We start from the raw sequence: 56,758 nt of genomic DNA, 5'->3' as shown, positions 1-56,758 counted from the left end.
ATCAAGTGGAGGAAGCGCTGGCCGCCGGCGCCGACGTGATCATGCTCGACAACATGTCGGTGGAAGAGATGCAGCGCGCCGTGACCATGGTCGATGGTCGCGTCCTGCTGGAGGCTTCCGGCGGCGTGCGTCTGGAGACCATCCGCGCCATCGCCGAGACCGGCGTCGATTTCATTTCGGTCGGGCGCATCACGCAGTCCTCGCCGGCGCTGGACATCGGTCTCGACGATGCGGAGTGAACGGGATGCGTTCGGATAATCCACCATGCGGTTTACTGGTATTGATTGTCGGCCCCAGCGGGGCCGGCAAGGATACCCTGATGGAGCGCGCGCTGGCCGACTACGCCTGCACTCAACATATAATCCTGACCCGGCGGATCATTACCCGCCCCGCCGATGCGGGCGGTGAAGATCATCAGTCCATGAGCGAGTCGGATTTCGACACGGCACTGAAGACCGGCGATTTTCTGATTCACTGGCACGCTCACGGCTTGCGCTATGCACTACGTGCGGATATTCGCGACGATCTCGCGCGTGGGCGTACGGTGCTGGCCAACGTGTCGCGCAAGGTCGTAGGCACCATTGCCGAACTGCGTTTGCCGATCGCGGTGATCGAAGTCACGGCATCGCGCGAAATTCGCGCGCAGCGCCTGTCGACTCGCGGGCGCGAAACCACCAGCGACATTCTCGGCCGCCTTCAGGCGCTGGATTGGCAGGCACCGAACGGTATCGACCACTATCGCGTCGATAACGGTGTCGATCTGAATACCGGCATCGAACGCTTCCTCATCGCCCTGGCCCGTGCCTGCGGTGGCGACACGCCAATTCATCATCTGCCAATCGATACCGGCCCTCGGCTGATCGGCTTTCTCTCGCTCCGCCATCCGTTGCACGATGCTATCCAGGCGCTACCCGCACCTCGCGTCGAGGTCGACATTCTCGGTCGGCCGCTAGTGCTGGAAGTGCAGTGGGTAGACGACGACCGCTGGCTGGCTCCCAATGCCATCGGCCTAGCTCGCGCCACCCTATCCCGGCTCGGGCTGATCGCCGGCATGCCACTGCAGCTGCAACCGGCACCGCCGCCCGTCGGCGCACCGGCGCTTCGGCGCAAGCTCCGCGGCCATTCGTTGAACGAGGACGAGTTCTCCAGCGTGGTCCACGACATCGCCGACAATCGCTTCGACGAAGCGTCGACCGGGGCGTTTCTGGCCAGTCTGGCCAATCACCTCAACGACAACGAGGTTATCGAGCTGACCCGCGCCCGCGCGCGTATTGCCCAGACGCTGCACTGGGACCGTCCGATGGTGGTCGACAAGCACTCGATGGGCGGGTTGCCCGGCAGCCGCATCACGTTGATCGTGATTCCGATCGTCGCAGCCCATGGCCTGATCATCCCCAAAGCCTCCTCACGCGCGATTACCTCACCGGCGGGCACGGCCGACACCATGGCGCTGTTCGCCGACGTCGAACTCGGGCCGGACGATGTCCGCCGTGTCGTCAACGGGGCCAACGGCTGTATCGTCTGGAACGGACGTCTGTCGCATACGCCTTTCGACGACATGACCAACGCCATCGTGCGCCCGCTGGATCTGGACTCGGCGCGAATGAGCGTGGCCTCTATCCTGTCCAAAAAGCTGGCCGCCGGCGTGACCCATCTGGTCGTCGATCTACCGACCGGCCCCCAGGCCAAACTGCAGAACCAGGGAAAAGCGCAGGAGCTGAAGCAACTGATGGAATCGGTGGGTGCGGCGCTCGGCATGCGGGTACTGGCGCGGATCACCGATGGTACCCAGCCGGTGGGCAGAGGCATCGGCCCCAACCTGGAGGCGCGCGATATCCTGAAAGTGCTCGGCAACGAACCCGACGCACCGAGAGATCTGCGTGACAAGGCGCTCGATTTCGCCGGTGCACTGCTCGACTGGGCACCGGATGTGGCACCGGGCAAGGGCCGTGTGCGTGCCGAGGCCCTTCTCAGCGGTGGTGCTGCAAAAGCTCAGTTCGAACGCATCGTTGATCTGCAGGGACGACGTGCACTTCCAGCCGCTCCCGGACCTTTTCATGCCGATATCACCGCGCCGACTTCCGGACGCATTGATCATATCGATATCTGGCGACTCAATTCGATCGCTCGACTCACCGGCGCGCCAGGGGACACACTGGCCGGACTCGATCTCATCGCCAACAAGGGGAAGCGGGTCGAAGTCGGGCAGCCGCTCTACCGCCTTTATACCTCCAGCCAGAGCACACTCGACAGGGTCGTCGCCTTTGCCCTGACGGGCAATGCCTTCGAGCTGCAACAGGAGTGATGATGCCATGTCGTCGACGGACGTAAGTAACGCCGCCACGGTCGACGCCTTCGGGCGCCTGATCGGCAACCTGCTCGGCCAGAATCTCGAGGAGCGCAAACCACCCGTGGTGACATTCTGGTGTGGCGCCGGGTTCTCCAAGGCATGGGATCCGCGCTCCCCCACCGACGGTGAGCTGTTCGCCATCGATCTGGATGACATCCGTGACTTTCCCAACCTGCAGCACCTCATGCATGTCATCGGTTGGGAGGATTACCGCCACCTGGACTTCGAGCGGTTCAAGAACCTACGCTACGTGCTCGACATGCAGGTGCGCTACCCCGATATTCGCAACCGCTATTTCGACGATCAGAACTTGCGCCTGAGCATCAACGAGTTGCGGACGCTAGTCATGCGCCGCTTCACCGCCGCCTGCGATATCCATAACGTCGACGATGACAGCCTGCGCTTTACCTCGCCCTACGATAGCCGGGGCCAACGTGCCATTACCCACTTCTTCGCCGCGTTGGAAGACCATGCGAGCAGCGTGGATCTGGGTACCAACTGGCCGCTTTACCATTTCCTGACCACGAACTACGACTTCACTATCGAGACGATACTGGAACACGTCTATCGCCAGGATGCGCCAGTCTTCGGTCGCCTCTATCGCGGGGTGACACCACAGCGTATCTGTGGCGGCACGATCTGGGAGCATCTACCGCGTACCGTCGACCGCAACGTGATCAAGATCAATGGCGGATTCGAGATTCTGCCGACCGCGCAAGGCTTCGACTTCGAGTATCGCCAGCGCAGCGACGCCGAAATTCGCCAAGAGCCACCGTTGCTGATCCTGCCATCCCAGGTACAGGACTACGACGAGCCCTACTTCCATCAGGTCTTCCCCAAGGCCGTGCGTCTGCTGCGCGAGACCGACGTACTGGTGATCGTCGGCTACAGCATGCCGCAGGAAGATTCCCTAGTGCGTTTCATCCTGCGCCAACTGGCCGAAAGCCCCTTCGACGCTACCGGCAAGCACGTTTTTGTCATCGACACCAAGAATCACGCCACCATCAAATCGCGGCTGGAGGAGATGTTCTTCTATCTGCCACGTACCGGCTGGCCGCGTGAGCACTATTTCAGTGGCCGCTTCGAGGATTTCTGTCAGCGCGTCATCGAACACGGCGGGGTATCGCAATCATGAACGCGGATGCTAATTGCTCGCCGCCGTCGACAGCAGCTATAGCGACATCACTGTCGGCAAGGGATAGGCAACCCAAATATCCCAAGGACGTATCCCGGGTCAACACTGTCAGCTCTCGGAGGCGTTCATCTTTTCCAGCAGGTGCATCAAGGCAACACGCTCGGCAGGGTTGAGCCTGCCCATCGTCATGTCGGAGATACGCTTGGCTCGAGGAACCATCGTCGCTACCAGCTCGCGACCGGCCAGCGTGATGTCAACGATCACCTTGCGTTGATCGCTCGGGTCGGAAGACAGCGAAATCCAGTCGCGCGTCTTGAGCCGTTTGATCACACCACGGATGGTCGCGGGATCGATGGCCGTCGCCTTGACCAGATCGGTCAGCGCGCTGGGGCCGTTGTCCATAATCGTACACAACGTGACAAATTGAATGGCCGTGAGTTGCCTGTCGCAGCTCTGGCTTTGAAATATCGCGGTATGCCTCTGATAGGCTCGTCGCAGGAGATGACCGACCTGCTCGGAGAATTCGTAATCCTGCTGGTGGGGCGTCGCGGTCGCTGTCGGCTCCGAATCGAAGGTATCCGGATCACCGAAGGCACGACTGAAGGAATTCGACATGATGTCACTCTATCTAAGCACCACTCTCGAAGCGCCGTTCTCCGAGCGCCGTCGATTTCGTCACGACGACCGGCTTGGCACACAAAAGAAAAGGTTCGTGCATGGCTGTAATTTCAGGCGCAGTCGCCGTAATTTCCTGGAAAAATGTTACACCATCTGGTCAAACTCTATCCACCTTCAAATATAAAAATTCTACATCTTGCTGTTTTATATTAATTAATCTTACATCGATGCCACAGACAAGAAATCATCGATGAAGTCAGAAACAACGACTACACGCATTTTCCGAGAATTCGTTGACGAGAATTTCGGCAACAATTTCACCCATAACAACAGAGGCCATGCGACATGACATCGCCCCCCCTACCCACTCGAGAGCATCTACTGCAGGGCGCCGATATGCTGGTGATCTATCGCGACCCGGTCGTACCGCCGAAACCCGCCGCTGGTCAGCCAGGTACGCGCTCGGATTTCATACCTACCGAGCCGGAGCTGTTCATCGCCTTGCTTGCCGACGGTCGCTTTCTTGCCTTCAACGGCCATGTCGATCTGGGCACCGGCATCCGTACCGCGCTGACACAGATCGTCGCTGAAGAGCTCGATGTCGGCGTCGAGCGCATCCACATGGTACTGGGCAATCCATTCGAGGTGCCGAACCAGGGGCCGACCATTGCCAGCGCCACCATTCAGATTTCCGCCACCCCTCTGCGCTGCGCTGCCGCCCAGGCCAGGCGACACCTGTTGGCGCTGGCTGCCCGGCGCCTCGAGATGCCGGTGGAACAGTTGCATGTCGACGACGGCGTCGTTCATGTACTGGAGAACGACGCCAGCCGTGCGACCGACGACGTAACCCGCATGCTGCGCTACGAGTCACTGCTGGCCGGTGAACGCATCGCACTCAAGGTCGACACCGAAGTTCCCACCAAAGCCAGTCGTGACTATCGAGTGGTGGGACGAAGCACACCGCGGGTCGATATCCCGGCCAAGGCCAGCGGAGAGTTCATCTACGTCCACGATGTCCGCCTGCCCGGCATGCTTCACGGACGCGTCGTGCGCGCACCTTACGTAGGGCATGATCTGGGCACTTTCGTCGGTCACGGCCTGATCGAAGCCGACGAGGCGTCGGTGCGGGACCTGCCTGGCTTCGTTGCCTTGGTCGTCGAAGGAGACTTCGTCGGCGTGGTGGCCGAGCGAGAAGAACAGGCCGCGCTCGCCGCCAAGCGACTCAAGGTTCGCTGGCGCCCGTTGCCGGAACTTCCCGATCTCGACGATCTCGAAACCGCGCTGCGCCGCCAACCGGCCAAACATCGCCCGCTGACGCAACAGGGCGATGTCGATGCGGCGCTGGCCTCGGCATCGACAGTGCTCGAACGCACCTATGTCTGGCCCTATCAACTGCACGGATCGATCGGTCCCTCCTGCTCGGTCGCCGATTATCGCAACGGTCATCTGACGCTCCATTCCGGCACCCAGAATCCCCATAGCCTGCGCGCCGATCTCGCCATGCTGCTGTCGATGGACGAAAGCCGCATCGAAATCCAGCGCCATGAGGCGGCCGGCTGTTACGGGCGCAATTGCGCCGATGACGTCGGCGCCGATGCCGCTCTGCTGTCAAGCGTTGTGGGCCGGCCGGTGCGCGTGCAGCTGGATCGCGCTCAGGAACACGGGTGGGAGCCGAAGGGAACCGCGCAGTTGATGGACGTTCGCGGTGGTGCCGACGACAACGGCGCGCTTTGTGCCTATGACTTCGTGACCCGCTATCCATCCAACGATGCACCGACGCTGGCGTTGTTGTTGACCGGCGCCAGACAACCCAGCGATATTCCTTTTCAGATGGGAGATCGAACCTCCGTTCCTCCTTATCGTTACCCGAATCTGAGAGTCGCCTGCGACGACGTCGCGCCGATCGTGCGGGCCTCTTGGTTGCGCGGGGTATCTGCGCTCCCCAACTGTTTCGCCCACGAGAGCTTCATCGATGAACTGGCCGAACGCGCTGGCGTCGATCCGGTAGAATATCGGCTACGCTATCTGGAACCCCGGCCGCAGGGCCTGGTACGGGCAGTCGCCGAGCGTACGCGTTGGTTCGATCGCTCTCGCAGCGAGCAGGAGGAAGGTTGGTTTGAAGGGCATGGCTTTGCCTATGGCCACTATGTCCATAGCAAGTTTCCGGGCTTTGGCGCAGCCTACGCGGCCTGGGCCGTTACCTTAAAGGTCCATCGCGAGAGCGGACGCATTCGCATCACCCGGATTGTCGTGGGACAAGATGCTGGACTGATGATCAATCCGGCTGGTGTACGTCATCAGGTGCACGGTAACGTCATTCAGACACTGAGCCGCACGCTCAAGGAGCAGGTAAGCTTCGAAAAGGGGTTACCGATCAGTCGCGAATGGGGCGGTTACTCGATTCTGCGCTTCGACGAAGTGCCACCGATCGATGTGCTGCTGCTTGATAATGCCAACGGGGAACCGCTGGGCGTCGGCGAATCCGCCTCGCTGCCGGGTGCTCCGGCAATCGCAGCGGCACTATATGACGCGACGGGTGCACGTTTTCGCCAACCACCGTTCACGCCGGAGCGAGTCAGGAATATCCTCTGTGCCAATGAGTGTGTTACCACCGCGGTTTGAGCACCAGCCTCGAAAGCTTGCCGATCGGTCACCAAGGATACGTTCCCCCCATGCAACACATTGATCTCCAGGTCCTCGAGGCGGCTCTCGAATGGGCCAATGACGGCAAAACGATCTGGCTCTGCAGCGTTCTGGCGACGTTCGGCTCATCGCCGCGCGAACCGGGCTCGATGCTGGTCGCGAAAGCGGAAGGCAGCCATGTCGGCTCGCTCTCCGGCGGCTGCATCGAGGAAGATTTTCTCGGCAGGATCGCCGAAGGACATTTCGGCGAAGCGCTGTCGGTGGTTCGCTACGGCGAAGGGGCCGACGAATCGCCCCAGGTCTCGCTGCCCTGCGGCGGGATTCTGGATGTGCTCGTCGAGCGCCTGACGCCGGATGTCGAGACCCTGACACAGCTGGAAGTGCTTCACTCGACCCTACTCGGCCAGCGCTCGCTGGTGCGCCGAATCGATCTGGAAAGCGGTCGCAAACGCTTCGTCGAAGCCGGCGAGAACGGCCCTCGTGTCGAGCGCGATGGCGAGGTCATACACCTTCGCGTGGGGCCCGCGCTACGCCTGATCATCGCCGGGATCTCGCCGGTTTCCCGCTTCTGCGCCGAATTCGCCCGTGCGCTGGGCTTCGAGGTGATCGTCTGCGATCCCAGGGAAGAGTCCCGGCGCGATTTTTCTATCGAGGGTATCGAGCTGCAGTCGGTGCTGCCATCGCTGTTCATCGGTTCCGGCGCAGCTCATGCCGCCACCGCCATCGTCGCGCTGACCCACGACCCTCGGATCGACGATCTGGCCATGATCGAAGCCGTGCGAACGCCAGCGTTCTACATCGGCGTGATGGGCTCGAAACGCACTTCCGAAAAGCGGGCCAAACGCCTCAAGCGCTCAGGCGGGCTGGATGACGACGCCATCGCGCGCATCCACATGCCGATCGGGCTCCACCTCGATAGCAAGACGCCCGCCGAGATCGCCCTCGCCGTCGTCGCCGATGTGCTCCGCGTGCGGCGCGGCAAGTCGCGCCATGAACTCTGAACCACAGTCCGAACAGATAGCCGTCATGGCGCTGGTCATGGCGGCCGGCGTCTCCCGGCGCTTCGGCGAGGACAAGCGCAGGGTCAGGCTGAAGGATGGTCGAACCCTGCTGGAAACCACGCTGACGATGGTCGCCAGGGTCTATCCCCACTGGTGGCTAGTCACGCGTCCGGAAGATGACCTGGCACTGGGCGCGGCGTTCGGGCCCGGCACGCACCGGCGACTGGCCGCCGACCATGCGCGGAACGGGCTGGGGGGGAGCCTTGGTGACGCATTTCGCCATCTGCTGGTGCAGGGCGAAACGGCGATCGCGGCTGCCGTGATCCTGGCGGACATGCCGTGGTTGCAAGCCACCACCTGTGGGCAACTCAATCATCACGCCCGTGCCGAACGCATCGTCCTCCCCTGCCATGAAGGAAGACGCGGCCACCCAGTGCTGTTCGGGCGAGACTTCTGGCCGATGCTCGCCGAGCTGCAAGGTGGCGAGGGCGCCAGGAACGTCGTGCAGGCCAATCAGCAGGCCGTATCGGTCGTCGATGTCGGCGACGACGGCATCTGGCGGGATATCGATACGCCGCAGGACTTGCACGGTCCGCCATGAAGGCGACGTTCTGTCAGCCGAAGAACTTGTCCCAGGCCAGCAGCCCCCAAGTTACCGCCGCCATTCCCAGCGCCAGCATCACCGCCGCCGAGCCGATATCCTTGGCGCGTCCCGAAAGCTCGTGATGTTCCGGGCCGATCCGGTCGACCACGGTTTCCACCGCGCTGTTGAGCAGCTCGACGATCAGCACGAAGATGCAGCTGCCGACAAGCACCAGCCACTCGACGGGATTCTTGCCGATCCACCAGGCAAAGGGCAGCAGCACGATGCAGAGCGCCACTTCCTGGCGGAAGGCGGTCTCGTTGCGGAATGCCGCCACCAGCCCCTTCAGTGAGTATCCGGTGGAGTAGATCAGGTGGCGAAAACCGGTATCGCGAGATTTCATGGATGTCCGTTGCAGTCGGGTTGGCGACTGCCCTCTAACGTGACCGAGTATCGGCGCGCTGCCGAGTATAGGCGACGATGGTAGCAGAGCCGCATGACGACATCATCGCCGTTACGTAACGCTCTCGACTCACGGTGTCCCAATCGACGCGGCGTCTCTGGCTCCTTCGCCGCACGGCCTTTATGCTTGCGCTACACCAATATGATGCCGCGTCACGTTTCCAACGGGGTCAACCATGTCCGAATCCAACCCGCTCTATCCGCCTATCGAACCTCACGCCAGCGGCCACCTGGACACCGGTGACGGCCACCAGGTCTACTGGGAGCGCTGTGGCAACCCGGACGGGAAACCGGTGGTCTTCCTCCACGGAGGACCGGGCGGGGGCTGCAAGCCGATCCACCGCCAGCTGTTCGACCCCGCGCGCTACGACATCCTGCTGTTTGATCAACGCGGCTGTGGCCGCTCGACACCACATGCCAGCCTCGACAACAACACCACCTGGACGCTGATCGAGGATATGGAGCGCCTGCGCAAGATGATCGATGCCCAGCAGTGGCAGGTCTTCGGGGGCTCCTGGGGATCGACGCTGGCACTCGCCTACGCCGAGCGACATCCAGCCCGCGTCAGTGAATTGATATTGCGCGGCATCTTCACCATGCGCCAGCAGGAGCTCGACTGGTTCTACAAGAGTGGCGCGCGCAACATGTTCCCCGAAAAATGGGAGCGTCTGGTGGAAATTCTTCCTGAAGAGCAGCGCGACGATATCATTCCTGCCTTCCATGAACTGCTCAAGGGCGACGATATCGAACGCCAGCTCGAGGCGGCCCGGCGCTGGAGCGTGTGGGAAGGCGAGACCTCGAAGCTGATGCCGGTCGACGCCACGGCCTCGCATGCCGCCGACCATTTCGCCCTGGCTTTCGCGCGGATCGAAAACCACTACTTCATCAACAAGGGCTTCTTCGAGTTCGATGACCAGTTATTACGCCAGGCCGACCGCCTCGCCGGCATTCCCGGCGTCATCATTCATGGCCGCTACGACATGGTCTGCCCACTCAAGAACGCCTGGGATCTGGCGAAGGCGTGGCCCGATGCGACGCTCGAGATCGTCGAGGCAGCCGGCCACGCTTTCAGCGAGCCGGAGATCATGTCCACGCTGGTAAGGGCGACCGATCGATTCGCTGACCGCGTATGATTCGGGGACGTGGGGCGCGACCATGGACACGAATGAAGAACGGGAAGCTGGCAGTTTCCCGTTCTTGCGAGCCGTGCCGACTCAGTTCTGGGGGCGTTGCTTGGTGGCGTCGAGCCCCGTCTTTTTCTCGGTGGTTAGCTTGGTGATCTCGGCAGAACTCTTGATGGCGCGGTCGAAGACGTCTTTCAGGTCAGCCATTGTCCCGGTACTGCCCAGCGCACCATTGGCGGCGTCCTGAAAGTTCCAGTGACCGGACAGACCATCCGCGTTCGGATTGTCGAGGGTCTCGATGGCAGTGTAGACATCGGGGTGGCTCAGCATATAGCTGGCGGCTGCGGAAACCTCCGGCGGCGTATCGCCGCTGGTGTCGTTGGCCAGCGCCTCGAGATCGCTTTTCCACACCGCCCCACCATGGTTCTTCACGTAGTCCGCAAGGATCTTGCTGGACTGGGCGACGGTGAGTTGATCTTCGAAGGAAGAGAAGGAAGAAGGCTGGTTGGCGGGACTGTCACCCGTCGGTGTCACAGTAGACATCGGTTTTTCCCCTGGCAGAAGTTCGTTTCGATGATTTTGGCGCGGTTCCATGACATCGGCATGAACCTCGCGCATTCTGCTGGCTCCCCGTGCAACGGGGACGAACTCGATTATGAAACGTCGCAAGCGCCGCGAGGGAGCCGAAACGTGTCATTGATCGACACAATGAAAACGAACCGTCATAGGGCGTAACCTAAAGATACGTCACGCCGATTGACGAACCACCCGGACGTCGTGGTTCACGCCGGCATCGTCTCCTCGACCGCGAGATCGATGATCGTCGCCGCAACGGCCTGCGCCCGCAGCACCAACGTTTCCAGCCGGCAGTACTCGTCGTCGGTGTGCATCTTGGCGCCCACCGGGCCGGTGCCGCAGAGCGTAGGAATACCGAGGCTCGCCGTGGTCCCCGCATCCGAACAGCCGCCGGTGAACTCGCCGCCGACGTTGAAGCCAAGCTTCTCGGCCTGGGCCCGGTAGCGCGTGAACAGCGCCTCGCTCATGGCCGGCTCCATCGGCAGGAAGCCGGAGGTCTGACGGATCGTCGCCCGGGTGCCGGGAATCTCCTCCTCGGCGATGATCGTCTCGATCGCCGCCAGCAGGTGGACGCGCTGCTCGTTGGTCACGAAGCGCGTATCCAGCTGTGCCGTAGCCCGAGGCGCCACGGTATTGCGCGAGACGCCCCCCTCGATTAGACCAACGTTGGTGGTCACCCCGCTGTCGTAGTCGGTCAGCGTGTGCAGCTTGACGATCTTGCGCGCCAGCGCCTCGATGGCGCTGGCGCCGTCGGCATGGCTGACACCGGAGTGCGCCGCCTTGCCGGTCACTTCGATCAGAAAGGCCGCTCCGCCCTTGCGACCGGTGACCACGTTGCCGCTGATTCTGCCGGGCTCGGCGTTGAGCACGGCACGTGCGCCGCTGGCCGCTTCGCGAATGAACGCCGTGCCATCCCGCGAGCCGATCTCCTCGTCCGCCGTGAACAGCGCACGCACTGGAAACCGCAACGGCGCCAGCCGCTTGATCGCCCGCAGTACGAAAATATTGAGCACCAGCCCGGATTTCATGTCGGCAACACCAGGACCGAAAGCGGTATCGCCCTCGCGGGTGAAGCCGCGCTCGGCGACGGTGCCGGTCGGGAACACCGTATCGCGATGCCCCATCATCAGCACGTGACCGACGCTCGCATCGCTGCCATCCCCTTCCAGCCGCGCCTCGAGAATATCGCCAGCGTCCGGGCGCGGCGTGCGCGTCACGGCAATCCCGTCGGCTTCCAGCCAGCCCACAATGACGTCCGCCACCGCGTCGGTGCCGGCCTTGTCATAGCTGTTGGAATCGATATCGACCAGTGTCTGCAGGCAGTCGACCATCTCTGCCTGCTGATCGGCCAGCCAGTCGCAGGCCGTCGCCATCATCGTCTCCGCCTCGGTCAGCGATGCCATTGCTCGCGCTCCTTTAGTATGTCCTGCCCGTGTTCGGCCAGATCCCACCATAACCCGGCCATGATACCCAGACCTTCCCGTACGATGCTCGCCAGAGCGTGTTCATCCGGCGCGTGCTGCGAACACGCCGGATAGGAGTGCGGCACCCACAGCGTGGGCAACCCCAGCGTCTCGGCGAAGACATCGTTGGGCAGCGAGCCCCCCAGATTCGGCAACAGCGTCGGCGTCTTGCCGCTGGATTCACGCATCGATGCCAGTGCCCAACTGACCCACGGATCCGTCGGGTCGAGTCGCGTCGCATTCATCTGCGACATGCGCGCGCTGCTGGCCTCGACATCCTCGAAGCCGTGGGCGTCGAGGTGCTGACGTAGATGATCGAGGAAGCGTTCCCGCTCACTGCCGACAACGAAGCGCAGCTGACAGTGCGCGTAGGCCTCTCCGGGAATGGCGTTGGCCGGCGCGTCCGGGTTGCCTGCCTTGATCGCCAGCAGCTCCAGGGTATTCCAGGCGAACAGCCGTTCCGCCGGTAACAGTCCCGGCTCGCCCCAGCTCGCGTCGATCTCCGGATCGCCTGGCGTCGCACCGACCTCGAGCGACGCAACGGCCTCCTTCACTGCGGCAGGAATGGCCGGCGGTCGCAGACCGTCGATCAGGATCTTGCCATGGGCGTCGACCAGCGTCGCCCAGGCGTTGGCGAGCCGGGTGGCCGGATTGGAGAGGACCCCGCCCCAGTTGCCGGAGTGATGAGCGCCGTCGCGAGCACGCAGGCGCAAGTCGAAATTGAACGAGCCGCGGGACCCCAGGAACAGCGTCGGTGAATCCGCCGACAGTCGCGGGCCGTCGGAGGCGATGAACAGATCTGCCGACAAGCGATCACGATAGGCTTCGCAGACGGCCTTCAAACCTGGCGAGCCGGTCTCCTCCCCCATCTCCAGAATCAACTTGACGTTGTAACCCAGCCTGCCATCGCGCGCGTCGATGACGCTCTTCAGCGCCGCGAAATTGAGGGAGTGCTGGCCCTTGTTGTCGGCGGTGCCGCGCCCGTACCAGCGCTCGCCTTCGACCACGATCCGCCAGGGCGAAAGCCCTTCCCGCCACTGCCCATCGTAACCCCGCACCACATCGCCGTGGCCGTAGGTCAACAGTGTCAGCGCCGCCTCGGCTTCGATGCGCTCGGCCAGCAGAAACGGCCCGAAGCCCGCAACCGGGTTATCCACGATCTCCCAGGTGAATCCCAACTTCTCGATATCGGGAATCACGAAGTCGGTCAGGTAACGTCGCAGTTCGCTGCCACGATCCGGCTCCTGGCTTTCACTACGCACCGCGACGCGTGCATCAAGCTGGCGAAAAAACTCGCCGCTGTCGAAGGCTTGCCAGGCGTGCTGCAGCGCTTGTGGTCGCGCCATGAATCTCTCCTCGTTGACTACGAAATAGGGGTGAACGGGTCGCAGGTCGCGACGAACGAACTCAGGCAAAATGGCAGGCGACTCGGGCGTTATCGCCCTGGATATCTTCCAGTCGCGGGCGCGTTTGACGGCAGAGCGCCTGCGCCTTGGGGCAACGCGGATGAAACGCGCAGCCGGACGGTGGGTCGCTCGGGTCCGGCATAGCATCGCCCAGCCCGATATCCGGCACGCCCAACCCCGGCTCAGGAGTCAGCGCGGAATCCAGCAGCGCCCGGGTGTAAGGGTGACGCGGCGAGCCGAAGATCTGCTCCCGGGTCCCCTCCTCGACGATGCGCCCCAGATACATCACCGCCACTCGATCGACCAGATGCTCGACCACCGCCAGATCATGACTGATGAACAGATAGGTCAGCCCGAACTCGGCCTTGAGATCGAGCAGCAGGTTGAGGATCTGCGCCTGGACCGAGACGTCCAGCGCCGAGGTCGGCTCGTCGCAGATAACGATGTCCGGACGCATGATCAGCGCGCGGGCAATGGCCACGCGCTGGCGCTGGCCCCCGGAGAGCTGGCCCGGGAACTGGTCGGCGGCGCGTCGGGGCAGCCCGACCACATCCAGGGTTTCGGCGACGCGTGCCGCCCGCTCGCGGGACGTGCCGATGCCGTGCACCTGCAACGGCAATCCGACGATCTGGGCGATTCGTTTACGCGGGTTGAGCGACGAGTAAGGATCCTGAAAGATCGGCTGGATATGACGCGCCAACGCTTTCTGATTCGCCCCCCGTAGCGGCTTGCCATCGACCAGCACGTCGCCGTCGCTCGGCGTCGTCAGTCCCAGCAGCATCTTGGCCAGCGTGCTCTTGCCGCAGCCCGACTCGCCCACCAGCCCCATGACTTGCCCCCGCGGGATCCGCAGCGAAACATCGCTGACCGCACCGAGCGTGCGTCCACGCTTGAACAGTCCAGCGCCCAGCGTGAAGGTTTTCGAAAGTCCGCAAAGCTCCAGGGCCGGCGTCGACGCTCGCGCAGTCCGAGGCGCCATGGACGGGTCAGGTATTTCCAGCGCAGGGCGAGAGCCGGCGACCTCGGTGGTCGAATGTGCGCTCATGAACTCATCTCCGGTTGAAGCGGTACCGGTACCGGGCGATCGGCATAGTGACAGCGGGCTCGGTGATCGCCGGGTAGCGACATCAATGGCGGGGTCTGTTCACAGGTCGGCTGCGCCTGCGGGCAGCGATTGCGAAAGGCGCACCCCTCGACGTGCCCGACCAGGCTGGGCACGACGCCCGGAATGGCCTGCAGCCGACTGCCGGGCGGCGTCTTGCCCGGCGCGGGAATGCAGCTCAACAGCCCGCGGGTGTAGGGATGAGCCGGATTGGCATAGAGTGCCGGCGTGGGTGCCGATTCGATCACTTCGCCGGCGTACATCACCGCCACCCGATCGGCGATGCGCGCCACGACCCCAAGGTCGTGAGTGATGAAGATCACCGCAGTGCCGAACTCCTGCTGCAGCTCCCGCAGCAGACGCAGGATCTGTGCCTGGATCGTCACGTCGAGCGCGGTGGTCGGCTCGTCGGCGATGATCAGGTCCGGCTCGCACATCAGCGCCATGGCGATCATCACGCGCTGGCGCAGCCCGCCGGAGAGCTGATGCGGATACTGGTTCAAACGGTCTTTCGCGGCGCTGATGCCGACGCGCTCCAGAAGATAGATCGCCCGCTCGCGCGCCTCCTGCCGGCTGACGCCGCGATGACGGATCAGCCCTTCGCAGAGCTGGTTGCCCAGCGTGTAGGCAGGGTTGAGCGCAGTCATCGGCTCCTGAAAGATCATCGCCATGCGCGCCCCGCGCAGATCGCTGCGGCGACGCTCGGAGAGCGTGGTCAGATCGATGCCATCGAACTGGAGATGATCGGCACTGAGCCGGGACTTGCGAGGCAGCAGCCCCATCAGGGCCAGCGAGGTCATCGACTTGCCACAGCCGGACTCCCCCACCAGGCAGAGCATTTCGCCGCGCTCGACATGAAAATCGATCCCGCGTACGGCGTGCAGCGTCCCTGCTTCGACCGGCAGATCGACGCGCAGGTTTTTTACTTCGAGTAGGTTGTTCACCTCGAGTCGCGACATCAGTTGCGCCCTCCCGGTGCGTTGAGATCCCGTAATCCGTCGCCGAGCAGATTGATCGCCAGCACCAATACGAACAGCGCGATACCGGGAATCGCGATGACCCAGGGTTGGAAGAACATGTAGGCCTTGCCTTCGGCGACCATCAGTCCCCATGACGGCAGCGGCGGCTGCACGCCCATGCCGAGAAACGACAGCGTCGCCTCGAGCAGGATCGCGTGAGCCATTTCCAGGGTCATCACCACGATCAGGGAACCGGCGATGTTGGGCAGCACTTCGCGCAGCAGGATGTAGGGCAACGAACAGCCCAGCGTGCGTGCCGCGTAGACGTACTCGGCATCGCGCATCTGCTGGGTGACCGAACGCGAGACGACCGCGAAGCGGTCCCACAGCAGCAGCCCCAGCAGCAGGATCACCGTGGTCAAGGAGCCACCGGTCAGCGAGGCCAGCGCCAATGCCACCAGCACCACCGGCATCGCCAGCCGCGTGGTGATGATGTAGCTGATGACCGCATCCACGCGCCCGCCGAAGTAGCCGGCCAGCACGCCCAGCGTGGTGCCGATGACGCCGGAGATCAGCGCGACCACCAGTCCGATGGTCAGCGAAATGCGGGTGCCGAAGAGCAGACGGCTCAAGGTGTCGCGGCCCAGCTTGTCGGTGCCCAGCACGTGTTCCCATGAACCCTCGGCATGCCAGACCGGCGGGACCATGCGATTGGCGATGTCCTGGTGGTACGGGTCGTGCGGTGCCAGCAGCGGCGCGAAGATGGCAATAAGCACCGCCAGCCCGACCACGATCAGGCCGATCGCCAAGCCACGATGGCCGAACAGTCGCCGCGTCACTCGCGACCAGGCCGGCGCCGGCAACGGAATCTCGCCCAGAGCGGTGCCGGACGGCGATGCTGAAGAAACGGTTGGCGAAACGTTCGAAGTCGTCATGTCCTTCTCCTCAGCGGGTGCGAATGCGGGGATCGAGCGCGGCGTTGGCGACATCCGCCAGCAGCGTCAGCACGATGTAGAACAGCGCGATGATCAGCACCACGGCCTGCACCACGGGGTAGTCGTTGCGCGAGATGGCATCCCAGGCCAGTTGGCCCAGGCCGTTGAGCGAGAACACCGATTCGATGACCACCGAACCGCCGAGCATGAAACCGAGCTCGACGGCAGCCAGCGCGACTACCGGGATGATCGCGTTGCGCAGCGCGTGCTTGAAGATTACCGACCCCGTGCGCAGCCCCTTGGCGCGTGCCGTACGGATATAGTCGGACTCGAGCACCTCGAGCATGCCGGTCCGCGTCAGTCGCATCATCGCGGGCGTGGCGTAATAGCCCAGCGCGATCGCCGGCAGCACGAAATGCTGCCAGCCGTCGCTACCGGCGGCCGGCAGCCATTGCAGCGTCACCGCGAAGACCACGATCAACGTCAGACCGAACCAGAAACTCGGCATCGCCTGCCCGACCACGGCGAACAGCAGTGCCAGCCGATCGATCCAGGTATCGCGCTTGAGCGCCGCCAGCACGCCGAGCGGAATCGAGATGCCCACTGCCAACGCCAGTGCGAGGCCACCCAGCGTCAAGGTGATCGGCATGCGATCGACGATCAGATCGATCACCGTGCTCTGGTAGTAATAGGAGCGGCCGAAGTCGAAGGTCAGCGCGCCACTCAGCCAATCCAGGTACTGGTTGACGATGGGCCGATCGAGCCCGTAATCGACGCGGATCTGCTCGACCTGCTCGGCGGTGGCCTCCGGCCCGGCGATCGAGGTCGCCAGATCACCGGAAAGATGCAGCAGCATGAAGCTGACGATCGAGATGGTCAGCGCCACGCTCATCGCGACCAGAATCCGGCGGACGATGAAAGTGCCCATGGAACCTCCTCACGCCACGCGGCCCAGCCCTCATCGAGTCGAGGCCGCGCGGGCTGGTTATGGATATCGGAAAGCGTTACTTCCAGCTGGCCTCGGCAAAGCGCGGCAACTCATCCGGATAGGGCGTGAAGTTCAGATCGGAGGTGTAGGCGTAGTAAGTGGAGTAGGAGAATAGCGGCGCCCAATAGGCCTGCTCGGAGATTCGCTTTAGCGCCTTGCGATAGTTTTCCTTGCGGACTTCGGGGTCGACGGACGTGTCGCCGGCGTGCAGCCACTGCTGGACCTGCTCGTCCTGCCAGTGATCGTCGGCGCCGCCGCCGAAGTAAACACTGGTGAACGCGGAGACATCGTTGACCGAGTAGGAGCCCCAGGTCTTGAACGACATGTCGGTGTTGCCGCCGCGCTGCTGCTCCAGCAGGGCCGGCGAGGTCATGAAGCGTAGATTGGCGCGAATGCCGACGTTGCGCAGGTCGCCGATCATCGCCTCGGCGTAGTCCCGCTCGCGGTAGGCGTAGAGATTCAGCTCGAAGCCATCGCCGTAGCCGGCGTCCGCCAGCAGTTGACGGGCCTTGTCGGGATCGTAGGCATACTCGACCACGTCCTGGGTCTCGCAGCCGAACTGGGCTGGAAAGCATGGCGCATAAAGGGGTCGACTGCCGCCCCGCACCAGATTGTCGGCCATGCCCTGTCGATTGATCGCGTGATTGATCGCCTGGCGAACCTCGAGATGACTCAACGGCGAGTTCTCGCGCCTGGCGGCATCGAAGGAGATATAACCGACCCGCATGGTCTCGCCGCTATCCACGGTCAGGTTGGGCATTCCCTTCATCTGCTCGGCCTGATCCGCCGGGACGCGCCAGATCCAGTCGACCTGACCGGTCATCAACTGCGCCACGCGGGAGTCCTGATCGGGAATCACCTTGAACTCTAGCTTGCCGATATGTGGCGTGCCGATCGGGCTATCGGCGAAGTAGTCATCGTTGCGGACCATCTTGACGCCTTCCCCCGGCGTCACTTCGGTAATCCGGTATGGGCCGGTGCCGATCGGCTGCTTGCTGAAACCTTCGAGGCCGACTTTCTGAAAGTACTGATCCGGGAAGACCGGCAGCGGACCGGAGAGATATTCCAGTGCCGCCGGGAAAGGCCCGTCGAGATGGAAGCGGACATGGGTGTCGTCGATCTTCTCGACGCTCTTGATCCAGTCGGTGTTCTGGCGCGTGACCACCTTCGAGTCGGGCGACACCACATAGTTGAACGTGAAGACCACATCATCGGCGTTGAACGGCTCGCCATTCTGGAAGGTCACCCCCTGGCGCAGCGTCATCTCCAGGGTAGTGTCGTCGACCCAGTGCCACTCGGTGGCGAGCATCGGCTCGTAGTCGTTGGTCTCGGGGTTGCGGTAGATCAACGTATCCCACGCCAGGTGCGAGATGATCACCCCTTCCCGTAGATTGTTGTGATACGGACTGATGTTCTCGGGTTCGCTGTCGGAAGCGTAGACCAGCGTATCGTTGGCCTTGTTGGCCAGCGCGGGTAGCGACAGGCAGCACAGTGCCGTGCCAGCCACGACGTGGCGAAGCGTCAGGTTAGATCGCATTTCAACCTCATTGTTGTGTTGTTGGATGAGAGCGTGTTGTTGGACGAGCATCCGAAATACCGCCGGCGGCGACTCATTGGCGGAGGCTCTTGTGTTGTGGATCCGCTTGTCGAGAGAACGCCCTTTCACTTGAAGCTATCGAACGCCTACCCATGCCACAAGTACAATGTTTAGAATCAGTCGTTGCCGTTTCGGCAAACCACAATAAAAACAACGGAGAAAGTTTTCATGAGTCGATATGGCGATGAATAGCCGCGCGCTGCAGGAAACCGCACTGCGCTATTTCCTGACGGTAGTCAAAAGCGGCTCGATCAGCGAAGCCTCGGTTCGTCTGAATGTCGCCGCCTCGGCGATCAGCCGGCAGATCACCCGGCTCGAACATGAACTCGACACTCAGCTATTCGAGCGTCGAGCCAGAGGCATGGTGCCGAGCGCCGCCGGGGAATTGCTGGCCGCGCATGCCAGGCGTATGCAACTGGAAACCGAGCGCGTGGCCGGTGAGATTCAGGCACTTCAAGGACTCGAACTCGGCACGGTGCGTCTGGCTTGTTCGGAAGGGTTCGCGGTGGATTTCATACCGCTGACGATCATCGAATTTCGACGCCGCTATCAAGGTATTCAGTTCCGACTCAGCGTGAGTTCGCCGGCCGAGGTGACGCACAAGGTGCGTGAGGGAGAAGCGGATATCGGCTTGACCTTCAGCCTCGCCCCGGAGCGCGACATTCAGGTGGAATCACGCCAGCGTTCGCGCATTCAGGCACTGATGGCCCACGAACATCCGCTGGCGTGCCGGCGCCAGGTGACGCTGGCGCAGTTGCAGCCTCACGCCGTTGCTCTACCGCCACCGGAGACCACGCTGCGCCAACTATTCGATATCTGCTGCAGTCAACAGAACCTGATCTTCGATTCGATCTTCACCAGCAATTACACCGAGGCGCTGGTCAATTTCGCCATGCTGGGCGGCGGCATTGCCCTGGCCGGAGAGATCTCGATTCGCCATCGACTCCTGCATGACCGGCTGGTCGCGGTGCCGATCCGCGATGCCGGCATGGACGCGCGGCACGTGGAGCTGCAGACGCTGGCCAATCGTACCCTACCGCCAGCGACCGCGGCGTTTCTCGAGCATCTCAAGGCGATGATGGAAGCCGGCAAGCCATGACGGGCCTCAGCCAGCGTGACACTTCTTGAATTTCTTGCCGCTGCCGCAGGGACAAGGGTCGTTGCGTCCAACGTCCTTGAAGGTGTTGCGCACCGGTGCTTGCGGTTCGTGGTGGTGATGCTGGCAGTGCGGGCCGTGGACGTGAGATTGATTCATCTGGCGATACCGTGACGAAGGGAGGATGACCGAGGCGATTATCCTCCACGAATCGAAGCAGCGCCATTATCCGACGCGACGACCGCTACTTGATCTCGATCTCGACGAACACGAATTCGACATCGTTGGCATTGACCACGTTATGTTCCGCCCCCTTGTCCCGATAGTAGGAAACACCCGCTTCCAGCGTCGAGAAGGTATGACCGTCCAGTGTCTCGAGCTCGAGCTTGCCGGTGGTCTGCGGTACCACGACATAGTCGCATTCATGCGCATGCCAGCCGGTCTCGCCACCCGGGGGGAAGCGCCACTCGGTGACCCGGACCCGGTCGTTATCAACTTGTACGTTCGATTGGGCCTGCGGGCGGGGCTGGGCCTGGGGCCGTGAAGTCTCCATGGATCACATCCTCGAGCAGAAATCGCAATGTTCGGCGCCGGCGGCTAGCCCCGGCGCGCGGCGTCTCATCACGGTCGTCAGAAACCGTAACGTGTCAGAATGGCATCCTGATCCTGGGATGGATGACCATAAAACTCCAGCAGTTGCTCCGGCCGATTGGTGAAGAAGCCATCGACCCCGCGCTGCTGATAGCGTTCGAAGTCCGCCGGCTCGTCGACCGTGTAGAGATGTACCAGCATGCCATCGTTATGGGCCATGCCGATCATCCATGGCTCGGCCAGCTCCATGTAGCTGAACTGGCTGCTGAACTTGCCGTCATGTGCCGTCTGGACCGCCGACGGGCCGACACCGATCGCGCCATGATCCCGGGCGAAGTCGAGCCAGGATTGATATGCCTCGGGCGAAGCGACCTTCTGGCGTGCGTAGTAGTCGGCCTTGCTCTCGTCCTCACCCTGCGGCTCGCTCGGCGCGGCGTCGATGCCACCCTCGCCCAACCACAGCAGCAACACGCGCGGTACGTCCGGCATCGTCTCTTCCAGGGACGCCAGGCTGGCCTTGGAGAAGGTCTGCATCACCACGCGTCCCGGCGTGTCGCCCACCTTGACGGCACCCTGTTCGGCCTCGGCCCGGGACTTTGTCTCATCACCCAGCCAGCCGCGGGCCTCGAGCTTTTCATGCAAATCCTGCTCGATACCCGGGAACTGCTCGGGCACCTTGGTTTCGATATAGAGCCCAGGATGATTCTTCCCCCCTTCGGCAATATCGATCACTTCGTCCAGAGTCATTATCTTGAGCCCGGCATACCCGTCGCGAGCGCGATCCGGGTAGGCGGCGTTGAACCAGCTGCCAGCATCGAGCTGCTTGAGCTCGTCCAGCGTGAAACTCGAGACCGGCGCATCGGCCCGGTCGGGGAACACCTCGGCGACGTTGGTGTTGCGCCCCAGGGTATTGTCGTGAACGGCCACCAGCACGCCGTCCTTGGTGCGCTGCAGGTCCAGCTCCAGATAGTCGACCCCCAGGTCCCGCGCCAGAAGATAGGCAGGCCGGGTCGATTCCGGCGCCTGGTATGACGCCCCCCGGTGGGCAATCACCGCATCGCAGGGGATCGGGATCTTGGTGCAAAGCGTCGAGCCTTGCGGGGTCGCATCATTGTCGCCTTGGGCGGCCGCGAACGGCAGCATCAGGCTCAAGCCGCAGATCCGCAGCCAGTGTCGCTTCGCCTTGATCATCATCGTCTCCTCGGTGCTTGTCGGGGTGCTGTGGCGAACGGTCTACTACTGCATGATCTCCACGTTATGCCGCGTGGCGGCCATCAACTCGCCGAAAGCAGCCACGGCCGCTTCGACATCGCGTCGACGCATCGCCGCCAGCAGCGTCAGGTGATGCGGAAAACTGGCATCGAAGACCTGGTTTCTATCCTGCGGCGTCTGCCACGACACGTAGAGTTCGGAGTGAATAGAGCGTATCAGTTCGACCAGCACCTGATTGTGACTGGCGCGATAGATGGCGAGATGGAATGCCGAGTCCGCCTCGTGGACGCGCAGGAAATCGTCGGCCGCGCGGGCGACCTGATAATCCGACAGGTGCTGGCCCATCTCGTCGAGCTGCACCTCGCTGGCGTGCCGGGTGGCCAGTGCAACGGCCTTTTCCTCCAGCACGAGGCGCACATCCAGCATCTCCAGCAGGTGGCGCCGCGCATCCGTCACATGCAGACGCGAGAATAGACGGAAGGTCTGCTGGTCGCTGACATAGATCCCCTTGCCGTTGACGACCTGAATCACGCCCTCGGCTTCAAGTCGTTTCAGCCCCTCCCGCAGCGTGGAGCGCCCTACCTGCAGACGCTGCATCCATTCCGCCACCGACGGCAGTCGATCCCCGGCCGAAAGCTGTTGCTCGGCAATATAGCTGCCGATCTCACCGGCCACCGTGTCGGATAAGTAGAGTCTTTTCATCACTGTTCCACTGATGCCGCTGGGCGACCGTAGGCAAAAACGGTAACCACAAACCCGCTTAGGTTCAATTGAAGCGCCCGTCGCGCTGTGATAATCCTACCTATCAGACAGGCTGATACCTTGAAACTGCCTACCCACCGACCCTGGCGATTTTCATGACGCTCACCGACAACGCCTCCGATGCCGCTCGGGATTCCGAGATCTGCACTCACGCCTTCGAGGAACACGAACGCTATGAGGGGGCGATCGCTCCCCCCATCTATCAGACCAGCCTGTTCACATTCCCGACGCTGGAACGCTTCACCGAAGTGATGCGCGACGAGCGCAGCCATTTTGTCTACAGCCGCGGCCTCAACCCGACCGTCAAGCTGCTCGAGGACAAGCTGGCCGCGCTGGAGCGGGGAGAGATGGCCAAGGCCTTCGCCTCGGGCATGGGTGCGATCAGCGCGACGATGATGACACTGCTCGATCAAGGCGACCATGTGCTGCTGGTCAACCAGGCCTACGGGCCGACGCGCCAGCTGCTGGAGCAGATGGCACGATTCGGCGTGAGCTTCAGCGAGACCGGCGGGAGTCGCGGCGAGGTCGAGACGGCTCTGCGGGACGATACCCGGTTGATCTACATCGAGAGCCCCTCGTCGATGCGCATGGCGCTGGCCGATCTCGACGGCATCGCCGAACTGGCCCGAAGCCGGGGCGTGCTCACCGCCATCGACAACACCTGGGCGACCCCGCTATACCAGAAGCCGCTGACTCACGGCATCGACCTGACCCTGCACACGCTCTCCAAGTACATCGGCGGCCACAGCGACCTGGTCGGCGGGGTCGTCGTCGGCCGGCGGGAGCTGGTGGCACCGATCTTCGAGCACGGCCACCAGTTGCTGGGAGCGGCGCTCTCGCCCCACAGCGCCTTCCTGGCCCTGCGCGGCCTGCGCACGCTGCCGATCAGGATGCGCCAGCACCAGGCCAACGTGCTGGAAGTCATCCGCTACCTGGCGACCCAACCCTCGGTGGCGGGACTCCACCACCCGTGCCTCGCCACCGGCGAGCCGGCGGCGTGGGCCGAGAGACAGCTGAGCGGCCACGCCGGACTGCTCAGTTTCGAGATCGTCGATCCGTCCTATGTCCGCATCGCCGGTTTCATCGACACCCTGCGCGTCTTCCGCATCGGCGTGAGCTGGGGCGGCTACGAGTCGCTGGCCATCTCCCAGCGCCAGCCCGACGACACCGGCCCCGCCCTGATCCGCCTGGCGATCGGCCTGGAGGACGTGCAATCCCTGCTCGACGATCTGGAGCGCGCCTTCCGCACGCTGCAATAATCCCGCCACGTCAACCGGAGACGCCACGATGGCCACCACCCGACAACAACAACCCGGGTTTCTCGCCTCGCTCGGACTACTGCTCGTCATTGCCGCCACCATCATCTACGGCATCGTCATCGCGGCGTACGAAACGGAGATGGTCCTGATCACCGTCGGCGTCCTGTCGACGCTGTTCGCCGTCGCCCACGGCCGCCGCTGGGACGACATCATGACCATCCTCGCGGACAAGATCCGCACCGCGACCATCGCCATCCTGGTGCTCTACAGCATCGGGTTGATCATCGGGACCTGGCTGGTAGCCGGCGCCATCCCCTACTTCATCTACTACGGTCTGGAACTGATCGACCCCGGTTATCTCTACGTCATGGCGTTCTTCGCCACCGCCATCGTCTCGACCTGCACCGGCACCTCATGGGGGTCGGCAGGCACCATCGGCGTGGCGATCATGGGGATCGCGGGGGCCATGGAGATCAACCTGGCGATCACCGCCGGCGCCGTCATCTCGGGGGCCTACTTCGGCGACAAGCTATCGCCGCTGTCCGATACCACGATCATGGCCTCGATGGTGGTCAAGGTGGATCTCTACCGCCACATCCGCTACCTGATGTTCACCTCGGTGCCATCCTGCCTGGTCGCGGCGCTCGCCTACTGGATGCTGGGCACCAGCCTCCACGGCGACGCCCAGTCGCCAGCCATCGCCGCCACCACCGCCCAGATCGACGAGCTGTTCACCCTCAACCCGATCCTGCTGCTCCCGGCGGTCATCATCGTGACCGGCTCGATACTCAAGAAGCCGACGCTGGTGGTGCTGTTCGCTTCGACGCTGTGCGCCATGCTGCTGGCGCTGTGGGTGCAGGGTCTGCCGCTGTCGGTCGTGGTCCAAGCCGCCGTCTCTGGCTTCAGCGTCGACATGCTGCCCTCCGTCCAGGCGGGAGAGATCCACGACACGCTGCGGACGCTGCTGGAACGGGGCGGCCTCTACAGCATGCACGGCACCGTGCTGTTCGTGTTCTGCGCGTTCTTCTTCGCCTCGGCGCTGGAGGCCTCGGGAGCGCTCCATGTGGTTCTCCACCGGACGCTGGAGCACGTGCGTTCCGCCAGCGGCACCATCCTCGCCTCGCTGCTCGCCGGCCTCTGCATCATCTTCGCCACCGGCAACAGCTACGTGACCTTCTTCCTGACCCGCGAGATCTTCGCCGACCAGTACGCCAGGAAGGAACTCCATCCGCTCAACCTCTCGCGCAGCCTGGAAGATGGCGGCATGATCCCCGAGCCCCTCGCGCCATGGACGGTTTCGGCGGTCTACATGGCGGCAACGCTCGGCGTGTCCACGCTCGACTACGCCCCCTGGGCGCTGTTCAACTATCTCGGGATCGCGTTCTCGGCGCTGCTGGCGATCGCCGCGCCCTGGACCGGCAATTTCGGCGTCCGCCGGCTGACGCCGGAGGAGAATCCGCCTCGCTCGCGATTCGCCGGGGCCTCCGCGGCCAGCGATCCCCGCTGAGTCTCCCGGCCACCCATCGCCGAGATGGCGATGGGTGGCCCGCGATCACGCCCAGGCATTGACGTTGTCGGCATCCTCGAAATCCGGCCGCTGCGGGTGAACGACACAGAATCGGTGGCCGGTCGGCGCCTCCATGATGGTCCAGCGCTCCAGCCGCTCGACCACCTGCGCACCCAACCCCTCCAGCCGGGCAACCTCCGCCTCGATATCGTCGGTTTCGATATCCAGATGAACCCGACTGGGGTGATCCACCTGCTGTATCAACACATCGGGCTGATCCGGAGGCGTGGCCAGCTTGCCGTATTTCTCGTCGGTCTCGTGACAGGGCCAGCCCAGTGCCCGAGCCCAGAAATCGATAGCGGAAGACTTCTCTCCGCCCTGGCTGTCGATGACGAGTCCCGCCAGACGACTCTTGTGCATTGTCGTTCTCCTCTCCGTTATGCAGATTCAAAAGGCGTATCGCTCCCCAGCATAGCCAGCGTCGGGCACGACGACCTCCCCCGATCGACGCCCACCGCCCCAGTCAGTCCTCACTTCGCCGCGAGCCCGGTTCGCCCCGGCCCGAATCAATTCATGCCAGTCGTCGCAACGGGATGGCGGAGGCGGCGCACATGCGTTAAGCTGCGGGCCCATTGCCGTTATCTGTCTGACCGTCGTCACGCGAAGCTGAAAGAGTCGACGACCCTCCATTTTGCCGCCTCCAGGCGCATCAGCCAGCACTGGCATTCCCCGGTAGAGCGTAGCCGCTTCGCTTCGCCATTCGCCGCGACCTAGAGAATACCGAATGAGTTTTGCCTCACTGGGCCTTAGCGCCCCGTTGCTGAAAGCCGTTGCCGAGCAAGGCTATGACACCCCTTCCCCGATCCAGTCACAGGCGATTCCCGCCGTCCTCGAGGGAAAAGACGTCATGGCGGCCGCGCAGACCGGCACCGGCAAGACGGCGGGGTTCACCCTGCCGATCTTGCACCGCCTGTCCCAGGGCGATCGTCCCCGGGCCGGTTCACAGATTCCGGTGCGTGCACTGATTCTGACCCCGACCCGCGAACTCGCCGCGCAGGTCGGCGAGAGCGTGGCGACCTACGGCAAGCATTTGCCGTTGAAAAGCGCCGTGGTCTTCGGCGGCGTCAAGATCAACCCGCAGATCGCCACGCTGCGCCAGGGCGTCGACATTCTCGTCGCCACCCCTGGCCGCCTGCTCGATCTCTACCAGCAGAAAGTGGTTCGCTTCGACAAGCTCGAAGTGCTGGTACTGGACGAAGCCGACCGCATGCTCGACATGGGCTTCATCCATGACATCCGCAAGATTCTGGCCGTGCTGCCCAAGCAGCGCCAGAACCTGCTGTTCTCGGCGACCTTCTCCAACGATATCCGCAATCTCGCCAAGGGCCTGGTCAACGATCCGGTCGAGATCTCGGTGACACCGCGCAACGCCGCCGCGGCGACGGTGAAGCAGTGGGTCCATCCGGTGGACAAGAGCCGCAAGCCGGCGCTGCTGTCGCACCTGATCCAGACCCACCAGTGGCAACAGGTGCTGGTCTTCACCCGCACCAAGCACGGCGCCAACCGCCTGACCAAGTATCTCGAGGGCCAGGGCATCGAGGCCGCGGCGATTCATGGCAACAAGAGCCAGAACGCCCGCACCAAGGCACTGGCCGACTTCAAGAGCGGCGGCGTCCGCGCCCTGATCGCGACCGATATCGCGGCGCGCGGGCTGGATATCGATCAGCTGCCGCAGGTGGTGAACTTCGAACTGCCCAACGTGGCGGAGGACTACGTCCACCGCATCGGCCGTACCGGCCGTGCCGGCGCCAGCGGCCAGGCCGTCTCGCTGGTGAGCCTGGACGAGAAGAAGGAACTGGCCGGCATCGAGCGCCTGATCAGCCAGCGCCTGAACAGCGAGGCGGTGGCTGGCTTCGAACCCACACCCGGTGGCGGCCCCAAGGTCGACGAGAACGAAGGACGCCAGCCCCGCGGCGGCCAACGGCGTGGCGATGGCGGCCAGCGTCGCGGCAACGGTGGTGGTCGCGGGAACAGTGCCGGCGGGCGAGGTAACGGCGGCGGTCGCGGTGGCGATTCACGCCGCAGCGAAGGCCGTGGCGCCTCCTCGGGCCAGGGCGGGTCCCAAGACGACAACCGTGGCAACCGCATCGATAGCGGTAACCGGGGCAACCGCAACGGCGATGCACCGGCCCAGCGCCGCCAGCGCTCGCGCGGCGGTCAGCGTCGCAGCGGCGGCGGCACGCCCAACGGCAACGTCTGACCCCCGGCCTCCCGGCCAGCCCCAAACGACAACGCCACCGTCATTGACGGTGGCGTTGTCGTATCCGGATGTCGGATCCACGCCGACGCGGTGCCCAGCACTCAGTCGAGCACGACGAGCCGATTGGGCAGTTCGTTGCGCTCGTGGGTCGCCGGCACATGGGTCTCGAGCAGCTCGCCACAGCTATCGATGCAGTCGAGAAAGCCCTGCAGGGTCTCGCCGGCTTTGACGCGAGCGGTGAATGCCTCGACGATCGACTGCCAGGTTTCGTCGCTCAATTGTGCGGAGATGCCCCGGTCGACGAGAATCTCGACATAGCGCTCGGCCTCGGAGACGAAGATCAGCATGCCGGTCCCGGCATCGGTGTGATGTAGGTTCTGCTCCAGGAATTGGCGCCGGGCCAGGTTGGAAGCACGCCAGAAACGCACGTGACGCGGAATCAGGCGCGTGAGTACCGACGGCAGCCGAAACACTACCGCCAGCACGATGAAGACCAGCCACTGTACCAGCAGCAGATACCAGGCGCTGACCCCGTCCAGCCCACCCAGCCAGCTGGCAATGACGCTCAGCGTCCCCGGGACGATAAGTGCCGTCAGACCAGCCCACAGCAACGGTATGTAGGTGTAATCGTCGGCCTGACGCGCCAGGACAGTGACGACCTCGGCGTCGGTATCGCGCTCGATTCGCGTGATCGCATCGCCGACCTGCCGTTGTTCGCTTTCATTCAATAAAGCCATGCTGTCGTTTTCCTGTCGTCTACCAGCCACCGGAGGCACCGCCGCCGCCAAAACCGCCGCCGCCGCCGCCAAAGCCGCCACCGCCGAAACCACCGCCGCCACCGAAGCCGCCGGATCCACCGCCCAACGCACCACCCATCAGCACGCCACCGAGGAACCCGCCGCGCCGGCGCCGTTTGCCGCCGCGCCCACCACCGCCGCCGCCACTACGCACGATCAGCATGACGATCATGAACAGCGCGAAGAACCAGAACCCGGCACCGCCCAGGTGACGGGACTCCTGCTGGGCGGGCTGTTGCGGCGCCGTCTCGGCCTGAGCATCGCCCCCGAGCGCGGTGATCATCGCCTGGACGCCACCCGTGATCCCGCCGGCGTAATCCCCCTCGCGGAACGCCGGGGTGATGGTCTGGTTGATGATCGCGGAAGTCCGGGCGTCGGTCAGCCGGCCCTCGAGGCCGTAGCCCACCTCGATCCGCACGGCGCGTTCGTCCACGGCAACGATCAGCAGCGCGCCGTTATCCTCGCCCTGCTGGCCGATGCCCCAGTGGCGGCCGAGCTGGTAGCCGTAATCCTCGATGGGCTCTCCCTGAAGGTCCGGCAGCGTCACCACGACGAGCTGCTCGCCGGTCGCCTCCTCGTGGGCCGCCAGCATGTCGGTCAGCTGGGATTGGGTAGAAGCGTCGAGCAGCTCGGCGTTGTCGACGACGCGCCCGGTCAACTCGGGGAAGTCCGGGGCCGCCTGGGCGAGCAACGCGAAGGCCAGTAGCCAGAGGCCCAGCGTCAGCGAGATGGCACGCGTGTACGTTCGTCGCGTCGGACAGCGCATCAGAACTCCACCTTGGGCGCCTGGTCGGCATTCTCCGTGGTGGCCTCGAAGTTCTCGCGAATCGGCATATCGCTGTAGAGCACGCTATGCCAGATCTTGCCGGGGAACGTTCGAATCTCGGTGTTGTAGGCTTCGACCGCCTGGATGAAGTCGCGACGTGCCACCGCGATCCGATTCTCGGTGCCTTCCAGTTGTGACTGCAGCGCCAGGAAGTTCTGGTTCGACTTCAGGTCGGGATAGCGCTCGGAAACCGCCATCAGCCGACTCAGCGCGCCGGTCAGCTGCCCTTGAGCCTGCTGGAACTGCTGCAGTTGCTGGGGATCGTTCAGCGTATCGGCGTCGACCTGGATCGAGGTCGCCTTGGCGCGCGCTTCGACGACGGCCGTCAGCGTCTCCCGCTCCTGGCTGGCGAAGCCCTTCACCGTCTCCACCAGGTTGGGCACCAGATCCGCACGGCGCTGGTACTGGTTCTCGACCTGGGACCAGGCCGACTTCACCTTCTCGTCCAGCGTCGGAATGTTGTTGATGCCGCAGCCGGAGAGCGAAAGCATCATTACCAGCAGCAGCATCCAGCGCCACGGTTGGCGAGTCGCGGCGGACAAGGCGGTCACAGGTGTCTGCATGAAAGGTTCCCGATCAGAATTCAGAATAAGCCGTTTCGACAACTCGAGCGTGTCACGGTGGTGCGAAGACATCGAAACGACGATGACGCCAAGTTACAGGTTGGCCAGCGGCTTGGGAAGGTGAATTCCCCCGCACTCAGCGCTCCGCCACGGCACGAATCCGGGCAGCGAGCGCTGCCAGCTCGGCATCGTCCGCGCGCAGGTATTCATGGGAGGAAAGATAGCCTTCGTAGACATCGAAGTACTTGTCGACCCTGGACTCGATCGGTTTGAATGCGGCGTCATCCCCCGTGCCGTGCATGGGAAAAAGCTTGGCGTGCAGGTGATCGACACCGTAGCCCTCGAAGAACATGCCGCAACGCGCCACGCCGTCCAGCGCCCGATCCAGACGCCTGGCCACTTGCTTGGTGGCGACGATCAACTGCCGCAATACCTCGTCATCGCGATCGAAGGCATAGCTGGGGTAATGCGCCTTGGGGATCACCACCGAAAAACCCTCGGTATTGGGAAAGATGGAGAGAAAAGCCAGATGCGATTCGTCTTCCCAAATGCGGTGAGCTGGCGCGTGACCGGCGACGATATCGCAGAAAATACAGTTCATGGTCCTCATCTCCCTTTGTATTGACCATAGCACCGACTTCGTCGATGGGTCGGTCGTCGAGAATAGAATGACCGTTTATTAGCCATGGGAGACGAGTTGGCGTCAATCTTGGTTCATGGGGATCAGCGGCGTACTCAGCCGGACAGGAGGGAAGCCCGGGCTATCCGAAAGTCTTGGGCGAGCGTATGTTGAATCAGTCCTATCCGATGCACTGATATCCTGCCGACCATGAACAAACTCGATAACGCCCTTCTTAACCTGCTTCTCAAGGATGGCCGCATGTCGTATGCGGATATGGCACGCGAGCTGGATATATCACGCGCGCATGCCCGAGATCGCGTACAGCAATTGGTGGAAAGCGGCGTCATTGAACAGTTCACCGCGGTGGTCAATCCATCGAAGCTTGGCAAGGTCATCTCTACCTTCGTGGATCTCAAAGTCGCACCTCATGCCATCGAGGGGATGGCCGCAGAACTCGCAGAGTGCCATGAAGTGATCAACCTTTACATCATGAGCGACCTCCGCAGCCTGCATATGCATACCTTGACGGATAGCCAGGAAATCTTCGACCGTTTTGCTCGCGAGCATATCCTGGGGCGTCCGGAGGTCATCTCGGTGAACTGCACCACACTACTTTCCCGTGTCAAACATGGACGCGGGGGCGCCAAGATCTGAGTTCCGCAGATAGCACGAAGTCAGTCGCTTTCGACACTGCCATCGCTGCGAGGATCCGCGCCCCCCTCCAGAGTGCCGTCGGCATGGCGGGAAATACCCCCGGCGTGCCCCATGGTGTCGCTGTATGCGCCGAGGACATCCACCTGATGTCCGGCCTGGCGCAATGCCGTGATCAGCGTCGGATCGAAGCGCGACTCCAACTTCAGCGAGGTCGTGCCCTCCCCCCAGGTTCTTCCGAGCAGCCAGCGCGGCGCATCGATGGCCTGCTGTAGCGGTTGGCCGTAGAGGACGTGTCGCGTGAAGACCGCCGACTGGGTCTGCGGTTGCCCTTCACCACCCATGGTGCCGTAGACCATGGTACGGCCATCGTTGAGCCTCGCCAGAGCCGGGTTGAGTGTGTGGAATGGCTTGCGCCCTGGTGCCAACGCCTGGCGCGCACGCGGATCGAGTGAGAAGCCGATCCCCCGGTTTTGCCACAGCACCCCAGTCGACGGTAACACCACGCCAGACCCGAATTCCCAATAGGTGCTCTGGATGAAACTCACCGCCCGCCCCTCCCCGTCGATGCATCCCATCCAGATGGTATCGCCAGGTTCGCCCTCATGCGGCCAGGCCAGCGCACGGGCCGGGTCGATCCGCGCCGCCATTCGGTCCAGAGTATCATCCGCCAGCAGCGTGCGCGCATCGACGCTCATCCAGCACGGATCGGACACATGGCGATCGCGTAACAGGAACGCCTGCTTGGTCGACTCGACGAGCGCGTGAACGTAATCGAAGCCCTCGGCTTCGGCGATTTCCAGGCGTTCGAAGAGCCCCAGAATCATCAGCGACGAGACGCCTTGAGTGGGCGGCGGCAAATTCCATACCTGTCCCTGCTTGAGCGTCAGCGACAGAGGCGTGACCGCTTGCGGCGCATAGCTCGCCAGATCGGCACGGCATAGCGGGCTGCCAAGCCGCGCCAGTTCCTCGCCCATCGCCGTGCCTAGCTCGCCCCGATAGAAATCACCCAGGCCAGCCCGTGCCAGCCGTTCGAAAGTCGATGCCAGCGTCGGTTGTCGAAACGTATTTCCCTGACTCGGCGCTCTCCCATTGTCAAGCAAATGATCGGCAAAGCCGGGAACGGCGGCCAGCTCATCCAGCTTGGCCGTAGTCAACGCCGCCTGTCCCCGTGTCACCGAAACCCCCTGCCGCGCATGAGCGATCGCCGCCTCGAACAATCGTGACAGTGGCAGAGTGCCGCCCCAACGAAGCGACTGCATGAGTGCCATCTCCCACCCCCCAACGGTACCAGCCGTGGTCAGAGCCGCCAGTGGGCCGCGAGTGGGGATACGTTCATGTCCTGCATAGAAGTCCGCATCAGCCAACTGCGCGGCGGGACCGCAGGCTTCGATCGCGACCGGCGCCTTACCGGGTTCGGCGATGAGCCAGAAGCCATCGCCACCGATCGAGTTCATGTGTGGGTACACGGTGGCGATGGTCGATGCGGCGGCGATCATCGCCTCGATGGCATTGCCGCCCTCGTGCAAGATATCCCGGCCGGCTTGAGAAGCCAGATAGTGGGGCGCGACGACCATGCCACGACCTGGCTTGGCAGTATTCTGCATCTATCGTGAAGCTCCTAAGTTCAGGGTGTTGGCTGAAAAGCCGGCTCCCCGGTACCCGACCCAAGGAATCACCAACCGATTGCCTTGGGCAGCCAGGTAACCAGCGAAGGCATCAGGCATAACAGTGCCAGCGTCAGGAACTGGATACCGATATATGGCAGTACACCGACATAAATGTCGCGCGAGGAAATCTCCGGAGGCGCGACTCCCTTGAGGTAGAACAGCGACCATCCGAATGGCGGGGTGAGAAACGAAGTCTGCAGGTTCATCGCCACCAGAATGCAGAGCCAGGCAAGATCGACCCCCTGGGCCTGAAAATAGGGAAACAACAACGGCATCACGATGTAGGAGATCTCGATCCAGTCGAGAAAGAACCCCAGCAGAAAGACCAGTACCATCATGAACAGAATGCCGCCCCAGACCCCACCGGGCAGGAACGCGAACAGCGAATCGATCAGCCGATCGCCGCCCAATCCCCGGAATGCCAGGCTAAACACCTGCGCTGCGATCAGCACGAACAGCGTCATGCCGGTGATCTTGAAGGTCGAGATGACGGTCTCGCTCATCACTTTTCGATTCAGTCTACCGGTGCAGGCCACCAGAACAATGGCGCCGATCGCACCGACGGAAGCCGCCTCCGTTGGCGCCGCCACACCACCGATGATCGATCCCAGCACCAGCACGATCAGTGCCAACGGTGGCGCGACCACCTTGGCCAGGTCGATCATCAGCGTGCGGGTATCGACGGCGGCGCGCTCGGAGGCATCGATCGGCGGCATCGTGTGCGGCTTCAACTTGGCCATTATCACCAGATAGACCACGTACAGCCCGGACAGCAGCAGACCGGGAATCAAGGCCCCCGCGAACAGCGTACCGACGGATTCTCCGGAGATGTCCGCGAGCACGATCAACACCAGGCTGGGCGGTATGATCTGCCCCAGGGTGCCAGCCGCGCAGATCGTGCCACAGGCCAGGGCCTTGTTGTAGCGACGCGCCAGCAGCGTGGGCAAGCTGATCAACCCGACCGTGACGACGGTGGCCGCCACAATGCCGGTGGAAGCTCCCATCAGCACACCGACGATGATAATGGCAACGGTCATTCCGCCGGGACGCGCACCGGCGACATGGCCGATGACATCGAGCATGCGCTCGGCCAGCCGTGACTTCTCCAGCATCACGCCCATGAACACGAATAGCGGAATGGCAAGCAGCGTATAGTTGGTGACGACCCCATAGACGCGCAGGGGCAGAAGTCCGAACAGCGAGGATCCAAAACCGAACAGTCCGAATACGATACCGCTGGCGGCCAACGCAAACGGCACAGGGATACCGATCAACAGCAAGGCAAAGAGCGCCAGCACCATGCCGACAGCCATCATTTCAATCCCCATCACGCACCTCCGGCGAGCGTCCCGCCATCAGCGTGATCAGATCGAGCAAGCCCCGCACGACACCCTGCCATGCCACCAGGGCGAACCCCAGCGGCACGAATGCCTTGATCACGTAGCGAGCCGGCAGTCCGCCCGGGTCGGGAGATCCTTCCCCCAGCGACCAGGACTGGTAGACAAAATCCAGACACATCCAGGCCAGAAACAGCATGCTCGGCACGACGATCAGCAGCGAGATGATGATATCGAGAACTTGTTTGGTGCGCGCACTGTAATGTTGATAGAAAATATCGACGCGCACGTGCTCGTTCTGCTGGAAGGTATATGAGGCGCTGATCATCGATATGACGGCCAACAGATGCCATTGCAGCTCCTGCTCGGCCACGGACCCCATGTGCCAGACATAGCGGAACAACACGTCACCGGCGACCATCAGCACCAGCACCAGTGTCAGCCACGCCGTGGCGCACCCTAGCCGTTCCATACCGAGGTCGAGGCCGCGCAGGCAGCGGACCAGCCCAGGCGCGAACGGCTGACTGTTATGATCGGTTTCAATCGTATTCATGAAGTCGACATCTCCTGGACAACGAGAGGGCGAGTCTCGCCAACCTCTCGGCAAGGGACTCGCCAAACGGATAGCTCTCGGCTCAAAGATCGAGGTTGAGCACGACCTTTTCGCTGACATCCAGCCAGGATTTCGCCGTTTTCATGAAATCGAAGTAAGCGGTATTGACCTTGGCGGCCACGGGATCCTTCGCGGCCTCTGCCGACAAGGTATCCATGGTGACTTCACGCAGTTTCGGCAACACACCATCGGGTAACTGATGTACCGTCACGCCCTGATTCTGAGTCAAATCATTGAGCGCTTCGGAGTTGTTGGCATTGCACCAGGCGAAGCTGATTTCGTTGCAGGCAGCGGCACAGTTCTGCACAACGGCCTTGAGATCTTCCGGTAACTGCTCCCAGGCGCTGGCATTGATCAGCAGCTCCGAGACGTTGGACGGCTCGTGCCAACCGGGGGTGTAATAGTTGCTGGCGGCGTTCTGCAGGCCCAACTGGCGGTCGAGATAGGGACCGACAAATTCGGCAGCATCGATGACGCCCCGCTCCAGCGCCGGGAATATCTCGCCGCCGGGCAACACTTTGACATTGACGCCCAACTGCTCGTAGACCTTTGCCGACAATCCTGCGATACGCATGCGCAATCCGCTGAAGCTGTCGATACTTTCGAGCGGCTCCTTGAACCAGCCGGTCATCTGCATACCGGTATTGCCAACCGGCAACGCCTTGAGCCCGAAATCGGCATAGACTTCGTCCCACAGTGCCTGCCCGCCACCGTGGTAAAGCCACGCGTTGACCATCATGACGTCCATTCCGAAGGGCACGGCGGTGAAATATTGCGCGGCGAATGAGCGTCCCGACCAGAAGAACGAATTTCCCCAGTTCATCTGCACGGTGCCACTGCGTACGGCATCGAAGCCACCCAGTGCCGGCACCAGCTCGCCCGCCGGAAAGAAATCGATCTTCATCCGGCCACCGGATGCCGCTTCGACACGTTTGGCGAAGTCGCTGGCCGATCCCGGTCCGGTGGAATAGAAAGGTGCTCCGGCAGGGTAAGCTCCGGTCATGCGCCAGTGGAATTGCTGCGCATCCGCTCCGCGCGCAATCATCGGTGCCCCGGCCAAGCCCACCAAAGCCCCGGCGCCTGTCTTGATAAAATCCCGTCGTTTGTAGGTCATTGCACTGTGCTCTCCACCGAATGGTTGTCCGTGTTGTGGTCGTCAAGTCCTGAACAACCCTTCGCAAGCGCCGTGCCAACACCCCCAAAAAACAATTCAACCGACTGTTTTACATTAATAATTTCCAACAACCCATGTCCACAACCAGAACCGTCACGCGCACCACGCTAGCGCCGCAGTTCGAGGCTCGAAATGGACAACTGGCGGGAGAAACGACTTCACGCTATCGGATGTCAAAACCGACGATGGCTTCGGGAGGGTATTCGCCTGACCGGCGAATCAAACCGGTAGCGTTTGTAAAGCCGGCATCAAAATGATCAGTACTCTCCATTTCAGTGCAGTTTTCATGCCGTCACCCACGCCAGACCGTCGCCGTTGCCTGGCGCGATGGCTATCCCGGACTGGTCATTCCCCAATACCTGCGCCACCATGCCCTGGCGGCGGCGTGAAACATGGCGGCTGCATCGATAGACCCACCAACAAGCACAAAGGGCCATCCAAAAGGGCCATCGACAAAGGACTTTTCGAGTGACACAACGTTTCAACCTTCGCCTTGCTCCCCCTTTCGCGGCACTGGCCGTTGCCTTGGGCCTGGCCTCCACCGCCCAGGCCGCCGCGCCACAGCAAGTGCGTATCGCTGTAGACGTGCCCTACCCGCCGTTCGAGTACCGCAACGCCAACGGCGAGCTCGAGGGTTTCGAGATCGAGCTAGGCGACATCCTCTGCCAGCGAGCCAAGCTCGACTGCGAGTGGGTGGTTCAGGGGTGGGATGGCATCATCCCCGGGCTGCTCTCGCGCAAGTACGACGCCATCATGTCGTCGATGCGGATCACCCCGGCGCGGGAGCGCCAGGTGCTGTTTACGCGACCCTATGCGATGTCGCCCAAGGTATGGGTCGCCCGTCGCGGCGAGACGATCGATCTCGACGACCCCGCCTCGCTCAAGGGGTTGTCGGTCGGCGTGCAGCGCGGCACCACCCAGGACAGCTACATCACTCGGCAATACGCCGACGTGCTAGACATTCAGCGCTACGCCACCGCCGCCGATGTGGCCCTGGACCTGGAGGCGCAGCGCCTGAACCTGGCGTTTCTCAACTATCCGGTCGCGCTGGACTCGCTGGAGATCGGCAATGCCGACAGCCAGTTCGTCCAGGTCGGCCCGCGGATCGACCGGCCGGAGTCGATCTTCGGCAAGGGCAACGCGATTGCGGTTCGCCCCCGCGACAAGGAGCTGGCCGAAGCCTTCAACCAGGCGCTGGACAGCGTCTACGCCGACGGCACGTTCGAAACCCTGATGCACCAGTATTTCGACTACGACCTCCGCCCCGCTTCCCGCAAGACGGATAGCTGACAGCGATCGGAAGGGATGAAAAAGCGCCGCCGGACAGTCATCTGTCCGGCGGCGCTGGCGGTTTGCCTCGGGTGTCCGTACCAATGGTTGGTGCTATGGATCAGAACTCCAGGCAGATCTTGCCGAAGTGCTTCCCGGACTCCTGATGACGGAAGGCATCGGCGATCCGGTCGAGCGAGAACGAGCTATCGATGACCGGTTTGAGTCCGGTGATCTCGAGGGCGCGGATCATCTCGATCTGATGTTGACGGCTGCCCACGATCAGCCCCCGCAGTCTGGCCTGCTTCGCCATCAGCTTGGAAGTGGGAATATCGCCGCCGCGACCGGTCAGGACACCGATCAGCGAGATGTGGCCGGCAATGGCCACGGCGTCGATGGATTGCGGCAAGGTGCCCGGTCCGCCGACCTCGATGACGTGATCGGCACCGCGGCCACCGGTCAGCGCCTGGACTCTCTTGCCCCATTCCGGCTCTTCGCGGTAGTTGATGGTGTGATCGGCGCCCAGCGCCTCGAGCCGGGCGATCTTCTCCTCGGTGGACGACGTCGAGATGACCCTCGCCCCCATTGCCTTGGCCAGTTGCAACGCAAAGATCGAGACGCCGCCGGTGCCCAGCGTGAGCACGGTATCGCCGGCCTTGAGGCCGCCATCGACCACCAGTGCGCGCCAGGCCGTGAGGCCGGCCGTGGTCAGCGTGGCCGCTTCGGCATGGGTATAACCTTCGGGAGCGTGGGTGAACCAGTGGGCGGGCCGTACCACCTGCTCGCGGGCGTAGCCATCGACGCCGTCGCCCGGCACCGTCTTGAAGTCGGCCACGCGCGCCGGTCCATCGAGCCAGTGGGGGAAGAAGGTCGAGACGACGTGATCGCCGGTGGCAAACTCATTGACCCCCTTGCCCAAGGCTTCGACCACGCCCGCGCCGTCGGCCATGGGGATGCGACCTTCCTCGGTCGGGGATTTCCCGCTGGCGACGATATAGTCGTGGAAGTTGAGCGAACTGGCGTGCAGGCGGACGCGGATCTCTCCCGGTCCCGGCTCTCCCGGCCCCTCGACCTCGTGCAGCTTGAGTTGGTCCAGGCCTCCGGGAGACTTGAGATTGATGACTTGCATGCGGCACTCCTTGAACGCGACGACCTCGAAAGATCGCCTGATAGTGTGCTCAGAGTGTAGACGCTCTACTCTGGCACCGATCAAGCCATGCCGACGACGTGATGCTATCTACCGGTGTGACGACCGCCTCGCCCCCGCTACCATGCCGGCTCGTCGTCATCCTGCTCGCGCGCCTGCCGCTCCGCCGCCTCCTCGCGGGCGGCGTCGATCACCTGCATGACATCGCTGACATCGACGAGGGTCGCATCCGGCACGAAACGCCCCGTGAGCCGAACCTCGGGGTGGAGCTCGCCCGCCTCGTAGAGCGCCCAGATCTCCTTGCCGTAGTCGGTCTTCAACAGCGCCGGCGCGAAACGGCCGAAGTAGCTGCGCAGGTTGTCGACGTCGCGCACCAGCATCCAGGGCGCGTTGTTGTTACCGGCGGCATCGACCGCCTGGGGAAGATCGATGATCACCGGGCCTTCGGCACCCACCAGGATATTGAATTCCGACAGATCACCATGAATCAGTCCAGCACACAGCATTTGTACGACTTCACTGATCAGGCGCTGGTGATATTCGAGCGCCAGCTCCGGCGTCAGTTCGACGTCATCGAGACGCGGCGCAACGTCGCCATCGGCATCGACGATCATCTCCATCAGCAGCACGCCATCGACAAAGCCGTAGGGCGTCGGCACCCGCACGCCCGCCTCGGCGAGGCGGTAGAGCGCGTCGACTTCCGCATTCAACCAGGCCGACTCCTGCTCGCGCTGGCCGTAGCGGGTCTTCTTCGACATCGCCCGCGCGCGGCGGCTGTTGCGCACCTTGCGGCCCTCCTGGTAGGCCACCGCCTGCTTGAAGCTGCGCTGCTTGGCTTCCTTGAACACCTTGGCACAGCGCAGCTCGTCACCGCAGCGAACCACGAAAACCTGGGCCTCCTTGCCACTCATCAGTTGACTGACGACCTCGTCCACCAGGCCATCCTCGACCAACGGCTGCAATCGCTTGGGTACTTTCATGCTTTCGCTATCCTCACAGGTCCTCGCTATCCTCAGCGTCCGATTCGGCGCACCCGGCAGCTGCGCCCTTTTAATTTTCCGGCGCTCAACGTCGTCAGCGCCTGCTTGGCGATGCCGCGCTCGACCGCGACGTAAGCGCTGCGATCGAGCACCTTGATCCTGCCTACCTGATCGCCGTCGATGGCATCGTCACCGTTGGTCAAGGCCCCCAGCACGTCGCCCGGACGAATCTTCTGCTTCTTGCCGGCGTCGATCTGGAGCGTCGCCATGCGCGGCTGGAACGGTTGCTGTCCGCTGTCGGCACGGCCGGGCAACGGCTCGACCGGCAGGCGTTCGCCCAGGAACGCCTCGAGACGCCCGAGCCGGTAGGCCTCGTTCTCGGTCAACAGCGTGCAGGCCACGCCGCGCGCACCGGCACGCCCCGTTCGACCGATCCGGTGCAGGTGCACCTCGAGCTCACGGGCGATCTGGTAATTGAATACCGCATCCAGCGCGTCGATATCCAATCCGCGCGCCGCCACGTCGGTGGCGACCAGCACCGACAGGCTCTTGTTGGCGAAACGGATCAGCGTCTGGTCGCGATCGCGCTGCTCGAGATCGCCGTGGAGCGCCTCGGCGCTGAATCCCATGGCGACCAGTTCGTCCGCCACCGCCTGGGTCTCGCGCTTGGTGTTGCAGAACACCACGCTGGATTCCGGTCGGTAGTGCAGCAGCAACTGGCGCAGGGCCGCGAGACGGGCCGGCTCGTCGGCGACCTGGTGGAAATGCTGGCGAATGCTCTGCTCGTCGTGGGTCGAGGCCACTTCGACCGTCACCGGCTCGCGCAGCAGGCGTTCGGCGACCGGGCGTACGCTGTCTCCGTAGGTGGCGCTGAACAGCAGCGTCTGGCGTGTCGTCGGCGTGGCCGCGACGATGGCGTCCAGCGCGGCCTGGAATCCCATGTCGAGCATGCGGTCGGCTTCATCCAGCACCAGCACGGCGAGTGAAGACAGATCCAGCGACCCCTTGCGCAGATGCTCTTCGATGCGGCCCGGCGTACCGACAACAACGTGCGCGCCGTGGGAGAGCGAGTTCAACTGCGGGCCCAGCGGTGCGCCGCCGCAGAGCGAGAGTATCTTCACGTTGGCGAGCATGCGGGCCAACCGACGCAGTTCCTCGGCGACTTGATCCGCCAGCTCGCGGGTCGGACACAGTACCAGGCCCTGCACCTGGAATCGCGCGACCTCGAGTGTCGACAGCAGGCCGAGCCCGAAGGCCGCGGTCTTGCCCGAACCGGTCTTGCCCTGGCCGATCACGTCCCTGCCGCGCAGGATCGGCGGCAGGCTGGCGGCCTGGATCGGCGTCATCGCCAGATAGCCCAGCGACGCCAGATTGTCCTGCAGCGCCGACGGCAGCGACAGCGAGGAGAACGCCTCGGGCTGGTGCGTCGCGGATGGGTCACTGTCGCCGCGAGGCATCTGGTGAGGGTCGGTATCGGGCACGGCAGGCGCTCCTGGTCGAGATGAAGGGATCGATGCAGTCAACCGGCGGACGCCTCGGTCTCGCCATGTCATGCTCGGGCGCGGCAGGATAACAGAGCACGGCGAGATTGACGCCGTCTCGTCGCCCGGGGGTGGTCAATTGGCGCGGAAAAGCCCAAATAAACCTGCAACATCGGCGCGATGTTGCGTAAAATCTCGCCCGTCGTTGACAACCTGATAGGTAGTGACAATGGGTAGGGCCTTCCAGAATCGCAAGGAATCCATGGCCAAAACGGCCGATGCCAAGACCAAGGTCTACAGCAAGTATGGCCGCGAAATCTATGTCTGCGCCAAGTCCGGTGGCACCGACCCCTCCGGCAACCTGACGCTGCGCGGGCTGATCGACAAGGCCAAGAAGGACCAGGTCCCCTCGCACGTGATCGACAAGGCGATCGACAAGGCCAAGGGCAGCGGTGGCGAGGACTTCTCCTCGGCACGCTACGAGGGCTTCGGCCCCGGCAACTGCATGGTGATCGTCGAGTGCCTGACCGACAACCCGAACCGGACCTTCGGCGACGTGCGCGGCTGCTTCACCAAGACCAAGAGCAAGATCGGCACCCAGGGCACGGTCAGCCACATGTTCGACCACTGCGCGATCTTCGCTTTCGCCGGAGACGACGAGGAGGCCGTGCTCGAGGCACTGATGGAAGCCGATGTCGACGTCACCGACATCGAGAGCGAGGAGGGTCGTATCACGGTCTTCGCGCCGCACACCGACTATGCCAAGGCCAAGCAGGCGCTGCTCGATGCCTTCGGCGAACTCGAGTTCGAGGCCGACGAGATCCAGTTCCTGCCGCAGACCCATACGCCGGTCGAAGGCGATGACGTGGCGATGTTCGAGAAGCTCATCGACATGCTGAACGATCTCGACGACGTGCAGAACGTCTACCACAACGCCGAGCTGCCCGAGAGCGCCTAATCCGGCGGGTCTGCCGACTTTCCAGGTCGCCAAAAGAAACCCACCTCACGGTGGGTCTCCTGCTTATGGGCCGGTGACTCATCCGACCTCTGTGGACCGGCTTCCCCGGCGCTTCAGGGCCTGACTTTGGAGATCTTGGCACCGTTCAGCGAAACGCCGCCCTGAATGCCCTGATTGTTCATCACGAATGCCACCACTTCCTTGTTGGCGGTGTCGTTAGTGATCTGACCGTTGGCACCGATATCCGCCACCGCGACCCCGGCGCTCGCGCCGATCGACCAGCCGTTGTCGCTACGCACGCGGTTAAGCGCTTTCTCCGTCATCAGCATGTAGACGATGGCCTGTGACTGCGCACCGGCCTGGAAGCCGATCGAACCGCTGGTAGTGGTGTAGTAACCTGCCTTGGCGCCATCCATCAGCAGCGAGCCATCACCGTGACTGGCGCCGACGATAAAGCTGGCACCCAGCACGCCCGGGAAGACCAGTACGCCTTCCGCGCGGTCGGCCAGCGCCCGGGATTCCGGCACCGAGCGATAGAGGCGATCCAGCGTCTGCTGCACGTCCTGATCGAGCTGCTGGCGCTGCGAAAGGCGGCTTTCCCGGTCGGAGGTCGTCGTCGTGGTGCAGGCACTCAGCCCACCGGAGAGCAAGGCACCGACCGTTATCGCCAAGGCGACCCGACGCCAGAGAGAAGTATGTGTCATCGTTCGTTCTCCTGAATGATGCCATCCCGTAAGGTGGCGTTTCCGTTTCGTTGTTCGTGCTTATGGGTATAGCTCAAATTTGCGTTCTCTGCCTCATTGACGTTGCAACGCCCCTTGCCCGAGGATGATTGATGAACGATGGTTTCATTCCGATGACTAAATAGGTAGCGAATGCTTCGCTACCAGTCGCTCTCTTCCCGTCGAGTCGGAATGAAATTACGTAATCGCTTTCTCTGCATCGTCATCCTTCCGCTTTTCGCCTCGCTTTTCCTGTTCAGTGCCATCTCGTTATGGATGCTGGAAAATAGCGCCAGGGATCGGCTCCAGAACGAAGTCCAGACCATCACCCATGCCATTCGCATTCCATTGAGTTATGCATTGGAGAACGATCGCTCCAACGCCATGCAAAAGTCGCTGAGCACCACGTTCGAGTTTCAGAATATCTACGGTGCCTATATCTTCGCTCCCGACGGTAGCCATCTGACCGGGATCGGCATGGGAAAGAACGCTTTCGAACCGGATACCATCCGCCGGGTTGCCGAACACTACGAGGAGTTCGGCCAGCATGTCAGCGAAGGAAGTTTGAACTTCTACGCCTATCTGGCACCACTGACCAATCAGCGCGGCCAGGTGATCGGCGTGCTTCAAGTCAATCGCGTCGAGTCCCCCCTCGACAGCTATATCAATATGATCACGTTGGTGGCGCTATTTATTTTTGTCGCGGGCATCAGTTGGGTGATCTTCATCGTCTGGTGGGGTTTCAAGCACCACATCGACAACCCTCTTAAACACCTTCATCACACCATGCGACGCGTCGCCACGGGGGACCGTCGACAGCGGGCGAGTCTCCTTGGCGCAACCGAATTCAGGGAACTGGCCACGGTCTTCAACCAGATGATGGAGTCGATCGACGAGCGCGATCGTGAAGTCCTCGATCGACAGCAAAAGGAGATCGAGCTGGAACGCGAGCTTCGCCAGTCCCGAAAATTGGCCGAAATCGGCATCCTGGCAGCGGGAGTGGCCCACGAGCTCGGCTCTCCGCTGACCGTCATCAAAGGTCAGGCACGTCGACTCGCGCCGCAGGTTCCTCCGGATCAACAGTTTCGCGTGGCGCGAATCCACAGCGAGGTGGACAGGATGACCGGCATCATCCGCGAATTGATCAACCTGGGTCGACAGCACCAGTTGAATCGACGCCCGACGTCGCTCCAGGCGCTGGTCACGGACGCCTGCAAGCTGCTGGAGGGCCTTGTCGCCGAGCGGGCGACGGAAGTCTGCCTCGCACCACCGCTGCGCGACAAGGATATCGAAATTCATGTCGACCGCGAGCGCTTCCAGCAAGCGCTGATCAATCTGATCAAGAACGCGGTGCAGGCCAGCCCCAACGAACGCGTCACGATCAACGGGGAGATCGATACCGGCGGCACGGCGCGAATAAGCGTCAGTGACAGCGGGGACGGGATCGGCGAAATCGACCACGCCCAACTCTTCACTCCGTTCTACACGACCAAACCCGTGGGCCAGGGCAGCGGCCTGGGGCTGTCCGTTACCCACCGCACCCTGGAAGATCACGGCGGTCGCGTCGAGGTAAGCGATGGCGACCATGGAGGGGCCGTTTTCACGCTCGTGCTGCCCCCTTCACATGAAGAGGATAGAGACGATGTCGACGATACTACTGGTCGAGGATGATGCGGCCCTGGCGGAGTTGATCGAGGAGGAGGTCCGTGACCAGGGCCACGAGACGGTGGTTACCGCCGAAGCGGAAGCTGCCTTGAAGCAGCTCTCGGGACGGCAGTTCGACCTGGTGGTCAGCGATGTGAGACTGAGCGGCGAGATGAGCGGCATCGAGCTTTTGCAGCGCAGCCGCGATCTGACCGAACCGCCGCCTTTCATCGTCATCACCGCGTTCGGCACCATCGAGCAGGCGGTGCACTGTCTGCACCTGGGTGCCGACGACTTCCTGACCAAACCGATCGAACTCGACGAGCTCGCTACCGCCATCGATCGCGTTCTCACGCGGCGCGCGGTGACGGCACACTTCGACCGCTCACGCCACGCCGCCACAACACGCGAGTATCACGGCATGCTCTCCGGCTCATCCGCGATGCACAACCTGTTCGACCAGATAGGCAAGCTGGCAGCGAGCGATGCACCGACCCTCGTTCAGGGCGAAAGCGGCACCGGCAAGGAGCTGGTGGCTCGAGCCCTGCATGCCGACAGTCGCCGTCAGCGAGGGCCGTTCGTTGCGGTCAACTGCGCCAGCATCTCGCCGGAGCTGATGGAGAGCGAGTTCTTCGGCCACCGTCGAGGGGCTTTCACCGGCGCCGCCAGCCAAAGGGAAGGCTACTTCGCCGAGGCTGATGGGGGCACGCTGTTTCTCGACGAGATCGGAGAGATGTCGTTGGCGCTGCAAGGGAAGCTGCTGCGTGCCATTCAGGAGAGCGCGATCCGACCGCTCGGTGCAGATCGGGATCGGAGCGTCGACGTACGTATCGTCGCCGCAACCAACCGCCAGTTGGAGGTGGCCGTTGCCGAGAATCAATTTCGCCAGGATCTATTCTATCGCCTCGAGACACTGACATTGAAGGTTCTACCGCTTCGCGAGCGCGGTCGCGACAAGGAAATTCTGGCCCATCATTTCATCGAAACGTTGGCGAGCGCGCAGGGCAAGGCCATCCGGGAAGTGGATCCCTTATTGATCACTGCACTGCTCGACTACGCCTTTCCCGGCAATATACGTGAACTCGAGAACGCCATTACGCGTTGCGTGACGCTCGCCGTGGATGGCGTTCTCTCGGCGGAGGACCTGCCCTCGCGGATGCGCGAACCGGTCGACGCCGATCGTCAGACTGTCATCGAGGTCGAAAAGAGACCGAACGACTGGCAAACGCTCAAGAGCCTCGAGGCCGGCTATATCCGCAAGGTCCTCGAGGCCACGGAGGGCAACAAACGTCGCACTGCCGAAATACTCGGCATCTCGCGCAAGACGCTCTACCGCAAACTGGAAGACGCATGACGACCGGCTGCGCCAAAGCAAGCCCGCCAATCCACGGCGCTACCGGCGAAGAGTGCCCGTGTCGGCGGCGTCAGTGCGATGAGATGGTGAACGGCCAGCGGTATCAGGATCGCAGCGGCCAATATCAGCGGGCTTTTTCCCATCTCCTCATGCTGACGGAAGAAGTAGATAACGGGGATATGCAGATACATGATCGTCATCGAAGCGCGTCCGAGATGTCCGAGCAGACGCCGGAGCGACGAGATCTCGGCGATTCGCTTGGCCAGACTGGCTGTCACCGCGGTCAGGGCGATGGCGGAGCAGAAGCTGAATACCGGTATGCCATAGAGCGCATATTTCATGTCGACCTTGACCAGGTCGGTGACCGCCAGCGCCGCACAGCCCGCGCAGGCGAATAAGATGACGGCCGCCAAAGCCCAGCCACGCTCCCAGTCGACCTGGAGACGCTTGACTTCGTAGCCCACGAAATAGAGAGGTGCCGCCATCGCCACGACGTCGAGATTGCCAACCAGCCAGTCGCCTCGGAAATAGAGTTGCTGGACGTAACCTGACACGGCCAACAGCACCATCACCCAGTACACCCGATGTGGCGCCAACCGGGAAACCAGCCAGTTGGTCAACTGCTGCGCCGCGAAGAAACAGGTCACGAACCAGAACACGGCGAGCCACGCCGTCAACGCACGCCCGCCGAGTATCAGGTTGCCCGCCAAAGCGGCAGTCTCGTGCCAGCTGGCGCCGGTGTCGGAAACGGCGTGATACACCATGGGCAACGACAGCACGCCCAGAAAAGCGGCATAGGGCACGAGAAGATGCAGCGCCTTCTTGCGCAGATAGGCTCCAGTTCCTGGCCGAGGCCGAAACAGGAAACCGCCTATCAGGAAAAACAGCGGCATGTGAAAGGTGAACAAGAGGTCTCGGAAGTAGCCGCCATACAGATGGCTATAAGCCACCGACAGGATGCCGATCCCTTTCAGAACGTCGACCCATTCCCACTGCTGTCTCATGACTTCCTCACTGGCGTCTGCTGCGTCGCGGTCCGTCGGCCGATGTCTGACTGCCGACACTTCCTCCTGCTTTCAGCAAACCCCATGCCAAGCCAGAAAACGTATATTTTTTATAGTCTTACGAAATCCCCTCCAGATTTTGGTAACGGTGTGACCGGGTCATTTGGCGACATGTCGCAAAATGACACATGGGAAGGCGCTCACGGCACGGTGCCTAGAACCAGCCATGCAGCTTCCATCGCGCCGATCCACGCAAAGGGTCCAGCCGGCGATCTTTTTCGCCTACAATGATGGCCCCTCACGTCACGATGTATCGCCTTCATGAACCACGAGACGCCCACAGCGCCAGCGCGCAAGACCCAAACCGAGTCTCATGCTGCCCGGCCAGCGCCGGTGATCGCCATCTCCGGCCTTTCCAAGCGCTACGACTCCGGTTTCGAAGCGCTGAAGCATGTCGATCTGGAGATCCAGCGCGGCGAGATATTTGCGCTGCTCGGCCCCAACGGGGCCGGCAAGACCACCCTGATCAGCATCATCTGCGGGCTGGTCAACGCCACCGGCGGCAGCGTGGTGGTCGACGGTCACGACAGCGTCACCGACTACCGTGCGGCGCGCGCCAAGATCGGGCTGGTGCCCCAGGAACTGACCAGCGATGCCTTCGAGACCGTCTGGAACACGGTGCGCTTCAGTCGCGGCCTGTTCGGTAAAGCGCCCAACGACACCCATATCGAGCAGGTGCTCAAGGCGCTGTCGCTGTGGGACAAGCGCAAGAACCAGCTGATCACGCTCTCCGGCGGCATGAAGCGCCGCGTGCTGATCGCCAAGGCCCTGGCGCACGAGCCAGAGATCCTGTTCCTCGACGAGCCCACCGCGGGTGTCGACGTCGAGCTGAGACGCGACATGTGGGAGGTGGTCAGGGAGCTTCGCAACAGCGGCGTGACCATCATCCTGACCACGCACTACATCGAGGAAGCCGAGGAGATGGCCGATCGGATCGGCGTCATCAACGGCGGCGAGATCGTGCTGGTGCGGGAAAAGGCGGCGCTGATGCGCCAGCTCGGCAGCAAGCAGTTGACGCTGCACCTGCAGACGCCGCTGGCCAGCGTGCCGCCGGCACTGGCCCATCACCCATTGACGCTGGCCGAAGACGGCAACGTGCTGGTCTACACCTACGATGCCAGCGAAGCCGGCGATAGCGGTCACGTCAGCATCAGTGCACTGATCAACGAGATCGAGGCCGCCGGAATCCGTTTCAAGGATCTGCATACCAAGCAGAGTTCGCTGGAAGATATTTTCGTCAACCTGGTCAGAGAGCGCTCATGAACCTGCAAGCCGTCCGCTCCATCTACGTCTTCGAAATGGCCCGTGCCGGGCGCACGTTGTTGCAGAGTCTGATCTCTCCGGTCATCTCGACATCGCTCTATTTCGTCGTGTTCGGCGCCGCCATCGGCTCGCGCATTCAGGAGGTCGAAGGCGTCAGCTACGGCGCCTTCATCGTGCCCGGCCTGATCATGCTGATGCTGCTGACGCAGAGCGTCTCCAACGCCTCCTTCGGCATCTTTTTTCCCAAATTCACCGGCACCATCTACGAGGTGCTGTCGGCGCCGATCTCGTACTTCGAGATCGTGCTCGGCTATGTCGGCGCCGCCGCCTCCAAGTCGGCCATTCTGGGGCTGGTGATACTGGGCACGGCCAACTTCTTCGTCGACCTGCACATCCAGCACCCGTTCATGATGATGCTGTTCCTGTTGTTGACCGCCCTCACCTTCAGCCTGCTCGGCTTCATCATCGGGATCTGGGCCGACAGCTTCGAGAAACTGCAACTGGTGCCGCTGCTGATCATCACGCCACTGACGTTTCTGGGTGGCAGCTTCTATTCGATCGATATGCTGCCGCCGTTGTGGCAGGCGGTGACGCTGGCCAATCCGGTGGTCTACCTGGTCAGCGGCTTTCGCTGGAGCTTCTACGGCATCAGCGACGTCAGCGTGGTCGCCAGCCTGGTCATGATCGGCGTCTTCCTGGCCGTCAGCCTGGCCGTCATCAGTTGGATCTTCCGCACCGGCTATCGCCTCCGTCCCTGAGCGGGAGGCCCGCCTGGACACGCCGCCGCCTCTCTTTCGCGGGCCGCCGCCCGGCTGCCCGCCCTTTCACGCTTTACGAGCCATCTCATGCCGATACTGCAGACCTGCGCCCATCGCATCGACAAACAGGGCGACGAACATCCCGCCACGCTGACGAGCGGCGAAGCCATGCGCGACACCGCCACGGCAGAGTCGCTGCTGGCGGCGTTCAACTCGAGTTTCCACGGCAAGCCCAAGGCGTGGGGCCACTTCGTCGACGGTGCAGCGGGAGAGACCGACGACGCCAACGGCGAAACGGTGTCCTCGTCGCGCTTCGCCTACGAACTGGAACGCTATCGCAGCGGCGAGATCAACTTCACCGATTTCACCCGGGAAACCACCGAAAGCCTGACGCCGTTGATCGACGCCCATCTCTCGATTGGCGGCCACTGGTGGTTCGTTCACTCACGTCAGGGCGAAGCGGAAACCCTGACCCTGACGCTGCTCCATCAGCGCGACGGCTACGGCTTCGATGGCGAACTCGGGGTCATTCCCGTCCAGCAGCTCAACCTCGGCCAGTTGATGCTGGCGGCAAGAATCGACCTGACCCAGTGGCAACGCGGGGAGTCACGCCAGTACATCACCTACGTGCAGGACCGGGGCAACAAGAAACTGGTGGAAGCCTTTCGGCAGTGGCTTGGATGCCAGGAGGGCGTCAATGCCGGGGCCGAGACACGCACCCTGCTCAAGGCGTTCAGCGACTACGTGGAGAGCGAGGACCTGCCCGAGGAAGCCAGCCGGGAGAAGACCGACACGCTGATCGACTATGCCAATGCCCAGGCCAAGCGCGGGGAGCCGATCACGCTGGACGAGCTCTCCGAACTGGTCGACGAGCAGCAACCCAAGGCGTTCTACGACTACATCCGCAATCAGGATTACGGCCTTGCCGCCGAGATCCCGCCGGACAAGCGCACCCTGCAGCAGTTCAAGCGCTTCGCCGGGCGCGCCAGCGGCGTCTCCATCAGTTTCGACTCTCACCTGCTCGGCAACAGCATCGAGTACGACGACGAGCGCGACCGCCTGATCATCAAGCAGGTCCCCGGGCAACTGAAGGATCAGATCAAGCAGCGCAAGGGATGAAGGAAGTTTGATTCGCCGAGCAGGGGAAGACTCTCCACAAACCGGACAATAGTTAATAAACACTGAAAATCAACATATAAAATAGATCGTTATGCTCGTTTATCAGCCGCACTGGCGGAAAATTTCGCGCAGCCGGCTAAACCCTGCTTCCATCACGCCGATAGATGTCTAGATACGTAGTTTCGGCAGCAAGCCACGTGCGGCGACATGGAAACATGGCGCTGGCTTGGCGGGTCCAAATATATTGGCAGGGTGAATAGCAATGTCAGGCATCGGAAGAAGCGTCAAGGCGAGACTGGTCGTTGCTCTAGGGCTGCTGATCGCCTTGATGATCGGGATTGGCGTGCAGGGAGTGGTGAGCAATTATTCCACCCAACAGACAATGCAATCCATCGTCGGAGAGAATGTTCAGGAAATGATCGAACTTTCCACGGTGAGAGCAGCCATTGGCGACAATCGCACCATCTTCGCCAAGGTTGGGGCCGGTAATATCTCCGACACACAGCGACAGGAGGTCGATGCGAACCGCAAGCGCACCGACGAAGCCTGGAACAACTACTATCCAGCGCTGGTGTCGAGCGACGCGGAGCGGCAACTGGCCGATCGTTACCAGCAGCAGCTGCAATCGCTGCGCAACGCGTTGGACGGAGGCAAGGCAAGCGAAGCGCAGGTCAACGAAAGCTATGCCAACCTCTACGAGACGGTCACCTCGCTCTATCGGGGGGCACGCCAGGCCACCCTCGCCAGCTACCAGCTGAGTGTCGAGGACTATCAGTTCATCCGCAACGTGATCATCGGCACCATCCTTATCGGCCTGCTGATCGCCACAGTCATCGGCTGGTGGCTCAGTCGCGGCATCCTCAGGCCATTGCGGGAGGCCACAGCGTTTTCCGAGTCGCTGGCCCACGGCGATCTCGGCGTGCGCCTGAGCGCCAGATACCAGGACGAGTTCGGCCGCATGCTGGACGCGATGGCCACCATGCGCGACAAACTCTCCGGCGTCATCGGCAAAGTCGCCCTCAATGCGAGAAACGTCGAGTCAATTTCTGCCGAGCTGGCAGCCGGCAACGAAAACCTGAGCCAGCGCACCCAGGAACAGGCCGCCAGCCTGCAGGAGACCGCTGCAGCGCTGGAGCAGATCACCAATACCGTCAAGCAGAACGCCGACAACGCCTCCCAGGCCGACAACCTAGCCAGCCAGGTCAGCACGCAGGCCAAGCAGGGAGGAGAAGTGGTCAATGAAGCGATCACCGCGATGCAGGAGATCGACAACTCCAGCAAGCAGATCTCCAACATCATCGGCTTGATCGACGAGATCGCCTTCCAGACCAATCTGTTGGCGCTCAATGCCTCGGTCGAGGCCGCCCGCGCCGGTGAGCAGGGACGGGGCTTCGCGGTGGTGGCCCAGGAGGTTCGACAGTTGGCGAGTCGCAGCGCCGACGCCGCTGGCGAGATCAAGCAGTTGGTGTCGGAGAGCGCGCAACGGGTATCGCGAGGTTCGGAACTGGTCAACCGCTCGGGCGAGACGCTGACCGAGATCGTCAGCAACGTGGAAAAGGTAACGGATCTGGTCTCGGAAATCGCCGTGGCGAGCCGGGAACAGTCGACCGGAATCCAGCAGATCAATCTCGCGGTCGGCGAGATGGACAGCGTCACCCAGCAGAATGCGTCGCTGGTCGAGGAGTCCACCAGCGTGACCGGAAACCTGCAGAGCCAGGCCGAGCAACTGGCTCGCGAGGTCGGGTTCTTCCGTGGCTTCGATGACACCGACCACACGGCCCCCCCGCGCCCACGGCAGGCTCCGGCCCTGGCGCCGGCAGCGCGCCACGACAACCGCCAGGCGCAGCCGGAAACCGAGGAGTGGAGCAGCTTCTGACCCCGCAATGATACGACGAGGCCCCACTCACCGGCGGTGAGCGGGGCCTCTTGGTCATGCCGTGTCGGCCAAGTGTCGCCGTTACTTGCCGCGATTGGCCTTCACGCCCTCCTCGATGCGCTTGCCGATGGTGGCATCGATGTTGTGCCAGTATTCGAACACGCGGGAGAGCACCGGCTCCTCTACCCCGCCGGAAACGTGACCGACGACATTGTTGACCAGGCGGTCGCGTGCGGCATCGTCCATCACCTTGTTGACCAGGTCGTTGGCCTGGCTGAAATCGTCATCCGCCGGGCGCAGCGTGTAGGCGGTGCGAACGAATTCGCCATCGGCCTGCCACACCGCGTCTTCCGGATAACGTTCGGGATCGGCCTTGGAGCCACCTTTGCTGTTCGGCGCATAGACCGGGTCGCTGGCGTTGTGCATGCGCATCGCACCGCCCTTGCTGTAGCTGTTGACCGGCGCCTTGGGCGAGTTGACCGGAATGTGCTTGTAGTTCACCCCCAGACGGGCACGGTGCGCATCGGCATAGGAAATGGAGCGCGCCAGCAGCATCTTGTCCGGCGACAACCCGGTACCCGGCACCATGTTGTTGGGTTCGAAGGCGGCCTGCTCGATCTGGGTATGGAAATCCTCCGGATTGCGATCCAGTGTCATCTTGCCCACTTCCATCAGCGGGTAGTCGGCGTGCGGCCAGACCTTGGTCAGATCGAACGGGTTGAGGCGATAGGTCATGGCATCCTCGAACGGCATGATCTGCACCTGCAGCGTCCAGGTCGGATAGTCGCCACGCTTGATCGCATCGAACAGATCGCGACGGTGATAGTCGGCATCGCTTCCGGCCATCTCGTCGGCCTGCTCCTGGGTCATGCACTTGATGCCCTGGTCGGTCTTGAAGTGATACTTGACCCAGAAACGTTCGCTCTGCGCGTTGACCCACATGTAGGTATGGCTGGAATAACCGTTCATGTGGCGCCAGGTGGCCGGAACGCCACGGTCGCCCATCAGCCAGGTCACCTGATGCGCGGATTCCGGCGCCATGGTCCAGAAGTCCCACTGCATGTCGTGGTCGCGCAGACCGTTGTCGGCACGGCGCTTTTGAGAGTGGATGAAGTGCTGAAACTTCATCGGGTCGCGTACGAAGAAGACCGGGGTGTTGTTACCCACCATGTCGAAGTTGCCTTCCTCGGTATAGAACTTCAGGGCGAAACCACGCGGATCGCGCCAGGTGTCCGGGCTGCCCGATTCGCCTGCCACCGTCGAGAACCGCGCAACCATTTCGGTCTTCTTGCCCGGCTGCAGAAACTTGGCCTTGGTGTATCTGCTGACATCCTGAGTGACTTCGAAATGACCGAAAGCCCCGCCACCCTTCGCGTGTGGTTGGCGGTCCGGAATCATCTCGCGGTTGAAGGCCGCCATCTGCTCCATCAAGTAGTGGTCGTGAAGCACGATCGGGCCATCGGGGCCTACGGACAGTGCATTTTCTTCGCTCGCTACCGGGATGCCGGCATCCGTCGTCGTCGGTTTTCGGTTGTCGCTGGTCACGGTGATCTCTCCCTAATTCAACGCCGCAAGACGATGATCGCCTTGCGCTGGTACCCCTTGGGCGGACGCGACGAGTCAAATGCCCCATGGCCGTGATGACTCGGATGTCAGGTTCGCGACGCGATCGCCCGAATTCCGCCCGCCTCAGCCGCTTGCATCTCGAGCGAGTGGATCCGGCCCGAGCAGAAGGGCTTCCCGATACGGGCGCACCACAACTTATAGAGTGAACCCTTGGCACTGTCCAACCGCTGGAAACCGACCTTCGGCCAACGAAGCGACGATTGGCCATGAGTTCCATCCGCCCGATCTCGCCAGTGAAATGGCGAACCCGCTCGCGGAAAGGGCTTCACGATAGTTATAGACTTATTAAATTCGATTGCTGATAGTCATAGACAATACTCGACATGTTCAAATTTCATGGCGGTCACCACAAGTGATCGTCTCTCCCACCGGAACGGGCAGCGACCGAAATGATTTCTGCTCGATGGATCTGACGCCATTGTCGACCAAGAACAAGCGCGAGGACCTGCAGCTGATCCTCTTCACCGTGTTGATTCTGACCATCATGGTGGGCGGTACGCTGTGGATATTGTTCAACCTGTATTACCGCATGACGCCGTGACCCCGGGCACTCGGCTAGGGGCGCCAGCGCTGCCTGTCCCGCTGCGGTGGCAGACCGAAACAGCGCCGATACTCGCGGCTGAACTGCGAGGGACTCTCGTAGCCGACACGCTGCGCCACCACCGTCACCTCGAGGGTTCCGGCGAGCAGCAAGCGCCGAGCCTCCTGCAGGCGCAGCTGCTTCTGGTACTGCAGGGGACTCATCGCCGTGACCGCCTTGAAGTGATGGTGAAGCGACGACACGCTCATATGCACGTTCCCGGCGATGACGGCGACCGGCAGCGGTTCGGCGTAACGTTCGCGCAGCAGGCGGATCGCCGCCACGACCCGACGGGTCTGGCTATCCTTCAGCGCGATTTGACGTAGCCGGGCACCATGCCCATGACGAAGCAAGCGGTAGGCGATCTCGCGCTTGATCATTGGCGCCAGCACCGGAATGTCCTGCGGCGACTCCAGCATTCGCAGCAGACGCAGCACCGTTTCCAGCAGAGGGGCTTCGAGCCGGTTCACACAAAGTCCGCGCGCCGGTTCGGCGCCCGAGACGGTCGGCAGGTTATGGTCATGGATCAGCTCGCCGATCAGTTCGACATCGAGATCCAGGCGTAACCCGAGATAGGGCGCCTCCCGACTGGCCCGAAAAACATCCGCCAATACCGGCAGATCGACCGACGAGACCAGGTAATGCATCGGATCGTATTCGTAGACCTCCTTCCCGATCGAGAGCCGCTTGGCGCCCTGGGCGATCACGCTGAACACGGGATCGTGCACCACGTACTGCGGCGGCCGAGGCGCGCTCAGCCGATGGATCGACAACCCGGGTATGGCGCTCGGCAACTTGCCCTCGCGGCCCAGCGTCAGACGATCGAGCAACTCGACCAGTTCCTGGCGGTAACTCACGAGCACCCTGTCGTTCTCGACCGCTATCCCGTTTCCGGACATTGGCATCAGCGCATCGACTCGTTGATTCATGGTTGCGATATCTCTCCCAGCGATCGATTCAGCCTATCCCAACCAGCCTCTGAGAGGCACGTGAAGAGCTTCCTCTGGCTGTTTTAGGCAAATATCCGATCGGATCGAGCCAGTCCCGCTCCCTCCTGTCGTCCATACTCGGTTCCCTGCAGCCCTTTCCTTCATCGATAACGAGGAGTACCACCATGCACTACCGCAATCTGGGCAATACCGGCCTGTTCGTCTCCGAGCTCTGCCTGGGCACCATGACCTTCGGCGGCAACGGTGAGATGTGGAGCCAGATCGGCAATCTGCAGCAGGCGGATGCCGACAAGCTGGTCGGCCGGGCGCTCGGCGCCGGCATCAATTTCATCGACACGGCCGACGTCTACTCCCAGGGCCAGTCCGAAGTCATCACCGGCCAGGCGCTCAGGAACCTCGGTGTCCCGCGCGACGACGTCGTCGTCGCCACCAAGGTCTTCGGCCCCACCGGCACCGACGACCCCTACCGCTCCAGTGGCGTCAACAACCGTGGGGCTTCGCGCTACCACATCATGGAGGGTGTCAAGGCAAGCCTGAAGCGCCTGCAGCTCGATCACATCGATCTCTACCAGATCCACGGCTTCGACCCCGCAACACCGATCGAGGAGACCGTGCGCGCGCTGCACACGCTGGTCGAACACGGACACGTGCGCTACGTCGGCGTTTCCAACTGGGCGGCCTGGCAGATCATGAAAGCGCTGGGCATCGCCCGGCAGAACGGCTGGCACCGGTTCGAATCGCTACAGGCCTACTACACCCTGGCCGGGCGCGACCTCGAGCGCGAGATCGTCCCGCTGCTGGATAGCGAAAAGCTGGGGCTGATGGTCTGGAGCCCGCTGGCCGGCGGGCTGCTCAGTGGAAAGTACACGCGGGACAGCGGAGCACAGGCTGGCGATCGGCGCGCCACCTTCGACTTCCCGCCGGTAAACCGGGAGCGGGGCTTCGACTGCATCGACACCATGCGCGAGATAGCCGATACCAAGAACGTATCGGTAGCCCGGATCGCGCTGGCCTGGCTCCTGCATCAGAGGGCCGTGACCAGCGTCATCGTTGGCGCCAAGCGCCTTGATCAGCTCGACGACAACATCGCCGCCACCGAGGTGCGTCTCGACGAGGACGAACTGGCCCGCCTCGACCAGGTCAGCGCGCTGCCGCCGGAGTATCCGGGTTGGATGCTGGATCGCCAGGGCGACTATCGCCGCGAGCAGTTGTCAGAGTCGCGGCAACGGTGACCGGCCGCTGCTACGGAGCGCAGATCGGGGGCGGAGCGTGTCGGAAGGAATCGCAAATGGCGCAATCGAGGAACGCCGTGGGCCGACGCCTATTCGAAACGGCGACACTGAATTGCCGCCGGCGGCAAGCCCCCGAGACCCTCAGGATCACCCGTCCCGGGCACCGTTATCGGCGAGCCGAACGAATGGCGTCAGCCGGACATCGATGGTCACGGTGAGCGAATCCAGTGCTGCCGCCCGCTCCCGGCCTTCGGCACTGGCGCGGTGGAAATGCGGCGTCATCATCAGCAGATCGGCGATCGCCTGCGGCTCGCTCAGCGTCAGCGGGAAACGGATCGTCTCGACATCCCGCCGAGCCAGTCCATTGGGCGTCGTTCGAGAAGGTTCGCGCTCCGGCTTCAGGCTGGGATAGATGATCTCGCGCAACTCTCTCAGATGGTCCGGCCCGACATCGGCCTGTATCAATACCCCGCCCGGCTCGAGCACGCGCACGAACTCCGGATAGACCGCGAAACCAAACAGGCACAGCACGCAGTCCAGCGCACCGTCCTGCACCGGGAGCTTGGCATTGCTCGCCACCACCCAGTTACTACCGTCTGTCTCCCGATCACGCGAAACCGCATGCTCCTGTCTGGCGGCGCACAGCACCGCCCACTTGGAGATATCCAGCCCCAGCAACGACAACGCCGTCTCCCGCTTGCTCGCCGCCTCGGCCAGTCGACGCAGGTAGTAGCCTTCCCCGCAGCCGGCGTCGAGACAGCGAAGCTGGCCGTTCCCCGGTCGTGCCGAAAGCGCGGCGCGGGCGACAGCGTCGGCCACCGGCGCGTAGTGACCGGCATTCAGGAAGCGTTGC

Annotated in this window: 53 protein-coding genes (2 of these 53 only partly in view); 22 read left to right on the top strand and 31 right to left on the bottom strand. The window is 62.7% G+C overall.

The genetic code is table 11. The features are described 5' to 3' along the window. The 3 genes in view from nadC to F0A16_RS00790 are tightly spaced (at most 7 nt apart) and all read left to right on the top strand, a layout consistent with a single transcriptional unit that may run on beyond the window. A protein-coding gene (nadC, locus tag F0A16_RS00800; RefSeq protein WP_149433504.1) for a carboxylating nicotinate-nucleotide diphosphorylase crosses the window boundary here: on the top strand, window positions 1–239 show its end. The gene continues 634 nt to the left of window position 1, outside the view; the window shows 239 of its 873 coding nt (coding positions 635–873); the start codon falls outside the window, past its left edge; it ends in the stop codon at window positions 237–239. 5 nt (window positions 240–244) lie between these two features. Further along, window positions 245–2,305 (top strand): phosphonate metabolism protein/1,5-bisphosphokinase (PRPP-forming) PhnN, encoded by a 2,061-nt coding sequence (gene phnN / locus F0A16_RS00795; protein ID WP_149433503.1) that lies wholly within the window; start codon window positions 245–247, stop codon window positions 2,303–2,305. A gap of 7 nt (window positions 2,306–2,312) precedes the next feature. Next, the gene (locus F0A16_RS00790) at window positions 2,313–3,485 is read left to right on the top strand and encodes an SIR2 family protein (RefSeq protein ID WP_149433502.1); all 1,173 of its coding nucleotides are present in this window, start codon (window positions 2,313–2,315) and stop codon (window positions 3,483–3,485) included. A gap of 108 nt (window positions 3,486–3,593) precedes the next feature. On the opposite strand, the gene F0A16_RS00785 is transcribed toward F0A16_RS00790, so the two are convergent. After that, window positions 3,594–4,100, bottom strand: coding sequence for a MarR family winged helix-turn-helix transcriptional regulator (locus tag F0A16_RS00785; protein WP_149433501.1), 507 nt, complete (start codon window positions 4,098–4,100; stop codon window positions 3,594–3,596). A 348-nt stretch (window positions 4,101–4,448) separates the two neighbouring features. Between F0A16_RS00785 and F0A16_RS00780 the strand changes: the two genes are divergently transcribed. The 3 genes from F0A16_RS00780 to F0A16_RS00770 are packed head-to-tail and all read left to right on the top strand — an operon-like array spanning window position 4,449 to window position 8,348. Further along, complete coding sequence (locus tag F0A16_RS00780; RefSeq protein WP_149433500.1) at window positions 4,449–6,725, top strand: xanthine dehydrogenase family protein molybdopterin-binding subunit; 2,277 nt, start codon at window positions 4,449–4,451, stop codon at window positions 6,723–6,725. Window positions 6,726–6,775: 50 nt separating this feature from the next. After that, window positions 6,776–7,747: an XdhC family protein gene (locus F0A16_RS00775; RefSeq protein ID WP_149433499.1), complete on the top strand. Its 972-nt coding sequence runs from the start codon at window positions 6,776–6,778 to the stop codon at window positions 7,745–7,747. Then, the gene (locus F0A16_RS00770; protein ID WP_187775868.1) at window positions 7,737–8,348 is read left to right on the top strand and encodes a nucleotidyltransferase family protein; all 612 of its coding nucleotides are present in this window, start codon (window positions 7,737–7,739) and stop codon (window positions 8,346–8,348) included. Before F0A16_RS00775 ends, F0A16_RS00770 begins: the two co-directional genes overlap by 11 nt. A 13-nt stretch (window positions 8,349–8,361) precedes the next feature. On the opposite strand, the gene F0A16_RS00765 is transcribed toward F0A16_RS00770, so the two are convergent. Then, window positions 8,362–8,733, bottom strand: coding sequence for a diacylglycerol kinase (locus F0A16_RS00765; RefSeq protein ID WP_149433497.1), 372 nt, complete (start codon window positions 8,731–8,733; stop codon window positions 8,362–8,364). 235 nt (window positions 8,734–8,968) lie between these two features. Between F0A16_RS00765 and pip the strand changes: the two genes are divergently transcribed. Further along, window positions 8,969–9,925 (top strand): prolyl aminopeptidase, encoded by a 957-nt coding sequence (pip, locus tag F0A16_RS00760; RefSeq protein WP_149433496.1) that lies wholly within the window; start codon window positions 8,969–8,971, stop codon window positions 9,923–9,925. A gap of 81 nt (window positions 9,926–10,006) precedes the next feature. Here the strand turns inward: pip and F0A16_RS00755 are convergent, their stop codons facing one another. The 8 genes from F0A16_RS00755 to F0A16_RS00720 form a co-directional block, all read right to left on the bottom strand. Then, window positions 10,007–10,534 carry a hypothetical protein gene (locus tag F0A16_RS00755; protein WP_223119678.1) on the bottom strand — a complete coding sequence of 176 codons (528 nt, stop codon included), beginning with the start codon at window positions 10,532–10,534 and terminating at the stop codon, window positions 10,007–10,009. 164 nt (window positions 10,535–10,698) lie between these two features. Further along, a complete protein-coding gene (locus tag F0A16_RS00750) occupies window positions 10,699–11,895 on the bottom strand; it encodes a M20 family metallopeptidase (RefSeq protein ID WP_239023661.1) in 1,197 nt (398 codons plus the stop codon). After that, on the bottom strand, window positions 11,883–13,301 hold the full coding sequence (locus F0A16_RS00745) for a M20 family metallopeptidase (protein WP_149433495.1): 1,419 nt from the start codon (window positions 13,299–13,301) through the stop codon (window positions 11,883–11,885). The genes F0A16_RS00750 and F0A16_RS00745 overlap by 13 nt, the downstream gene beginning before the upstream one ends. Window positions 13,302–13,362: 61 nt before the next feature. After that, on the bottom strand, window positions 13,363–14,406 hold the full coding sequence (locus F0A16_RS00740; RefSeq protein ID WP_239023660.1) for an ABC transporter ATP-binding protein: 1,044 nt from the start codon (window positions 14,404–14,406) through the stop codon (window positions 13,363–13,365). Next, on the bottom strand, window positions 14,403–15,422 hold the full coding sequence (locus F0A16_RS00735; protein WP_239023659.1) for an ABC transporter ATP-binding protein: 1,020 nt from the start codon (window positions 15,420–15,422) through the stop codon (window positions 14,403–14,405). The genes F0A16_RS00740 and F0A16_RS00735 overlap by 4 nt, the downstream gene beginning before the upstream one ends. Next, window positions 15,422–16,357: an ABC transporter permease gene (locus F0A16_RS00730; RefSeq protein ID WP_149433494.1), complete on the bottom strand. Its 936-nt coding sequence runs from the start codon at window positions 16,355–16,357 to the stop codon at window positions 15,422–15,424. The genes F0A16_RS00735 and F0A16_RS00730 overlap by 1 nt, the downstream gene beginning before the upstream one ends. Before the next feature lie 10 nt (window positions 16,358–16,367). Beyond that, window positions 16,368–17,285, bottom strand: a complete 918-nt coding sequence (locus F0A16_RS00725) for an ABC transporter permease (protein WP_149433493.1) — start codon at window positions 17,283–17,285, stop codon at window positions 16,368–16,370. 76 nt (window positions 17,286–17,361) lie between these two features. Next, window positions 17,362–18,882: an ABC transporter substrate-binding protein gene (locus F0A16_RS00720; protein ID WP_149433492.1), complete on the bottom strand. Its 1,521-nt coding sequence runs from the start codon at window positions 18,880–18,882 to the stop codon at window positions 17,362–17,364. 238 nt (window positions 18,883–19,120) lie between these two features. On the opposite strand from F0A16_RS00720, the gene F0A16_RS00715 reads away from it, so the two are divergent. Beyond that, window positions 19,121–20,041: a LysR family transcriptional regulator gene (locus tag F0A16_RS00715; protein WP_239023658.1), complete on the top strand. Its 921-nt coding sequence runs from the start codon at window positions 19,121–19,123 to the stop codon at window positions 20,039–20,041. 6 nt (window positions 20,042–20,047) lie between these two features. On the opposite strand, the gene F0A16_RS00710 is transcribed toward F0A16_RS00715, so the two are convergent. The 4 genes from F0A16_RS00710 to F0A16_RS00695 form a co-directional block, all read right to left on the bottom strand. After that, window positions 20,048–20,197 carry an SEC-C metal-binding domain-containing protein gene (locus F0A16_RS00710; RefSeq protein ID WP_149433491.1) on the bottom strand — a complete coding sequence of 50 codons (150 nt, stop codon included), beginning with the start codon at window positions 20,195–20,197 and terminating at the stop codon, window positions 20,048–20,050. An 85-nt stretch (window positions 20,198–20,282) separates the two neighbouring features. Then, on the bottom strand, window positions 20,283–20,591 hold the full coding sequence (locus tag F0A16_RS00705) for a cupin domain-containing protein (protein WP_149433490.1): 309 nt from the start codon (window positions 20,589–20,591) through the stop codon (window positions 20,283–20,285). A 77-nt stretch (window positions 20,592–20,668) separates the two neighbouring features. Beyond that, window positions 20,669–21,820 carry a glycerophosphodiester phosphodiesterase gene (locus F0A16_RS00700; RefSeq protein WP_223119677.1) on the bottom strand — a complete coding sequence of 384 codons (1,152 nt, stop codon included), beginning with the start codon at window positions 21,818–21,820 and terminating at the stop codon, window positions 20,669–20,671. A 45-nt stretch (window positions 21,821–21,865) separates the two neighbouring features. After that, window positions 21,866–22,543, bottom strand: coding sequence for a FadR/GntR family transcriptional regulator (locus F0A16_RS00695; RefSeq protein ID WP_149433488.1), 678 nt, complete (start codon window positions 22,541–22,543; stop codon window positions 21,866–21,868). Window positions 22,544–22,698: 155 nt separating this feature from the next. On the opposite strand from F0A16_RS00695, the gene F0A16_RS00690 reads away from it, so the two are divergent. Then, window positions 22,699–23,862, top strand: coding sequence for a trans-sulfuration enzyme family protein (locus F0A16_RS00690; protein ID WP_149433487.1), 1,164 nt, complete (start codon window positions 22,699–22,701; stop codon window positions 23,860–23,862). A gap of 28 nt (window positions 23,863–23,890) precedes the next feature. Then, window positions 23,891–25,369 carry a Na+/H+ antiporter NhaC gene (nhaC, locus tag F0A16_RS00685; RefSeq protein ID WP_149433486.1) on the top strand — a complete coding sequence of 493 codons (1,479 nt, stop codon included), beginning with the start codon at window positions 23,891–23,893 and terminating at the stop codon, window positions 25,367–25,369. 45 nt (window positions 25,370–25,414) lie between these two features. Here the strand turns inward: nhaC and F0A16_RS00680 are convergent, their stop codons facing one another. Continuing rightward, window positions 25,415–25,789 (bottom strand): VOC family protein, encoded by a 375-nt coding sequence (locus F0A16_RS00680; protein ID WP_149433485.1) that lies wholly within the window; start codon window positions 25,787–25,789, stop codon window positions 25,415–25,417. Window positions 25,790–26,153: 364 nt separating this feature from the next. Between F0A16_RS00680 and F0A16_RS00675 the strand changes: the two genes are divergently transcribed. Beyond that, a complete protein-coding gene (locus tag F0A16_RS00675) occupies window positions 26,154–27,629 on the top strand; it encodes a DEAD/DEAH box helicase (RefSeq protein WP_149433484.1) in 1,476 nt (491 codons plus the stop codon). Between the two features lie 101 nt (window positions 27,630–27,730). On the opposite strand, the gene F0A16_RS00670 is transcribed toward F0A16_RS00675, so the two are convergent. The 4 genes from F0A16_RS00670 to F0A16_RS00655 all read right to left on the bottom strand — a co-directional run bounded on the left by F0A16_RS00670 (window position 27,731) and on the right by F0A16_RS00655 (window position 30,416). Continuing rightward, window positions 27,731–28,366 (bottom strand): TPM domain-containing protein, encoded by a 636-nt coding sequence (locus F0A16_RS00670; protein ID WP_149433483.1) that lies wholly within the window; start codon window positions 28,364–28,366, stop codon window positions 27,731–27,733. Window positions 28,367–28,385: 19 nt separating this feature from the next. Further along, complete coding sequence (locus F0A16_RS00665; protein ID WP_149433482.1) at window positions 28,386–29,192, bottom strand: TPM domain-containing protein; 807 nt, start codon at window positions 29,190–29,192, stop codon at window positions 28,386–28,388. Further along, entirely contained in the window at window positions 29,192–29,815 is a 624-nt protein-coding gene (locus F0A16_RS00660; RefSeq protein ID WP_149433481.1) for a LemA family protein, read from the bottom strand. The genes F0A16_RS00665 and F0A16_RS00660 overlap by 1 nt, the downstream gene beginning before the upstream one ends. A gap of 136 nt (window positions 29,816–29,951) precedes the next feature. Next, window positions 29,952–30,416, bottom strand: a complete 465-nt coding sequence (locus tag F0A16_RS00655) for an HIT family protein (protein ID WP_149433480.1) — start codon at window positions 30,414–30,416, stop codon at window positions 29,952–29,954. 228 nt (window positions 30,417–30,644) lie between these two features. Here F0A16_RS00655 and F0A16_RS00650 point away from each other — a divergent pair, with 228 nt between their 5' ends. Further along, on the top strand, window positions 30,645–31,091 hold the full coding sequence (locus F0A16_RS00650) for an Lrp/AsnC family transcriptional regulator (RefSeq protein WP_149433479.1): 447 nt from the start codon (window positions 30,645–30,647) through the stop codon (window positions 31,089–31,091). 20 nt (window positions 31,092–31,111) lie between these two features. Here F0A16_RS00650 and F0A16_RS00645 read toward each other — a convergent pair whose 3' ends face one another. From F0A16_RS00645 to F0A16_RS00630, 4 genes are all read right to left on the bottom strand, one after another. After that, entirely contained in the window at window positions 31,112–32,695 is a 1,584-nt protein-coding gene (locus tag F0A16_RS00645; RefSeq protein ID WP_223119676.1) for a gamma-glutamyltransferase family protein, read from the bottom strand. Window positions 32,696–32,763: 68 nt separating this feature from the next. Then, window positions 32,764–34,086 (bottom strand): TRAP transporter large permease, encoded by a 1,323-nt coding sequence (locus tag F0A16_RS00640; RefSeq protein ID WP_149433478.1) that lies wholly within the window; start codon window positions 34,084–34,086, stop codon window positions 32,764–32,766. After that, window positions 34,076–34,648 carry a TRAP transporter small permease subunit gene (locus F0A16_RS00635; protein ID WP_149433477.1) on the bottom strand — a complete coding sequence of 191 codons (573 nt, stop codon included), beginning with the start codon at window positions 34,646–34,648 and terminating at the stop codon, window positions 34,076–34,078. Before F0A16_RS00635 ends, F0A16_RS00640 begins: the two co-directional genes overlap by 11 nt. Window positions 34,649–34,730: 82 nt before the next feature. Then, window positions 34,731–35,822, bottom strand: coding sequence for a TRAP transporter substrate-binding protein (locus F0A16_RS00630; RefSeq protein ID WP_149433476.1), 1,092 nt, complete (start codon window positions 35,820–35,822; stop codon window positions 34,731–34,733). A 528-nt stretch (window positions 35,823–36,350) separates the two neighbouring features. Between F0A16_RS00630 and F0A16_RS00625 the strand changes: the two genes are divergently transcribed. Beyond that, the gene (locus F0A16_RS00625; RefSeq protein WP_149433475.1) at window positions 36,351–37,172 is read left to right on the top strand and encodes a transporter substrate-binding domain-containing protein; all 822 of its coding nucleotides are present in this window, start codon (window positions 36,351–36,353) and stop codon (window positions 37,170–37,172) included. Window positions 37,173–37,272: 100 nt separating this feature from the next. Here F0A16_RS00625 and F0A16_RS00620 read toward each other — a convergent pair whose 3' ends face one another. From F0A16_RS00620 to dbpA, 3 genes are all read right to left on the bottom strand, one after another. Next, window positions 37,273–38,280, bottom strand: a complete 1,008-nt coding sequence (locus tag F0A16_RS00620) for a zinc-dependent alcohol dehydrogenase family protein (RefSeq protein ID WP_149433474.1) — start codon at window positions 38,278–38,280, stop codon at window positions 37,273–37,275. A gap of 137 nt (window positions 38,281–38,417) precedes the next feature. Next, the gene (locus F0A16_RS00615; RefSeq protein WP_149433473.1) at window positions 38,418–39,278 is read right to left on the bottom strand and encodes a PA4780 family RIO1-like protein kinase; all 861 of its coding nucleotides are present in this window, start codon (window positions 39,276–39,278) and stop codon (window positions 38,418–38,420) included. A gap of 32 nt (window positions 39,279–39,310) precedes the next feature. Beyond that, window positions 39,311–40,735: an ATP-dependent RNA helicase DbpA gene (gene dbpA / locus F0A16_RS00610; RefSeq protein WP_149434060.1), complete on the bottom strand. Its 1,425-nt coding sequence runs from the start codon at window positions 40,733–40,735 to the stop codon at window positions 39,311–39,313. Between the two features lie 253 nt (window positions 40,736–40,988). Between dbpA and F0A16_RS00605 the strand changes: the two genes are divergently transcribed. Continuing rightward, window positions 40,989–41,717 carry a YebC/PmpR family DNA-binding transcriptional regulator gene (locus F0A16_RS00605; RefSeq protein ID WP_149433472.1) on the top strand — a complete coding sequence of 243 codons (729 nt, stop codon included), beginning with the start codon at window positions 40,989–40,991 and terminating at the stop codon, window positions 41,715–41,717. A 113-nt stretch (window positions 41,718–41,830) separates the two neighbouring features. Here F0A16_RS00605 and F0A16_RS00600 read toward each other — a convergent pair whose 3' ends face one another. Further along, window positions 41,831–42,421 (bottom strand): BPSL1445 family SYLF domain-containing lipoprotein, encoded by a 591-nt coding sequence (locus F0A16_RS00600; protein WP_149433471.1) that lies wholly within the window; start codon window positions 42,419–42,421, stop codon window positions 41,831–41,833. Window positions 42,422–42,631: 210 nt separating this feature from the next. Here F0A16_RS00600 and F0A16_RS00595 point away from each other — a divergent pair, with 210 nt between their 5' ends. Together F0A16_RS00595 and F0A16_RS00590 are read left to right on the top strand one after the other, a co-directional pair. Continuing rightward, window positions 42,632–44,110 (top strand): sensor histidine kinase, encoded by a 1,479-nt coding sequence (locus F0A16_RS00595; protein ID WP_187775867.1) that lies wholly within the window; start codon window positions 42,632–42,634, stop codon window positions 44,108–44,110. Next, complete coding sequence (locus F0A16_RS00590) at window positions 44,082–45,437, top strand: sigma-54-dependent transcriptional regulator (protein ID WP_239023657.1); 1,356 nt, start codon at window positions 44,082–44,084, stop codon at window positions 45,435–45,437. Before F0A16_RS00595 ends, F0A16_RS00590 begins: the two co-directional genes overlap by 29 nt. Here the strand turns inward: F0A16_RS00590 and F0A16_RS00585 are convergent. Further along, on the bottom strand, window positions 45,413–46,441 hold the full coding sequence (locus F0A16_RS00585; RefSeq protein ID WP_149433468.1) for an acyltransferase family protein: 1,029 nt from the start codon (window positions 46,439–46,441) through the stop codon (window positions 45,413–45,415). The two genes, F0A16_RS00590 and F0A16_RS00585, sit on opposite strands and share 25 nt — an antisense overlap. A 321-nt stretch (window positions 46,442–46,762) precedes the next feature. On the opposite strand from F0A16_RS00585, the gene F0A16_RS00580 reads away from it, so the two are divergent. From F0A16_RS00580 to F0A16_RS00565, 4 genes are all read left to right on the top strand, one after another. After that, window positions 46,763–47,764 carry an ABC transporter ATP-binding protein gene (locus F0A16_RS00580; RefSeq protein WP_149433467.1) on the top strand — a complete coding sequence of 334 codons (1,002 nt, stop codon included), beginning with the start codon at window positions 46,763–46,765 and terminating at the stop codon, window positions 47,762–47,764. Then, a complete protein-coding gene (locus tag F0A16_RS00575) occupies window positions 47,761–48,522 on the top strand; it encodes an ABC transporter permease (protein WP_149433466.1) in 762 nt (253 codons plus the stop codon). The genes F0A16_RS00580 and F0A16_RS00575 overlap by 4 nt, the downstream gene beginning before the upstream one ends. An 87-nt stretch (window positions 48,523–48,609) precedes the next feature. Then, window positions 48,610–49,641, top strand: coding sequence for a nucleoid-associated protein (locus F0A16_RS00570; protein WP_149433465.1), 1,032 nt, complete (start codon window positions 48,610–48,612; stop codon window positions 49,639–49,641). A 262-nt stretch (window positions 49,642–49,903) separates the two neighbouring features. Then, a complete protein-coding gene (locus F0A16_RS00565; protein WP_149433464.1) occupies window positions 49,904–51,517 on the top strand; it encodes a methyl-accepting chemotaxis protein in 1,614 nt (537 codons plus the stop codon). 81 nt (window positions 51,518–51,598) lie between these two features. On the opposite strand, the gene F0A16_RS00560 is transcribed toward F0A16_RS00565, so the two are convergent. After that, complete coding sequence (locus F0A16_RS00560) at window positions 51,599–53,062, bottom strand: catalase (RefSeq protein WP_149433463.1); 1,464 nt, start codon at window positions 53,060–53,062, stop codon at window positions 51,599–51,601. A 484-nt stretch (window positions 53,063–53,546) separates the two neighbouring features. Here F0A16_RS00560 and F0A16_RS00555 point away from each other — a divergent pair, with 484 nt between their 5' ends. Next, complete coding sequence (locus F0A16_RS00555) at window positions 53,547–53,684, top strand: cytochrome C oxidase subunit IV family protein (RefSeq protein ID WP_187775866.1); 138 nt, start codon at window positions 53,547–53,549, stop codon at window positions 53,682–53,684. Between the two features lie 14 nt (window positions 53,685–53,698). Here F0A16_RS00555 and F0A16_RS00550 read toward each other — a convergent pair whose 3' ends face one another. Continuing rightward, the gene (locus tag F0A16_RS00550) at window positions 53,699–54,652 is read right to left on the bottom strand and encodes an AraC family transcriptional regulator (protein WP_239023656.1); all 954 of its coding nucleotides are present in this window, start codon (window positions 54,650–54,652) and stop codon (window positions 53,699–53,701) included. A gap of 185 nt (window positions 54,653–54,837) precedes the next feature. Between F0A16_RS00550 and F0A16_RS00545 the strand changes: the two genes are divergently transcribed. After that, the gene (locus F0A16_RS00545; protein ID WP_149433462.1) at window positions 54,838–55,905 is read left to right on the top strand and encodes an aldo/keto reductase; all 1,068 of its coding nucleotides are present in this window, start codon (window positions 54,838–54,840) and stop codon (window positions 55,903–55,905) included. 147 nt (window positions 55,906–56,052) lie between these two features. Here the strand turns inward: F0A16_RS00545 and F0A16_RS00540 are convergent, their stop codons facing one another. Next, window positions 56,053–56,758: the 3' portion of a putative RNA methyltransferase gene (locus F0A16_RS00540; RefSeq protein ID WP_149433461.1), read on the bottom strand. The gene runs 191 nt beyond the window's last position; 706 of the gene's 897 nt are visible here — the last part of the coding sequence; its start codon lies beyond the right edge, outside the window; the stop codon is at window positions 56,053–56,055.

This window comes from Salinicola corii, assembly GCF_008298015.1.
GTDB lineage: Bacteria > Pseudomonadota > Gammaproteobacteria > Pseudomonadales > Halomonadaceae > Salinicola > Salinicola corii.
The sequence above is the reverse complement of the archived record's forward strand: the minus strand, read 5'-3'. Positions and strand labels throughout refer to the sequence as shown.

Coding starts and splice junctions, on each gene's coding strand:
- F0A16_RS00630 (WP_149433476.1), bottom strand. CDS start 35,822: ATGACCTACAAACGACGGGATTTTATCAAGACAGGCGCCGGGGCTTTG.
- nhaC (WP_149433486.1), top strand. CDS start 23,891: ATGGCCACCACCCGACAACAACAACCCGGGTTTCTCGCCTCGCTCGGA.
- F0A16_RS00755 (WP_223119678.1), bottom strand. CDS start 10,534: ATGCGCGAGGTTCATGCCGATGTCATGGAACCGCGCCAAAATCATCGA.
- F0A16_RS00635 (WP_149433477.1), bottom strand. CDS start 34,648: ATGAATACGATTGAAACCGATCATAACAGTCAGCCGTTCGCGCCTGGG.
- F0A16_RS00765 (WP_149433497.1), bottom strand. CDS start 8,733: ATGAAATCTCGCGATACCGGTTTTCGCCACCTGATCTACTCCACCGGA.
- F0A16_RS00790 (WP_149433502.1), top strand. CDS start 2,313: ATGTCGTCGACGGACGTAAGTAACGCCGCCACGGTCGACGCCTTCGGG.
- F0A16_RS00660 (WP_149433481.1), bottom strand. CDS start 29,815: ATGCAGACACCTGTGACCGCCTTGTCCGCCGCGACTCGCCAACCGTGG.
- F0A16_RS00620 (WP_149433474.1), bottom strand. CDS start 38,280: ATGCAAGTCATCAATCTCAAGTCTCCCGGAGGCCTGGACCAACTCAAG.
- F0A16_RS00770 (WP_187775868.1), top strand. CDS start 7,737: ATGAACTCTGAACCACAGTCCGAACAGATAGCCGTCATGGCGCTGGTC.
- F0A16_RS00545 (WP_149433462.1), top strand. CDS start 54,838: ATGCACTACCGCAATCTGGGCAATACCGGCCTGTTCGTCTCCGAGCTC.
- F0A16_RS00775 (WP_149433499.1), top strand. CDS start 6,776: ATGCAACACATTGATCTCCAGGTCCTCGAGGCGGCTCTCGAATGGGCC.
- F0A16_RS00600 (WP_149433471.1), bottom strand. CDS start 42,421: ATGACACATACTTCTCTCTGGCGTCGGGTCGCCTTGGCGATAACGGTC.
- F0A16_RS00735 (WP_239023659.1), bottom strand. CDS start 15,422: ATGTCGCGACTCGAGGTGAACAACCTACTCGAAGTAAAAAACCTGCGC.
- phnN (WP_149433503.1), top strand. CDS start 245: ATGCGTTCGGATAATCCACCATGCGGTTTACTGGTATTGATTGTCGGC.
- F0A16_RS00555 (WP_187775866.1), top strand. CDS start 53,547: ATGGATCTGACGCCATTGTCGACCAAGAACAAGCGCGAGGACCTGCAG.
- F0A16_RS00615 (WP_149433473.1), bottom strand. CDS start 39,278: ATGAAAGTACCCAAGCGATTGCAGCCGTTGGTCGAGGATGGCCTGGTG.
- F0A16_RS00740 (WP_239023660.1), bottom strand. CDS start 14,406: ATGAGCGCACATTCGACCACCGAGGTCGCCGGCTCTCGCCCTGCGCTG.
- pip (WP_149433496.1), top strand. CDS start 8,969: ATGTCCGAATCCAACCCGCTCTATCCGCCTATCGAACCTCACGCCAGC.
- F0A16_RS00565 (WP_149433464.1), top strand. CDS start 49,904: ATGTCAGGCATCGGAAGAAGCGTCAAGGCGAGACTGGTCGTTGCTCTA.
- F0A16_RS00670 (WP_149433483.1), bottom strand. CDS start 28,366: ATGGCTTTATTGAATGAAAGCGAACAACGGCAGGTCGGCGATGCGATC.
- F0A16_RS00705 (WP_149433490.1), bottom strand. CDS start 20,591: ATGGAGACTTCACGGCCCCAGGCCCAGCCCCGCCCGCAGGCCCAATCG.
- F0A16_RS00750 (WP_239023661.1), bottom strand. CDS start 11,895: ATGGCATCGCTGACCGAGGCGGAGACGATGATGGCGACGGCCTGCGAC.
- F0A16_RS00690 (WP_149433487.1), top strand. CDS start 22,699: ATGACGCTCACCGACAACGCCTCCGATGCCGCTCGGGATTCCGAGATC.
- F0A16_RS00585 (WP_149433468.1), bottom strand. CDS start 46,441: ATGAGACAGCAGTGGGAATGGGTCGACGTTCTGAAAGGGATCGGCATC.
- F0A16_RS00745 (WP_149433495.1), bottom strand. CDS start 13,301: ATGGCGCGACCACAAGCGCTGCAGCACGCCTGGCAAGCCTTCGACAGC.
- F0A16_RS00710 (WP_149433491.1), bottom strand. CDS start 20,197: ATGAATCAATCTCACGTCCACGGCCCGCACTGCCAGCATCACCACCAC.
- F0A16_RS00650 (WP_149433479.1), top strand. CDS start 30,645: ATGAACAAACTCGATAACGCCCTTCTTAACCTGCTTCTCAAGGATGGC.
- F0A16_RS00780 (WP_149433500.1), top strand. CDS start 4,449: ATGACATCGCCCCCCCTACCCACTCGAGAGCATCTACTGCAGGGCGCC.
- F0A16_RS00550 (WP_239023656.1), bottom strand. CDS start 54,652: ATGAATCAACGAGTCGATGCGCTGATGCCAATGTCCGGAAACGGGATA.
- F0A16_RS00695 (WP_149433488.1), bottom strand. CDS start 22,543: ATGAAAAGACTCTACTTATCCGACACGGTGGCCGGTGAGATCGGCAGC.
- F0A16_RS00730 (WP_149433494.1), bottom strand. CDS start 16,357: ATGACGACTTCGAACGTTTCGCCAACCGTTTCTTCAGCATCGCCGTCC.
- F0A16_RS00595 (WP_187775867.1), top strand. CDS start 42,632: ATGAAATTACGTAATCGCTTTCTCTGCATCGTCATCCTTCCGCTTTTC.
- F0A16_RS00700 (WP_223119677.1), bottom strand. CDS start 21,820: ATGATCAAGGCGAAGCGACACTGGCTGCGGATCTGCGGCTTGAGCCTG.
- F0A16_RS00675 (WP_149433484.1), top strand. CDS start 26,154: ATGAGTTTTGCCTCACTGGGCCTTAGCGCCCCGTTGCTGAAAGCCGTT.
- F0A16_RS00570 (WP_149433465.1), top strand. CDS start 48,610: ATGCCGATACTGCAGACCTGCGCCCATCGCATCGACAAACAGGGCGAC.
- F0A16_RS00725 (WP_149433493.1), bottom strand. CDS start 17,285: ATGGGCACTTTCATCGTCCGCCGGATTCTGGTCGCGATGAGCGTGGCG.
- dbpA (WP_149434060.1), bottom strand. CDS start 40,735: ATGCCTCGCGGCGACAGTGACCCATCCGCGACGCACCAGCCCGAGGCG.
- F0A16_RS00580 (WP_149433467.1), top strand. CDS start 46,763: ATGAACCACGAGACGCCCACAGCGCCAGCGCGCAAGACCCAAACCGAG.
- F0A16_RS00640 (WP_149433478.1), bottom strand. CDS start 34,086: ATGGGGATTGAAATGATGGCTGTCGGCATGGTGCTGGCGCTCTTTGCC.
- F0A16_RS00785 (WP_149433501.1), bottom strand. CDS start 4,100: ATGTCGAATTCCTTCAGTCGTGCCTTCGGTGATCCGGATACCTTCGAT.
- F0A16_RS00720 (WP_149433492.1), bottom strand. CDS start 18,882: ATGCGATCTAACCTGACGCTTCGCCACGTCGTGGCTGGCACGGCACTG.
- F0A16_RS00575 (WP_149433466.1), top strand. CDS start 47,761: ATGAACCTGCAAGCCGTCCGCTCCATCTACGTCTTCGAAATGGCCCGT.
- F0A16_RS00655 (WP_149433480.1), bottom strand. CDS start 30,416: ATGAACTGTATTTTCTGCGATATCGTCGCCGGTCACGCGCCAGCTCAC.
- F0A16_RS00590 (WP_239023657.1), top strand. CDS start 44,082: ATGTCGACGATACTACTGGTCGAGGATGATGCGGCCCTGGCGGAGTTG.
- F0A16_RS00665 (WP_149433482.1), bottom strand. CDS start 29,192: ATGCGCTGTCCGACGCGACGAACGTACACGCGTGCCATCTCGCTGACG.
- F0A16_RS00605 (WP_149433472.1), top strand. CDS start 40,989: ATGGGTAGGGCCTTCCAGAATCGCAAGGAATCCATGGCCAAAACGGCC.
- F0A16_RS00680 (WP_149433485.1), bottom strand. CDS start 25,789: ATGCACAAGAGTCGTCTGGCGGGACTCGTCATCGACAGCCAGGGCGGA.
- F0A16_RS00645 (WP_223119676.1), bottom strand. CDS start 32,695: ATGCAGAATACTGCCAAGCCAGGTCGTGGCATGGTCGTCGCGCCCCAC.
- F0A16_RS00715 (WP_239023658.1), top strand. CDS start 19,121: ATGGCGATGAATAGCCGCGCGCTGCAGGAAACCGCACTGCGCTATTTC.